27 protein-coding genes and 1 pseudogene are annotated in these 49953 nt (G+C 61.0%); 14 read left to right on the top strand and 14 right to left on the bottom strand.

The annotated features are described in order from the left end of the window. Window positions 1-550: 550 nt before the first annotated feature. Window positions 551-754 (top strand): annotated as a pseudogene (locus tag AABE10_RS32750) (IS5/IS1182 family transposase); the annotation flags it as partial. A 162-nt stretch (window positions 755-916) separates the two neighbouring features. Here the strand turns inward: AABE10_RS32750 and AABE10_RS32745 are convergent. The 5 genes from AABE10_RS32745 to AABE10_RS32725 form a co-directional block, all read right to left on the bottom strand. Next, entirely contained in the window at window positions 917-2338 is a 1422-nt protein-coding gene (locus AABE10_RS32745) for a DUF1254 domain-containing protein (protein WP_342937249.1), read from the bottom strand. A gap of 47 nt (window positions 2339-2385) precedes the next feature. Then, complete coding sequence (locus AABE10_RS32740) at window positions 2386-2760, bottom strand: BON domain-containing protein (protein WP_342937248.1); 375 nt, start codon at window positions 2758-2760, stop codon at window positions 2386-2388. Window positions 2761-2791: 31 nt separating this feature from the next. Next, a complete protein-coding gene (locus AABE10_RS32735; protein WP_342937247.1) occupies window positions 2792-3943 on the bottom strand; it encodes a porin in 1152 nt (383 codons plus the stop codon). An 87-nt stretch (window positions 3944-4030) separates the two neighbouring features. Beyond that, the gene (locus AABE10_RS32730) at window positions 4031-5659 is read right to left on the bottom strand and encodes a 3-(methylthio)propionyl-CoA ligase (RefSeq protein ID WP_342937246.1); all 1629 of its coding nucleotides are present in this window, start codon (window positions 5657-5659) and stop codon (window positions 4031-4033) included. A gap of 511 nt (window positions 5660-6170) precedes the next feature. After that, window positions 6171-6647, bottom strand: a complete 477-nt coding sequence (locus AABE10_RS32725) for a 2,4'-dihydroxyacetophenone dioxygenase family protein (protein ID WP_342937245.1) — start codon at window positions 6645-6647, stop codon at window positions 6171-6173. A 157-nt stretch (window positions 6648-6804) separates the two neighbouring features. Here AABE10_RS32725 and AABE10_RS32720 point away from each other — a divergent pair, with 157 nt between their 5' ends. Both AABE10_RS32720 and AABE10_RS32715 read left to right on the top strand, forming a co-directional pair. Beyond that, window positions 6805-7842 (top strand): helix-turn-helix domain-containing protein, encoded by a 1038-nt coding sequence (locus AABE10_RS32720; RefSeq protein WP_342937244.1) that lies wholly within the window; start codon window positions 6805-6807, stop codon window positions 7840-7842. A gap of 1256 nt (window positions 7843-9098) precedes the next feature. Beyond that, entirely contained in the window at window positions 9099-14378 is a 5280-nt protein-coding gene (locus AABE10_RS32715) for an autotransporter outer membrane beta-barrel domain-containing protein (protein WP_342937243.1), read from the top strand. An 863-nt stretch (window positions 14379-15241) separates the two neighbouring features. On the opposite strand, the gene AABE10_RS32705 is transcribed toward AABE10_RS32715, so the two are convergent. Together AABE10_RS32705 and AABE10_RS32700 are read right to left on the bottom strand one after the other, a co-directional pair. Continuing rightward, window positions 15242-15529, bottom strand: coding sequence for a hypothetical protein (locus AABE10_RS32705; protein ID WP_342937242.1), 288 nt, complete (start codon window positions 15527-15529; stop codon window positions 15242-15244). Window positions 15530-15604: 75 nt separating this feature from the next. Then, window positions 15605-15892 (bottom strand): hypothetical protein, encoded by a 288-nt coding sequence (locus tag AABE10_RS32700; protein WP_342937241.1) that lies wholly within the window; start codon window positions 15890-15892, stop codon window positions 15605-15607. A gap of 1298 nt (window positions 15893-17190) precedes the next feature. On the opposite strand from AABE10_RS32700, the gene AABE10_RS32695 reads away from it, so the two are divergent. The 3 genes from AABE10_RS32695 to AABE10_RS32685 are packed head-to-tail and all read left to right on the top strand — an operon-like array spanning window position 17191 to window position 21621. Continuing rightward, the gene (locus tag AABE10_RS32695) at window positions 17191-18288 is read left to right on the top strand and encodes a serine hydrolase domain-containing protein (protein WP_342937240.1); all 1098 of its coding nucleotides are present in this window, start codon (window positions 17191-17193) and stop codon (window positions 18286-18288) included. Between the two features lie 49 nt (window positions 18289-18337). Then, on the top strand, window positions 18338-19993 hold the full coding sequence (locus AABE10_RS32690; RefSeq protein ID WP_342937239.1) for a D-alanyl-D-alanine carboxypeptidase/D-alanyl-D-alanine-endopeptidase: 1656 nt from the start codon (window positions 18338-18340) through the stop codon (window positions 19991-19993). After that, on the top strand, window positions 19990-21621 hold the full coding sequence (locus tag AABE10_RS32685; RefSeq protein WP_342937238.1) for a D-alanyl-D-alanine carboxypeptidase/D-alanyl-D-alanine-endopeptidase: 1632 nt from the start codon (window positions 19990-19992) through the stop codon (window positions 21619-21621). The genes AABE10_RS32690 and AABE10_RS32685 overlap by 4 nt, the downstream gene beginning before the upstream one ends. A gap of 358 nt (window positions 21622-21979) precedes the next feature. Here the strand turns inward: AABE10_RS32685 and AABE10_RS32680 are convergent, their stop codons facing one another. The 3 genes from AABE10_RS32680 to AABE10_RS32670 all read right to left on the bottom strand — a co-directional run bounded on the left by AABE10_RS32680 (window position 21980) and on the right by AABE10_RS32670 (window position 28152). Further along, the gene (locus tag AABE10_RS32680) at window positions 21980-26521 is read right to left on the bottom strand and encodes an autotransporter outer membrane beta-barrel domain-containing protein (RefSeq protein WP_342937237.1); all 4542 of its coding nucleotides are present in this window, start codon (window positions 26519-26521) and stop codon (window positions 21980-21982) included. Then, entirely contained in the window at window positions 26518-26760 is a 243-nt protein-coding gene (locus AABE10_RS32675; RefSeq protein WP_342937236.1) for a hypothetical protein, read from the bottom strand. The genes AABE10_RS32680 and AABE10_RS32675 overlap by 4 nt, the downstream gene beginning before the upstream one ends. Window positions 26761-27663: 903 nt before the next feature. Next, entirely contained in the window at window positions 27664-28152 is a 489-nt protein-coding gene (locus tag AABE10_RS32670; RefSeq protein ID WP_342937235.1) for a hypothetical protein, read from the bottom strand. 67 nt (window positions 28153-28219) lie between these two features. Here AABE10_RS32670 and AABE10_RS32665 point away from each other — a divergent pair, with 67 nt between their 5' ends. The 4 genes from AABE10_RS32665 (at window position 28220) to AABE10_RS32650 (ending at window position 40324) form a co-directional block, all read left to right on the top strand. Then, window positions 28220-30610 carry a PAS domain S-box protein gene (locus AABE10_RS32665; RefSeq protein WP_342937234.1) on the top strand — a complete coding sequence of 797 codons (2391 nt, stop codon included), beginning with the start codon at window positions 28220-28222 and terminating at the stop codon, window positions 30608-30610. A gap of 424 nt (window positions 30611-31034) precedes the next feature. Next, window positions 31035-31430 (top strand): hypothetical protein, encoded by a 396-nt coding sequence (locus AABE10_RS32660; protein WP_342937233.1) that lies wholly within the window; start codon window positions 31035-31037, stop codon window positions 31428-31430. Window positions 31431-32292: 862 nt separating this feature from the next. Next, window positions 32293-34137 (top strand): ShlB/FhaC/HecB family hemolysin secretion/activation protein, encoded by a 1845-nt coding sequence (locus AABE10_RS32655; RefSeq protein WP_342937232.1) that lies wholly within the window; start codon window positions 32293-32295, stop codon window positions 34135-34137. A gap of 37 nt (window positions 34138-34174) precedes the next feature. Continuing rightward, window positions 34175-40324, top strand: a complete 6150-nt coding sequence (locus AABE10_RS32650; RefSeq protein WP_342937231.1) for a YDG domain-containing protein — start codon at window positions 34175-34177, stop codon at window positions 40322-40324. A gap of 330 nt (window positions 40325-40654) precedes the next feature. Here the strand turns inward: AABE10_RS32650 and AABE10_RS32645 are convergent, their stop codons facing one another. Both AABE10_RS32645 and AABE10_RS32640 read right to left on the bottom strand, forming a co-directional pair. Then, on the bottom strand, window positions 40655-42100 hold the full coding sequence (locus AABE10_RS32645) for an IS1182 family transposase (RefSeq protein WP_342937230.1): 1446 nt from the start codon (window positions 42098-42100) through the stop codon (window positions 40655-40657). Between the two features lie 230 nt (window positions 42101-42330). Next, window positions 42331-42774: an SET domain-containing protein gene (locus AABE10_RS32640; RefSeq protein WP_342937229.1), complete on the bottom strand. Its 444-nt coding sequence runs from the start codon at window positions 42772-42774 to the stop codon at window positions 42331-42333. A gap of 311 nt (window positions 42775-43085) precedes the next feature. Between AABE10_RS32640 and AABE10_RS32635 the strand changes: the two genes are divergently transcribed. Next, window positions 43086-43364, top strand: coding sequence for an HU family DNA-binding protein (locus AABE10_RS32635; protein ID WP_342937228.1), 279 nt, complete (start codon window positions 43086-43088; stop codon window positions 43362-43364). A gap of 515 nt (window positions 43365-43879) precedes the next feature. Here the strand turns inward: AABE10_RS32635 and AABE10_RS32630 are convergent. Together AABE10_RS32630 and AABE10_RS32625 are read right to left on the bottom strand one after the other, a co-directional pair. Continuing rightward, window positions 43880-44149 carry a DUF1488 family protein gene (locus tag AABE10_RS32630; RefSeq protein WP_342937227.1) on the bottom strand — a complete coding sequence of 90 codons (270 nt, stop codon included), beginning with the start codon at window positions 44147-44149 and terminating at the stop codon, window positions 43880-43882. Window positions 44150-44273: 124 nt separating this feature from the next. After that, the gene (locus AABE10_RS32625; RefSeq protein ID WP_342937226.1) at window positions 44274-45521 is read right to left on the bottom strand and encodes a tyrosine-type recombinase/integrase; all 1248 of its coding nucleotides are present in this window, start codon (window positions 45519-45521) and stop codon (window positions 44274-44276) included. 173 nt (window positions 45522-45694) lie between these two features. On the opposite strand from AABE10_RS32625, the gene AABE10_RS32620 reads away from it, so the two are divergent. The 3 genes from AABE10_RS32620 (at window position 45695) to AABE10_RS32610 (ending at window position 48145) form a co-directional block, all read left to right on the top strand. After that, complete coding sequence (locus tag AABE10_RS32620) at window positions 45695-46783, top strand: DNA-binding protein (protein WP_342937225.1); 1089 nt, start codon at window positions 45695-45697, stop codon at window positions 46781-46783. Further along, the gene (locus AABE10_RS32615) at window positions 46773-46985 is read left to right on the top strand and encodes a hypothetical protein (protein WP_342937224.1); all 213 of its coding nucleotides are present in this window, start codon (window positions 46773-46775) and stop codon (window positions 46983-46985) included. Before AABE10_RS32620 ends, AABE10_RS32615 begins: the two co-directional genes overlap by 11 nt. 113 nt (window positions 46986-47098) lie before the next feature. Continuing rightward, entirely contained in the window at window positions 47099-48145 is a 1047-nt protein-coding gene (locus AABE10_RS32610) for a PDDEXK nuclease domain-containing protein (RefSeq protein ID WP_342937223.1), read from the top strand. Window positions 48146-49953 lie beyond the last annotated feature (1808 nt).

Here is a 49953-nt window from a genome sequence, read left to right as displayed (position 1 = left end):
ATCGACGACCTGTTGCCTTGGAACGTCGCCCCTTTGCTGCCTCCCTCCGCGCGCATTGACCCCATTCGCTAACAGCACATCCCTCATCGGTCAATCTCGTGGGCAACGGTAATGATCGAGTGCTTACCAGAATTCTGGGATTCGCTGGCGCGATGCGGGCAATGAAGCTGCGGGGCGCGTAATCTAACGGCGCTCGAATCACTCGCGGGTGGGCAACGCAATCGCCCCGATGCACGCAATCTGGCGCGCGGCAAATGCGCGACATCACTTCCTTTGCAAGCCGGCCGGCCCAGGCGTTTTTACACAGCCTCGGCCAGGAACGGTCAGTCGACACAGTCTCCTGAATCGTCGACAATCCCCGCCGAAAATCCGGGGCGACTCAAGACGGGTGAGGTGAATGGCTGCTTTGGGCGGAGACGACGGATCGCTTACTAGCAGCAGTTCGGTGTCTCGTGATTCCATTGCGCGATCTATCTCACTATTCGCCGGGAGTCGAGTGTCGTTGAAAAAGTCCCCTCGGAAAGCCATCAAGCGACGGGAGTGCATCGTCATGCTGGGTCAGCGAAGCGGCGATCAGGACCTTGACGATCATGTTCTGAAGGACCATCTGTTACGCGGCGTAGATCACTTCTTCGATGCCGGAGATCTGCGTAAGCACATGGCGTCCTTTTACAGTCCTGCGGGGCGCCCTTCGATTGATCCAGTGTTGATGGTTCGCATGCTGATCGTCGGATACTGCGTCGACATGGAATCGACCAGCCCCAGTTCAGCAACCCGCTCGGTGTCAATCGAAGTTCAGAAAGCCGGTCTCGTTGCCATTGCGTTCATGGCCTGCGCAGAAATTGCGCCCCTTTGGAAGACCGACCCGGCAACTACGTCCCGCCGGGCCCGCATCGAGTTCTATCGCCGCGTTTGGTCAGTCAACCTTGACAACTTTTGGCGGCGTCCAGCTGCCGTTGAGGATCGAGGGATTGCTTTCCTGCGGCCAGTACATGCGCAACATCAGGTTGAAGTCGCCCTTCGGGGCCGGCAGCCAGTTGGCCTCCTTGTCCTTGCCTGGCGATTCGGTTTGGAAATAGAGCGTGACTGAGCCATCCGCGTTCTTCTTCAGATCGTTGCGCGGGCTGACCGTGAACTTGTTCAGTGCGTTTGGAACAAACCACCAGCCCTGATCGATCTGATACATGGTAATCGACCAGAAACCTTTCACTGGCGGCTCCTGCGCCTTGGCGAAGGTGAGCGTGTACTTGTGGGCACCATTGAGAGCGGCGCCGGTGCTGTCCACCATTGTGTAGGGATAGACAGCATCCTCCTGCACATTCGACGGCCAGCCGAAGGCCGCCACGACCGCGCGCTTCATGTAGTCGGTACCGAATTCGCCAAGGCCCTTGGTGATCTGCCAGCCATCAACGATCTGACCAAGGCTTTTCTGGTTGTCGCCAATCCTCTTCAGGGCTTCTTGAGGGAGATCCTTGAGCGCCGCTTGCGTCTGCGTGTCGAACTTGCCCATGTCAAACGGCTCGCAGGGTTTTAGCCCGATTTGCGCCATCTTTTCGATCATTGGGGTGTCGGCGCCAACAGGCGGGGCGTCCTTGCACATAATGCGGGTCATCATGTCGAAATAACCCTTCGTACCCATGTCGAGGATGGCCTTCTGCGGCTTGTCGGTCATCGAAAAGGGCGGATTCGGATCGAGCGCTGCGGGCATGGACTTGTAGTCAGTACCCCAGGCGGAAAGCGGGGTGACCTTGAGCTGCGACTGCAGCCCGTTCACCGCCTTGTAGTCCGCTTGCGTCCCGTTCGCATAGGTACGCCCGAGAATGATCATGTAGCGGGTCTCGACCGGGACATGCACCATCCCTTTCGGTACCTCTCCCTTCCAGTCAGAGCGCGTCAGCAGATAGTTCGCCGCACCCTGGCCGGCAGTCCGGCTGCCCTTCGAAGTGAAGTCACCCATCCACAAATCGTACATTGGGAACATGTAGAAGCGGCCGTCTGGCATCGCCGGGTGGCTGAAGACCTGTGGCTCCGACACGTCGATCCAGGCAACCGAATACAGCGTGTCGGCGTTCGGTGCCGAAATACCACGATATTCCGCCGGCGGATAGCGCGGCACGTTCAGGAACTGACCCATGGGTGCTTTCAGTTCCTTCAGCGACACGTCAGTCGTGTGGGTCATCTGGCGCCGGGTGACTTCGGTGGTCATCATCGAATACCCATAGATATACGCGTCCATGGCGATGCCTTTTACCTGGTCGGCGGTGAGTGCGAGTGCCGGTACCGAACCGGACACGAGGGCGGCGGCAAGTGCAAAGCTTGCAGTTCTTTTGAATTTCATCAGATACCTCTAGCTTCTGGTTGTATTCGACGATAACGCCGGCCGTCCTACTGGCCACCGAACGGTTTCTTGACGGTCAGCCTGTTGGTCACGGACGTCACACCTTGAACGCCGCGAGCGATCGTAGCGACCTTGTCGATCTGCGACGCGTCTACGACCGTGCCGTCGAGCGTCACTGCGGTGCCCCTCGCAAGTACACTGATGTCGCCGGCGTTGATCTCCTTGTGCTTCACGATCGCCGCATAGACCTTCCTGCGCAGCGCACGGTTGGCAGCTCGGGTGTCCTTGGCCGTCAGGCTGCCGGATGCTGTGGCGTTCGAAGCGGCACCCGCATCGCTTGCGCCGGGCTGCGCCCCGGCATGAACGGATGCCAGCGCGATCAGCGCGGCGCCGGCTACCCCGATTGCTCTCTTCGTGGTCATGGAATGCTCCAGTTTGTTGTGCAGGATGGGATCAGAAGCTGTGGCGGATGCCGATCATCGCCGCCGTGGTCGACCTGCCTTGCGGAACGGCCGCACCATAGGTGATCGTCTGGCTCATGTTGCCGTGGTTGTCAACGTACCCGACCTGCGCATAGGTGAGGGTGCGCCTGGACAGGCTGTATTCGGCGCCCAGCGCATATTCGGCCGAGTGATTGGCCCCGACGTTCCGGTCATGCAGGTAATAGAAGCCCGACGTGACCTTGAAGAACGGGCTGAACCTGTACCCGAGACCCCCGGAAAACATCTCCAGGTTGAACCCTTTGGGTCCGCTCGTATTCGCGGGATTCCTGGCCCGGCTGTACGACGTCGACACGGAGAAATCGTGGAACGTGTACTGCGCGCCCAGATAGTAGAACTGGTTATTGTTCAGGCCGGTCGAGGGCGCGGTGACGATCCCGCTGACCGTCGTCGTGAACGGATTGGAGTCGTGTCCGTTGTAGTACACGCCTGCGAGGTTCAGGCCGTAGTTCGAGTACTGCAGCACGACCGACTCGCGGGTACCGCCCTGGAACTGTCCCGCGACGCCGCCCGGCGCGTATTCGAGTGCAAGCGATGCACCGTAGAGCTTCGGCGACCGGTAAACGATCGCGTTGTCGTCATACAGGGCGCCCACTGAGCCGTTCGTGCTGGTTCCCTGCCAGAACGCGGCCTGGTTCAGGCCCAGCCACGCGGTCAGGATGGAACCGAAATACTGGGCGTTCCGTACGTCGGTGTCGGCCATCGCATAGATCATAGGTACGATCTGCCTGCCCATGTCGATGGAACCATACGGACTCGACACGCCCACGGTCGTTTGCTGATTGAACACCGCGGTGGTAGTCGGCGTGTCGGTCAGTCCACCCTTCCCCGTGCCGGTGTTGAACGCCCCCTGCAGCCTGAAGTTGACCTTGAAGCCACCGCCGATGTCCTCGGTGCCCTTCATGCCCCAGATGCTCGAATAGATGCCGCCGTCCTTGTACGCATAGACATGACCGAGATTCACCCTGGACTGGAAGTTGGCCGCGTTTGCGCTCTGATAGAGCAAACCGGAATCCATGACGCCATACAGTGTGACGGATGATTGCGCGTGCGAAGCACTGGCGAACAGCACCAGTGCCGCGCCGCAGCTGAGCTTCAACTTCATCGTGTCCCCTCTTGTGATTTGTAGACGGCAGGGGTATCCGGGCGGATGCCCCTTGCGGTGGAACGAAACGGCTCCCTTCGACGGCCTTCAGTCGCCCACGTAGTAGTTGCGGAATTGATCGCGCAGCGTGTTCTTGAGGACCTTGCCGGTCGCGCCGAGTGGAATGCTGTCGATGAACACCACCGCATCGGGTTTCCACCATTTCGCGACCTTGCCGTCGAAGTGGGCGAGCAACTCGTCACTGCTGACGCTGCTGCCGGGCACCTTCACAACGAGCAGCAACGGGCGTTCGTCCCACTTCGGATGACTCGCCGCGATGCAGACCGCGCCCAAAACATCCGGATGCAGGGTTGCAACGTTCTCGATGTCGATGGAACTGATCCACTCGCCACCCGACTTGATCACGTCCTTGCTGCGATCGGTGATCTGCATGAATCCGTCGGGGTCGATCTTTGCAACGTCGCCTGTGGGAAACCAGCCATTGCGCAATCGCGCACTGTTCTCGCCTCGGAAATATTCACGCGATACCCAGTGGCCGCTCACATGAAGATCGCCCGTCGAACGGCCGTCCCAGGGGAGCTCGTTGCCGCTGGCGTCGACGATCTTCATGTCGATCCCGAACAGCGCGCGCCCCTGTTTGGCCTGAATGGCATTGCGCTGTTCGACCGGCAGCCCCAGCTGATGAGACTTGAAACTGCACACTGTGCCGAGCGGGCTCAGTTCAGTCATGCCCCAGGCGTGCAGGACGTCGACGCCATACCGGTCCTGAAAAGTTGCCGTCATTGCCGTTGGGCAGGGTGCACCGCCAACCACGGTACGTCGCATCGACGAGAAGGAGGCCTGGTGTTCATCCGCGTGCGCAAGCAGTCCCTGCAAGACGGTTGGAACAGCCGCCGACAGGGTGACCTGTTCCGCTTCGATGAGCTCGTACAGCGACCGGCCATCCAGGGACGGGCCGGGAAATACCATCTTTGCGCCGACCATGCAGGCGATGTACGGCAGACCCCAGGCATTCACGTGGAACATCGGCACCACGGGCAGGATCGTGTCGCGCGCCGAGCAGTTGAGCGCATCGGGAAGTGCGGCCGACAGGGTGTGGAGCACGGTCGAGCGATGGCTATAGAGCACACCCTTCGGCAGACCAGTGGTACCCGACGTGTAGCAGAGCGAACAGGCATCGTTCTCGTTCAGCAGTGGCCACGTGAATCCGTCGCTGTGCGAGTCCATCAGATCTTCGTAGCACAACAGGGAGACGGGCAACTGATGGGTGGCGGGCATGTGCGCGCGGGTAGTCATTGCGACGAACACTGTTGGGCCCGTCGCGCGCTTCGCGACCTCCTCGATGATCGGCAGGAACGTGATATCGAAAAAGACCACGCGATCCGCTGCGTTCTCGATGATGTACGCGAGCTGATCGACGTGCAGGCGCGGATTGAGCGTGTGCAATACGGCACCGGACCCGGACACCGCGAAGTACAGCTCCAGGTGGCGATAGCCGTTCCATGCAAGCGTGGCGACGCGATCACCACGATCGATGCCCAGCGACGATAGCGCATTGGCCATGCGTCTTGAGCGCCGCGCCAGTTCGGTAAAGCTGTATCGGTGAATGTCACCTTCGATTCGCCGCGATACGATCTCCCGCTCACCGTGGTGCCGTTCAGCATGGGTGAGCAGTGAGGAGACGAGCAGCGGCTGCTGCATCATCAAGCCTTGCATCTCTGATTTTCCTGGGCTGGGTGCTTTGATTGACCGTGCCGCCATTTGCGCTGACGGCCGGTCTCTCCGGGTAGCGGCGCGGACCAGACGTGCTTCGCGCGGGCGCCGCAATCCATTGGGACCCGGCGCTGCCACGTTGGTCGAGACGCGTCGTGTCCGTTCCATCCGTACCATCGGATAGGCGTAGATGTACGCTTCCGTGGCGATCTGCTGCGCATCGGCCGGACTGGACGCGGCGCTGCGTTGACCGACTGTGCAATCGCGGCGCCCAGCACGCGCCGGACCCACGGCGCGCAAATTCGTTGAGTCATATCTCCTCCTTGTGGATTGTTTAGCGGCTATCGGCCGCGTCGGAATCACCCGTTCTTTTTCTTTTGTGGCATCGCCAATCGGCAGAGTGCCACGCACGCGGCACTCTGGACCGGTAAGGCGAGGAGTTTGACTCCAGGGCCCCTCAGCACCGGCTTCAGTCCGTTGCCGGCATGGCGCGAATGCGCCGCCGCAACAAATATCAGCCCGCGAAGGACGACAGATCTTTGGGCTCGATGTCGTTAGTCTTGCAGTACGCCAGATAACGGTCCATCGACGTCTTCCAGTTCTCAACCGCGATGATGTTGTCTTTGTCGTCGAGGTACAGCAGTTCGCCGACCACGATATTGAAGGTAATGATGTCCGGCCCTTCCGCGTAGGCTGCCTGCGGCGTGTGTCTCGTCGATGCCGTTTCGTAGACCACGCTGCCGGCGTGCGCCACCCAGTCGTGCTCCTTGTAGCGCCAGCTACCCTGAACGGTATAGACGATGACGGTCCCCGTATGGTGATGGCGCGGCATCTCCACGCCGGCTGGCGCCTTCAGCAGGGTAATGGTCTCGCCGCGTACCGGATCGATCTTGAAGTACTTGACCATCACGTCGGTGCTGTACGGCGCGAATGGCATCCAGGGGGTGTCGTTACCGTCGAGGCAAGCGGTATTGATGGACTCGAACAACATTTTGACTGTCTCCGTTTTTGTCTTGCCTCGGTCCGTCGGGACGAGGAACTTGATGCATTCTGGCAAGGCTCACGTCCGTGGCGCTTGTCATTTTCAGACAACGCGTTATCATTTTTGACAGTCGAAGTCATCGCCGCTCAACTTTCCGCACGCTCCTATGATCCCGAAAGCCGCGAGTCGTCAGGTACCGGCACGCTATGTCCTCCTGCTTGACGACTACTTCCGGTCGTCGGGCAGTTCGCTCGCGGCCGTGTTGCATACAGCCAAGGTGGACCCCGACCGCATAAGGGAAACCGACTGCAGCCTGTCTGAAGGGCAAATCGATGCTTTCATTGAGGAAGGCATGCGGCTGACGCAGCGTAGCGATATTGGCTTCGAGTGGGGGCGTCGGCTCAAGCTGAACTCTCACGATATCCTCGGCTATGCGATGCTTTCGGCGCCAAACCTTGACCGCGTGCTACGCCTCTGTTCGCGTTACTACCGGCTGTTGACACCCATGTTCCGGATGCTTTATCACCGCACCGGTAATCATGCGGAGTTGATTTTTCGGCCTGCGCATCCAATGCGGACGCGAACCTTGAATGTGCTGCAGGAGGCAATTGCCGTATCGGTGCACTTCCAGTGCATGCCATTGCTGCAAACCCCGTCGTCTGTCTATGACATCTACATGCCGTTCGAGGAGCCGTTGCACGTTGCGCGCTATCGGGAGCTGGCGCCCGCGCGCGTTCACTTCGGCCCTTCGGCCCTCCCGGAAATCCGTATCGTTGCGGATACGTGGAGTCTCGACACGCCGCTACCGATGGCTGATGAGCACGCGGTGCGTCGGGCGGAGGACCGATGCAAACTGCTACTCAGGACATTTTCTGCTAACGGAAACGTACGTGAATGGGTTGTCATGATGCTGAACGAAGCGGACAGCGTTCAGCCCACGATCGAGGAACTGGCTCAGGTGCTCGGGATTTCCGCGCGTACTCTGGACCGGCACCTGAAAAACGAAAACTGCAGCTTTCGAGTGCTGTCGACACAGGTACGGGACGCGCGCGCTCGCAGCTTGCTAGCCGAAGGTGACCTGTCCATATCGCAGATCGCATACACGCTGGGTTTTACAGACGTCGCAAACTTCAGTCGAGCTTTCCGCCGGGTGAACGGCGTATGCCCTTCCGCTTTTCGGGCGGGAAGCTCTCCACTTCGATGAGCGACTCGAACAGCATGAGATAGACGAACTGGACTGACCGTCTCAGAGGGGTTCAAACGGGATTTGCGTTAGGCGCTGGATTGTTCAGAAGTCGTTCGCAGGGAATCCACAAGCTCCCGATGAAGCAGACCTTCAGCCCTTCGCCGATCCGATGTGGCCAGGCGATAGACGCGCGTAGTTCACAGCCTCTAGCGCCTTCGGAGCCTGGCGCCTTAGCAGTCTCGATACTGTTGTGAGCGCATCTTCCATGCCGCTTCGGTATTTATGCACGCGGAATATATCGGCTGGCCGTCTGATGCTGAACCGGAAATCGAATCGGAACCCGCCAACCAGTGAACGCTTTTGATCGTCTGTCAATCGGCTGGATGCCGACCGGTCGCCGCCATTCGATACCGAACCGGCCGACGATCGCTTCACCATAACGGCCGCCCGATCGATCTCCAGGCGGATGATGCGATTCGCATCACGCGATACAAATACTTGATCGCGCGCAATTGTTAAGTCTTGCAAGTCCGATTGCCTTTCTGTAGACAAGGCAATTGGATCATGCGAGAGTGCTGCCGAGCACTTTTCCGTACGGATTCTTACCAGGTACGACAACGATAGCCGCAGCGCTCGATAGGTATGCTTCGCTGCAGTCGTCGCGGATGGTGCTCACGACGTTGCCGAAAATAGAGAAAAGGGTGTCCGCCGCTGGAGGTTGCTTCGACGTGGCGCGCCTTTCAAGAGGGCAAGGTAAGCATGGATATCCTGAGGCGAATTGCGCGGGGAACTGACCCAATAGAAAGACAACCAGATCGTCCACGACACCCATCCTGCGCTCCACCGAGCGCTTCGCCTGGCCATGCGCGCCGCAACGGACTTCCATAGGTCAGGCGCTGGCCGCGTGACCAGAGTGCAGGAAGACCTTCCGTTCAGCCGTCTGCCTCGATAGTTGCCACTGACGAGTCTTTGCATCACGCGGACGGGGCTCACTAGCCCAAAGGCCCGTGTCTCTGGGCTGCGCAGGCAGGAGGTTTTTCCTTCGTGATCTGCGCCGAAGCCTATAAGCCCCAGGTGATCTCTGGAAAGCAGATCGCGGATCTCGCCAATACAGGCCCGCGTTGCGACTTGCGCGTTGAAGGAATGCGACCTGGCTCTGGTGCGTTCGGATTTCGTCGAGGACGAGAGCGGTCCCGCTTTCAACGCGCGCATACGTGAATGGCAGAACCAATACGGCGCCACATACAACATCACTTGCGATACAGGGAAAGAAGATGAACAGGTCGTTCAGGACAATCTGGAACGATTCGTTGGGCGCCTGGGTTGCGGCATCCGAGATCGATCATGCGAAGGGCGGGCGCGTGGTGTCTGCGCGAGAGTCAGTATGCAACGTCATCAGACGAACCGTCCGCCCGACGCGCGCTGCACTATGCGTCAGTTTGTCCATGACGGTCCGCGCTGCGATGTTGCTGTTGGCCACGACATTTACCGCAGCCAGCGCCCAGACCTTGAGTTGGGGGCCGAGCGGTGGGGGCGGTTCCGGTACATGGGATAACACCACCGCCAACTGGTTCAATGGCGCGACGGCTATGCCGTGGGTGGGTGGGAACACCGCCGCATTCGGTGGGACGGCGGGCACGGTGACCGTGTCCGGCACGATGACCGTAGGAGGCCTGACTTTCGGTACCAGCGGTTATACGATCACCGGCGGCACGCTGGCCACATCCGGCGGCACACTTACTATCACGGGCGCCAACAACAATATCAACGCAAATATCGGTTCGACCATCGCTGGCGGCTCGAACCTCGCCGTTCTCGGCGGCTTCGTGACACTGACGACCCCGAGCGCCATGTCTTATACCGGGTCCACAACGGTCGCCAACGGCGCGACGCTTAATTTTTCCACGTCCTCCCTCAATACCACAATCCAATCTACAGCATTCTATGTGAATGGGGCATCGACGTTGATCACCAGTCCGCAGCAGCGTGAAAATATTAACGGGACGATCACCTTCGATCAGGTGGGCGGCGGGACCGTGAATTTTGCGGGAAGCGGCGCGCAAGGCGGCACGGTATTGTCGAACGGTTCCTCGAGTACCTCCCTGAGGATCGTGGCGACAGGGGGGGCTCAGGACAGTGTGATCAGTTCTACAGGTACCGGGCTCAACCTGGGTGCTGTTGCATCAAGCTCGCCCCCATCAGCGCTCATACTGGATACGACAACGGCTTCGAGCAGTCTGCTAGTCAGCGCTCCATTATGGAATCAAGGCGCGAGTGTCACCAAGACTGGTCCTGGCACGGCAACGATAACGGCCGCCAACACGTATGCCGCGCCGACCATCATAGACGGCGGCGTGCTGAGCGTGTCGAACCTCGCAAATGGTGGCGTTGCGAGCAATATCGGGGCGTCCACGAACGCTGCAGCTAATCTGGTTATTAACGGTGGGACCCTGCGGTATACCGGCACCGGGGCGAGTACTGATCGCGCCTTTACGCTGGGTCCCAATGGCGGCGCCATCGATGCGTCTGGCGCCGGCCGGCTGAACTTCACCAATACTGGGGCGATTGCATACAGTGGTACGGGTCCGAGTACCCTGACTCTGACCGGCAGCAATGCCGCAGCCAATACATTCGCGCTCACGCTGGGCGACAATGGCGGCTCTTCCTCTCTCGTCAAGGCGGGCGCTGGCACATGGGTGCTCACCGGCAACAACACTTACACCGGCGGCACCTTTCTTAACGGCGGCACGCTCTCGGTCGCCAATGACGGCAACCTCGGCGCCGCTTCCGGAACGCTGACCTTCGACGGCGGCACACTGGAGAACACGGCGGCGTTCACGACCTCGCGCAACGGCACCCTCAATGGTGGAGGCGGCACGTTCCAGACTGATGCCAACCTGACAGTTTCCGGTGCGATGGGCGGGGCGGGAGCCCTAACGAAGACCGGCGGCGCAACGCTGACCGTCACCGGAAACAACACGTACGGGGGCGGTACCACCATCTCGGCCGGCACGCTGCAGATCGGCAACGGCGGCACGACCGGCTCGATCATCGGCAACGTCACCGACAACGGCACCATGGTGTTCGATCGCTCGGATACCTACACATTCGCAGGCGTGATCTCCGGCAGCGGAGTAGTGAACCAGATTGGCGGCGGCACAACGGTGCTTACCGGCAACAGCGGTTACACCGGCGGCACAACGATCTCGGCGGGTACGCTGCAGCTCGGCAACGGCGGCACCTCCGGCTCGATCACAGGCAACGTCGTCGACAATGCGACGCTGGCCTTCGATCGCTCGGATACCTACACGTTCGGCGGTGTCGTATCCGGCAGTGGCGCGTTAAACCAGACCGGCGGCGGCACGACGATCCTGAGAGGTGCAAATAGTTATACGGGCGCAACGAACGTCGCAAGCGGTACCCTGATCGTCGACGGCAACCAGTCGGCAGCCGCCGGTCTCACCTCCGTGCAAGGCGGCGGCGCGATCGGCGGTACAGGCACAATCGGCGGCAGCGTGGTCATCGCCAACGGTGCGGCACTGAATCCCGGCGATCCTGGCTCGGTGCCGGGCACGCTGACGATGAATGGCGACCTCACGCTCAATAGCGGGTCAGTCCTCAACTACAACTTCGGCCAGGCCAACGTTGCAGGGGGCGCGCTCAACGACCTCACGGATGTCGGCGGCAACCTCACGCTTGCCGGCACGCTGAATGTCCAGACGACCCCCGGGGCGACGTTTTCGCCGGGCGTCTATCGTGTCATCAACTACAACGGCACGCTGACGAACAACGGCCTTGCCATCGGGGCTATCCCGTCTTCCAGCTTCTACGTGCAGACGTCGGTTGCCAACCAGGTCAACCTGGTCAATACAGGCACGCTCACTCTGAGATACTGGGATGGTGCAGCGGGACCGCGGAACGACGGCATTATCGAGGGCGGCAACGGCGTCTGGCAAAACTCATCGGGCAACGACTTCTGGACGGAGCAGACCGGGACGGTGAACGCTCCGTTCACGGACGGCGCCTTTGCGATCTTCGAGGGTGCGCCAGGCACGGTGACGGTGGACAACAGCCTCGGTCAGGTCCAGGCAAGCGGGATGCAGTTCGCCACGAACGGCTACCACCTCAGCGGCGGTCCCATCGAGCTCACGGGCGGCCCGTCAGGATCGATTGTCCGCGTTGGCGATGGCACGACCGCTGGCACGGGTTACACCGTCACGATCGACAACGCGCTGACGGGCAGCACACAGCTCGTCAAGACCGACCTTGGTACCCTTGTGCTCAACGGGAGCAACACGTACACGGGTGGCACCGATATCCAGGGCGGCGCTGTACGCATCTCGAGCGACGCCAACCTCGGTGCCTCGACCGGCGGGCTGACGCTCGACGGCGGCACGCTTGAGACGACAGCGAACATGACAAGCGCGCGCAATGTGTCGCTCGCGAGCACCGGCACGTTCATGACCGACGCCGGCACGACGCTGACGCTCGCCGGCCCACTGTCCGGCCCAGGCAGCATGACCAAGGCAGGCAGCGGAAGCCTGGTGCTGGTCGGCGACGCCACCCACACAGGCGGCACGACGATCACGGCCGGCACGCTGCAGATCGGCAACGGCGCCACGACAGGCTCGCTTGCCGGCGATGTGGCCAACAACGCCACGCTTGCATTCGATCGCTCGGATACCTACACATTCGGAGGCGCGATCTCCGGCAGTGGCGTGGTGAACCAGACCGGAAGCGGAACAACGGTGCTCACCGGGAATAACACCTATTTGGGCGGCACCTCGATCACGAACGGCACACTGAGCGTCTCGAGCGACGCCAACCTGGGCGCAACAAGCGGGGCCGTGACGCTCGACGGCGGCACGCTCGAGACCACGTCCAGCATGACGGGCACACACAACATACTGCTTGCGGGCCCGGGCACCGTCCAGACCGATCCGGGCACGACGCTCACACTCGAGGGGACGGTCACGGGCTCCGGCAGCGTCACGAAGGCGGGCGCTGGCACGTTGCTGCTGGCTGGTGCCGATGCGCAGACGGGCGACACGGTCGTCGCAGCGGGGACGCTGAAGGCTGCGGCGGCAAATGTGCTGAGCCCGGCCTCGGCGATGACCGTTCAAGGCGGAGCGACGCTCGATCTGAACGGCTTTGACCAGACCATCCCCACGCTGACGAACGCGGGGACGGTCGCATTGAGCGGCGCGCCGGGCACGACGTTGACCGTCAGCGGCAACTACACGGGCGCGGGCGGCGTCCTGCGGCTCAATACGCTGCTCAACCAGGGCGGCCCTGCCACGAGTACCGACATGCTGACGATCGGCGGCAACGCAGGCGGCAATACGGGAATCCGGATCAATGGTTCAGGCGGTGGCGCGCAGACGACCGGCGACGGCATCCGCGTGGTGCACGTGGGGGGGACTTCGAGTGCCACAGCGTTCCAGCTTGCTGCACCCGTCCAGGCGGGCGCGTACCAGTACCTGCTCTACCGGGGCGGCAGCACGGACGCGAACGACTGGTATCTGCGTTCCCAGCTGGAGGCGCAATCGACATCCGATTCGTCTGGAACGGTCATAGCCCCTGCATACCGTCCGGCGGTCACCGGCTACGTACTGACGCCATCGCTGAACCTCGACTATGGCTTCTCCGTGCTCGGCACCCTGCATGAGCGGGTGGGCGACATCGCCGCGCTCGAAGGCACACAGCCCGGTCATAGCGATGGCGTGTGGGGACGCGTCAGTGGCCAGAACATCGACATGAACGCGAACCACCGGTTCTCGTCGGACGCGAAGACGTTCTTCGCGCAGTTCGGCAAGGACTGGACGCTCGCTCGCCCGGAAGCTGGCGGCAGCACGCACGCGGGTGTGATGGCCACGTTCGGCACTTCGAGCGCGAGCTTCGCGGACAGCGCGCGCGGCGTAAACCCGACACTGAGCACGTCGACAGGCACCCTCACGTCCCAGGCGCAATCGTTCGGGGGCTACTGGACCCGGTACTTTGCCGACCACGCGTACGTCGATGCCGTCGCTCAGCTGACCCACTATCACAATAAGTACGGTGACGCGTATGGCGTCAACGCAACCCAGAATGGCTTCGGGGCGGCGGGGTCGCTGGAAGTCGGCAAGCCATGGTTACTGGGTCCGACGACCATCGCGATCGAACCGCAGGCGCAGCTTCAATACCAGTATCTGCACCAGAACGACTTCAACGACAGCGTCTCGCCGGTGTCGGGCAACACAAGCAATACGCTGCGCGGCCGGTTGGGCTTCCGCCTGTTCCGCGCGAATCTCGAGAACGATAGCAGGACCAGCGCGGCCACCCCGTATCTGACGGTGAATGTGCTGCACGACTTTTTCGCGCCGGGCGCAACCACGGTAGGCAGCACCGCCTTTGCGATGGAGCCGGCCAAGACCTGGTATGAGCTCGGGGCGGGCGTGACGGCGAGTCTTGGCAGGGCGTCGGAGCTTTACATGAACGTCAGCTATACAGGCAACCTGGGTGGCGAGTACCGGCGCACGATCTTTGGTCAGGCAGGTTTTCGCTATAGCTGGTAATCGGTGACATCGCGGCGGAGCCAGATCCCGCAGGGCAATGCTGCAGTGTCCCCGTACCGGATGCGCGCTCGCGCGTAGCGTTCTCGTCCGCGATGATCCGATCGCCGGGCGTCTGGTCCGGTTGTGTCCAGACATCGTGCGGCCATCGGTGCCCGCGTATTACGTCGTCTATCGAAAGGAATGTGCTGCATTGCCGAGACGTGTTGCGTTTCCCGATTGGTTGCTTTGCGAGGCTTGCACCGACTGACGTTCGAGGTACGTTGGCCGTCCGCTCACATCGAGGGACCGGTTTGGCGGAGCAGTCGCTCGAATGGCCACCCGACTGCGATCTCGAACGACGGTTCCTGGCCGACTGTTCGCGTTCAGCCTCATGCACCGTAAGCCGCCGCTCGAAAACATTCCCTTGGGCCAGTGACCGCTTTGCGGAGTCATTGCTCAGCGGGTTCAACCGAGCATGAACCGGCGTTGGACTGGTTGCCTACCGTTGTCTGCGCATCTTGGTATGGATTTGATTGCGAGATTGATCTTGATCGGTGATCGGTGCGGCTTTCACAAAGTAATTCAACAACTCGACAATGGAAACTTCCGCAGCGCCAATGTCGCGCTGAGCGTCCGCTTCGGAGAAAGGTGACCGGCTGTTAAGGGTCGACTTGCGCCGACCGCGTCAGGCGATAGACGGCCGCCAGCGGCCATTGAATGTTGACGCACAAGGTCATTTGAGTGGCGATTTCACTCCCGGAGCGGACCTTCATGGCGCCGGCCGGCGAACCAGCATCGGACGGCACCATGCGGAAATCGCCGTCGCGCGGCGTGTGTGCGGGTTGCGGATCGCCGACGCGAAGGGATCGTCTTCCCGATGTCCGTTAGCCGGGCGTCTGCACCGCAGGGACGGTTCCCGTCCCTTGTTGCGGGAGCTGAGCGACCAGGCCCGCTACCAGTGCGCGATGTTCGCAGGCGACGGCCAAGGTGTCCTGCATCGTGGCCAGCAGCCGCTCGGCGACGGCCGTGTCACGCACCTGATTTCGCAGCCGTTCCACGATCTGTACCTGCCGACGTACACAGCGGCGCACCAGCGCGACGTGCCGGTTCGCCTGATGCAACTCGTCCAGTTCCGTCTGAAGGTCCATGGCCAGCTTCGCCTGTTTGATCATGTTTACCGTCGTCGGCCCGGGCAGTTGCACGGCGGTTGCAGCAACGAGCTGCTGCTAACGCGCCACGACGGCATCTCAGCACAGTTTGCGGCCGGAACCGGCCGCCGCCCCCGTGGCGATCTGCTGCAGCACGCGCTCGCGGCATTCGTCCTTGATCTGGTTGGCGACCGCCTCGACGAAGGGGTGCCCGCGAAACGGCGCGACTGCGGCGTCGATGCGCGCGTCAAGTTCGCGCAGCGCCGCCTCGATACTGTCTGGATCGCCCGGATCGAAGCTGAGTGTGAGGGTGACCTGTTTGAGCGCCGCGAGTGCAGAGGCCGCCTCCGCATCGGTCTGCTCATCCGGCCGGCGCCTGTGGTCCACGGCTCACCTCCCTTTTATATCTGGTAAGCACATTATCAGATACAACAGCGCATTGTGGCAGAGCGATCTTATCGTCGTTCCGGAGTGCGCTTGATGCTGGGACGGGGCTATATTTGCCCTTGTGTCGTAATGGTTAGTGCGACGTCATGGGTACAAACCCGCTGTCCTCAACCCCGATACGACGGACGCGAAACGCCGCTTCACCTGTACGGTTGCGCGCGCGCTTAAACGCCGTCAGGCCCGGCGCGCTTCCGTTTTGGGCGATGCCTGTGCTGGCGCATGGCAGGGGTTCCGAATCATGTCTTTCTCCAAGATGAATGAGTCATGGACACGCGATGTTTGGCTTTGGAGAGGGAACTCGAAGCGGCAGCCCGGTTTCGGGTGCTCTCGGCGTACAGGCGCATACTGCGGCAGCGCATACTTGTCGCCCGGCTAGCCGCGGACCACGACCGTGCTATCGCTGAGGAATGCCTGGGCGAGTTGGAGAGTTGTTTCCGCGTGTACAGCGAAATCTGGGAGCTGCGCCTCGGTGCGCTTGATTCCATGATCAGCCTTCGCCTGGCCCTTGGAGGCAAGTTCGCCGAAGGGGTTTATCGGCACCATGGTGCCCTCGCTGAAGCATGCTTGATGGACGACGCAAAGTGCGAGCCAACTCCGGCTCGTTAAAAAAACGGGGCCGAGTTGCGCTACTTGTCGAACGATCGGATCGGCTGCTGCACTCAAAAAGCCGCCTCTTGTGCGGCGCTCGGCGGATCGTCTGAAGTGGGTCGGCAACGGTCCGATGACCTGTCGGCGCGAGCATGGTTGCCCTATAACCCGCATCACAAGGGACTGACCATTTAAGTGCTTCTCGCCGAATGACTAAGGATGACGAGGCAGGGCAGTCGTTCCATGTTCAAGTCGAGATCGTCAATCGTTGGTCCTACTGCGTCCGCACTACCTCGAAATATCCAGGCTTTAACCGAAGAACTCGTATTTAAACACTGGTTGAAGTCGGCTAGGGGCTGGCGGAATCGTTTCTTCGTAAAGCGCATGCATATTCGAAGAACCCATCCTATACTCGTCCACAGGATCGTCAAGTTGCAAGCGCATCTATCGAAATTCAAAATACTCCGACGATAAGCAAAAAGCATTGCGGTAAGGTCTAAGGAAAAACAATGGCTCTCCTCCGCCTGTTTTCGCAATTGCGAACAGCGTTCGCAATTGGCGTCCATGCCTCTGCATTGCTATTTGCACTTGGATTATCCGCGTGTGGCGGTTCTTCATCGAGCGAGCCGTCGTACATATCCTCTTCCCGTGTGCAGATCAATCAGTTGCTCGTCACGACGTTGACACCGGGTGCCGTGGTGTATGTGCAATCGCCGCAGGGCAACTGGCTCGAATCGTTCGGCACCGCGCAGCGAGGCACCAGCACGCCGATTCCGACCGATGCGAACTTCCGTGTCGGCAGCGTGACGAAGACATGGACTGGCACCGTCATCCTGCAACTGGTCCAGGAAGGCAAGCTGAATCTGAGTGACCCCGTCAGCAAGTTCGTGCCGAACGTCCCCAACGGCGATGCGATCACCATCCAGCAATTGCTGGCGATGCGAAGCGGTCTCTTCAACTACACGAGAGATCTCGGTTTCAACCAGACACTCGATTCGCAGCCGGACAAAATATGGACGACGGGCGAAATGCTGGCCATCGCGTTCAGTCATCCCGTCGATTTCGCGCCTGACACGTCGTTCGGCTATTCGAACACGAACACGGTGCTGCTCGGCATGATTATCGAGCAGATCACGGGCATGAGCGCCGCCGCGGCGATTCAGGCGCGGCTCTTCGCACCGCTTGGTGCCGCCCACACGTATCTGCCCGCGCAGACCGATACATCGCTCCCTGCGCCGTCGCCGCACAGCTATCTGTGGGGCACGAATGCAGAGACGGCGACATCACCCGCGCTTTCTCCCGCGCGCCAGGCAGCCGCGCAAAATGGCACGCTGCAACCGACCGACGTGACGAACGCGAGTCCATCATGGGGCTGGACGGCGGGCTCCGGCATCTCGACCATCAGGGAACTAGCCGCGTTCGTCCAGCGCATGGTCGGCGGCGGCTATCTGAGTGCGGATTTGCAGGCGAAGCGGCTCTCCACCTGCACGCAGCTGACGCCTGGCGACCCGAACTCGCCGGGCTATTGCCTCGGTATCGCGAAGTTCGGCACGTTCTACGGACACAACGGCCAGATCAACGGTTTCAACACGTTCATGGTGTACGACCCGACGACGAACACAACGGTCGTCACATGGGCGACAACTGCGGACACACCTGATGGCCGCGCGCCCGCCGACGCGATCGCTGGAATCGTGATCAAAGAACTGGGCAAGTCGGCTGAAATCGTAGACGAAGACCAGCCATAAACCCACATTGCCATTCGGATTCGGTAGATCGAATCGGGAGATCTCTGGGATGAACGCGAGAACCGATCGTCAACTCTCACGCCTGAGCGTGATTGTACTTACGTTGATGCTGGCATCGTGCGGCGGTTCGGATCATCCGAACACCTCGGTTCCCGACGCGATTACGCAGATCATGCGGAAACCGGCCTACGCTAATGCGATCTGGGCAATGCAGGTGGTCGATCTCGATACAGGGCGCGTGATTTACGATCTCAACTCCGGTTCGCAGGTCTATATCGCCTCCGTTCGCAAGCTCTTTTCGACGGGCAACGCGCTCGACGTGCTCGGCGCCAGCTCAACCCACGTGACCCCTGTGTACAAGCAGGGCACGGTCGATGCGAACGGCGTGCTCACCGGCAACCTGATCATGGTGGCGAGCGGCGACCTGACGATGGGCGGGCGAGCGAATCCCGACGGCACCATTGCGATCAGTGCGTTCGATCACAACGAAGCCGACGGGCTCGGCAACGCAATCCTGACAGCGCCAGACCCATTGGCAGGATTCAACGCGCTGGCCGCGCAGGTGGCTGCGGCGGGCATCAAGACCGTCAGCGGCGACGTCGTCATCGACGACCGCCTTTTCGACGCCTTCCCGTTCCGTGAGGAGGAAGGGTTCGACGTTACGCCGATGCTGGTTAACGACGATGTCGTTGATATCTCGTTCAGTTCGAGCGCGGACGGTGCCGTGCTTCCGTTCAGCTATCGACCAGTCTCTGCGGCCTTCTCCGTGCAGTCGACACTCAAGACGGATTCGACGACGAGCGACTTCAAGGTTGAACTCGCACCTGATCCGTCGGAGAATCTGGTGCCGATGTGTTTCGGAACGTCGAACTGTTCTGGCCAGGTGAGCGGCACGGTGCCCACCGTCGAGCAGCCTCCGCTGACGAACGCCTATCCGCTTGTTCGCACGTTCCGGGTCAGCGCGCCATCCACGTATGCGCGCACGGTGTTCGTCGAAGCGCTGGCGCGTGCCGGCGTAACGGTGACGGCGGCAGCCGTCGGGCCGAATGAGGTGGCGATGCTTCCTGCGCAAGGCTCGTATTCGAGCGCGCAGCAAGTGGCGCGGCTCACGTCCGCGCCGTACGCGCAGGACATCCGCTTCGTGAACAAGGTCAGCTACAACATCGGCGCGGATGTGACGCTCATGCTTTACGGGCTCGCGAAAAACGGCTTACGGACGATGGCCACTTCGCTCGCGACGGAACAGCAGGAACTGTCGTCGACGTTCAACATAGCGCCGGACCAGTATCACTTCGTAGATGGCAGCGGCGGCGGCGAGACCATGGCGAACGCCACGGCCGTCATCGCGCTGCTGCGCGGCATGCGCCTGATGCCCGACTACGCGTCTTACGTCGATTCGCTGCCGTTCCTTGGGGTGGACGGGTCGCTCACGACCGTTACCGACTTCGAAGCAGACCCGACGCTCGCGGGCGCGAAAGGCAAGGTGTACGCGAAGACGGGCACCTATGTCGGCTTGAGTTCGACGACGCCGGCCGTGCCGCAACTCAAGGGGCAGGCGCTCGCCGGATATATCGACGCAAAGAGCGGTCATCGTCTTGCATTCTTCGTGACGGTGAACAACGTCGCGTTCGAAAGCTTCACGACAGTACTGAACGCGTTTCAGGACGAAGGCATGATTGCCGCGCAGATCTGGAAGCTGCAATGAAGCGCGCACCGCTTGCGGCGGCTCTGGCGCTGATCGCGTGCTGTGCGCTGGTTGCGAGTTGCGGCAGCAGCAGTCCGGACGATCCCATCGCGGTGATCATGAAAAAGCCGCGCTACACGAGCGCGAAATCGCAGTGGTCGATGGTCGTGATGGATGCGAACACGGGGCAGGTGCTCGATTCGCTGAATCCCGATCTGCTCGTGCTGACCGCATCGGTGCGCAAACTGTATTCGGTGGCGACCGCGCTCAACGTGATCGGCGCCGATGACCGCTTCGCCACGCCGGTCTACAGCGTGGGCACGGTCGACGGATCCGGCAGACTGACGGGCAATCTGATCCTGAAGGCATCGGGCGATCTCACCTTCGGCGGGCGGGAAAAACCCGATGGTACTGTCGATTTCACCGATTTCGACCACAACGACGCCCGCGGTTTCGGCGGCGCGCTGCTCACGCCTGAAGACCCGCTGACCGCGTTGAACGATCTGGCGCAGCAGGTGAGGGAATCAGGCATTACATCGGTGAGCGGCGATGTGATCGTCGACGACCGTCTGTTCGATTCGTTCCGCGTGCCGAATGGCAACGTGCTGATCTCGCCGGTTGTCATCAACGAAAATGTGATCGACGTGACGCTCGTGCCGGGCGCCTCTGTTGGCGCGGCGGGCGTGCTCGACTGGCGGCCTCGCAGCAGTGCGATGACGATGCAGGGCACGTCGGTGACGACGGCGGCCAACAGCGCTGCCGACATCATGGTGTCGGGCGATGAACTGAAGGATCCGCCGCTTTCGTGTCTCGCCGCGCCGGGCTGCAAGGGCACGTTGTCGAGCGCCGCGAGTCTCGCGATTCCCGCAACGATTCCGCTCGGCTTCGTGTCACCGCTCGTCGGCAATGGCGAGTACGTGAGCATTTTGCGGGTCGAAGATCCGCCCTCATTCGCGCGCACGGCCTTCATCGACGCACTGGCGCGCGCGGGCGTCAGCGTGTCGGCGCCCGCCGTGCAGCCAAACCAGACGGCCGCGCTCCCACCGACGCAAGATTATGCAGGTGCGACGCAGGTCGCGAGCTATACATCGATGCCGTACTCGGAATTCGCAAAGCTCGTGCTGAAGGTCAGCCTGAACACCGGCGCAAACCTGAGTCTGATGTACCAGGGGCTCGCACAAGGCGTGCGCACGGTCAACGATGCCCTCGCCACCGAGCGCAAATATCTGACGGGCACGCTCGGTCTGGATGGCGCGGGCTTCAACTTTCCGACCAATGGTAGCGGCACGCCCGACAGTCAGGCAACCGCGCGTACGACGGCGACGCTACTCACTGTGATGAGCCGGTTGCCCGTTTATCCCGTTTATCACGACGCGCTTTCGATTCTCGGCGTCGATGGATCGCTGGCGGCCGTCGGCAAGAATGTCGTCGGAAAGGAGCACATCTACGTGAAGAGCGGTGCCACCATCAACGCTAAAAACGAAATGGTCGCGATGAACATGGCGGGGTACATCGATGCGAAAAGCGGCCGGCGGCTCGCCTATGCGCTATTCGTCAACAACGCGGGGCCGCTGACCGCGCTTTCCGATACGCTCGAAGTGTTTGACGACGAGGCTATGATACTTGGCGATATCTACGCAAAGTACTAGATAGGACGTGATGCTGTGGATCAGCGGTCTGCTAGGTCGACCGTGCTACCAGACCGGATTCGGGCCATAAACCGTCGGTCGTCTCAATACGTACCTGGACATCTGGACGACTGCTTTGAATCAGTCACCCGCCGTCCGGCAGACCGGTCATATTCAACGAATCCTTGAATTGAAATCCGGCGCCATCGGGAGTAGCGGTCGCATCAGCGGCATCAATGACCAGTGCATTTCTCCCGATACAAAGCCATCGTTCAAGATTCTTGCAGCGAACCGTGCGGGTGTCGGGCGCGCGCGGCCGTGCTGAAAAATGCGACTCCGCGGTGACTTTTGGCCGGGCATGTTTCAGCTACCGCAGTGGCTACCAGCTATAGCGGTATCCCCCCTGACCGTACACCGTGCGCCGGTATTCGCCGCCCACGTTGCGCGCGTAACTGACGGCCACATAAAGTTCGGACGCTTTACCGAGACTCGCCGTGACGCCGGCACCGAGTTCGTACCAGGTCTTCGCCGGCGCCATCGCAAACGGGGTGCTGCCAACCGTGGTTGCGCCCGGCGCGAAAAAGTCGTGCAGCACATTCACCGTCAGATACGGGGTGGCGGCGCTGGTTCTGTTGTCGTTCTCGAGATTCGCGCGGAAAACGCGGAAGCCCAACCGGCCGCGCAGCGCATTGCTTGTGTTGCCCGACACCGGTGAGACACCGTCGTTGAAGTCGTTCAGGTGCAGATACTGGTATTCAAGCTGCGCCTGCGGCTCGATCGCGACGGCCGTCGGGCCGAGCAGCCAGGGTTTGCCCACCTCCAGCGATCCCGCTGCGCCGAAGCCATTCTGGGTTGCGCTGCCACCATACGCGTCGCCGTACTTGTCGTGATAGTGGGTCAGCTGCGCCACTGCGTCGACGTATGCATGATCGGCAAAATACCGGGTCCAGTAGCCGCCCAGCGATTGCGCCTGGGAGGTGAGGGTGCCCGTCGACGTGCTCAGTGTCGGGTTCACGCCGCGTGCGCTATCCGCGAAGCTCGCGCTCGACGTCCCCAACGTGACAGTCGCACCCGCGTGCGTGCTGCCCCCTGCATCCGTACGCGACAACGTCCAGTCCTTGCCAAACTGCGCGAACAACGTGCGCGCGTTCGATGAAAAACGCTCGTTGCCGTTCATATCCATGTCCCGGCCGCCGATGCGCGCCCACACGCCATCGCCATGACCGGGCTGCGTGCCTTCGAGCGCGGCGATGTCGCCTACCCGCTCATGCAGCGTGCCGAGCACCGAGAAGCCGTAGTCGAGGTTCAGCGACGGCGTCATCGCATAGCCGGTGACGGCCGGACGGTACGCGGGGATGGCAACGGCCGTGGATGCGACCACTCCCGTCGAGGCAGATGTCGATTGCGTCGATTGCGCCTCCAGTTCGGAACGCAGATACCAGTCGTTCGCACCCGTGCTGCCGCCCCGGTACAGGAGGTACTCGTACGCGCCCGCCTGGACCGGCGCGGCGAGACGGAACGCAGTGGTGCCCGACGTGCCGCTGACCTGCACAACGCGGATACCATCGCCCGTCGTTTGGGCGCCGCTGCCAGAGCCGTTGATGCGCACGCTGGTATCGCCGCTTGCGTTGCCGCCGATCCTCAGCATGTCGGTGCTCGCGGCAGCGCCGCCCTGGTTGAGCAGGGTACTGAGCCGCACGCCGCCGCCCGCGCCCATGTAGTTGCCGCTGACGGTCAACGTCGTACCCGGTGCGCCACTCAATGCGACCGTGCCCGCGTTCGTCAGCGTGGGGATGGTCTGGTCAAAGTCGTTCAGATCGAGCGTCGCCCCGCCTTGAACGGTCATCGCCGATGCCGGGCTCAGCACATTCGCCGCGGCTGCCTTCAGCGTCCCGGCTGCGATGACGGTGTCGCCCGTCTGCGTACCGGCACCCGCCAGCAGCAACGTGCCGGCGCCCGCCTTCGTGATGCTGCCGGAACCGGCAATGGTCCCATCGAGCGCCAGCGTCGTGCCGGGGTCGGTCACGAACGTGCCGGTGCTCGCGAGCGACACATTGCGCGCGCTTGTCATGTTCGCTGTCGTCTCGAGCGTGCCGCCGTCGAGCGTCAGCCCGCCACTCGCCGCACCCAGATTCGCATCGCTCGAGACGCGCACCGTGCCGCCCTGGATGTCCGTGCCGCCCGTGTACGTGTTGTTGCCATTTAGGACGAGGGTGCCGAGGTCGGTCTTGATGAGCCGTGTCTTGCCCGTCAGCACGTTATCGATCGCGACGGTGTAACCCGTACCAGTTATCGTGCCATCGCCGACGCGGACAATCGATCCTGACAAGCCACCCGTGAGCTCGATGGGACCACCGGTGAGATGGTAGCCATTCGTCGCGAACTGCATCCCGGCCGCCTGCACCTGACCGAGGCTGTTGTCGACCGTCACCGTGCCCGGCGCTCCCTCGAAGACAGCAAACGCCCCTTGCGCATACGGTGCATCCACCGAGCCATCGGGCGTTGTCCAGTTGTTGCTGTTGCTGCCGGTTGTGGCGGTTGTCCAGGTGCCGTCGCCACCTTCAATCACGCGATCGTTCTTCGTCATCGACGTGCCTCCGCCGTCCCAGTAGTTCAGCGCGAGTCCCGCCGTATTGACGAGGTTGACCTGTTTTGCGACCGAGGTCTGAATGAGGTAGTCCGGCGATGGAGCCGTGCCGACCGTGAGGCCATTGTCGGTTAGCGTGCCGCCGTAGTTGAACACGCGGTATACGCCGGGTCCGAACGAGCCACCCGAGGTGGTCGTTACGTTCAAGGTGCCGGCCAGGGTGAGATTGCCGCCGACGTTGGTCAGGTCGTTGTACGCACCGCCGGGGACATTGGGCTCGCCGAAGCGGTAATTGAGCGTCGATCCGCTGGCGAGCGCGAGATCGCCGCCGATGGTGAGCGTGCCGGGCATGGTGCCGGGATCGCCGGGATTGAGTGCGCCACCGCTGGCGACCACGACACTGCCGCCAATCGTGCCGGCGCCGCCGATCGTGCCACCGCCCAGCACGGAGGTGAGCCCCGTCGCGGCCGACTGGTTGCCGTCGACTATCAGGCTGCCGTTCGTAACCGACGTCGACCCCGTATAGGTGTTCGTACCCGTCAGGATCGTGGTGCCGCTACCGATCTGGTTGACTGCGCCGCTGCCTGAAATGACGCCGCCGAAAGTGTTCGTATCCGAACGATCAAAAGCCAATACGCCGTTATCGACGACGTCGCCGGTAATCGAGCCCGACGTCCCGCCGTTGCCAAGCTGCAGGGTGCCCGCTGCAATCGTGGTGCCACCGGCATAGGAGCCGGTACCGAGCACTGCGAGGGTGCCGCTGCCCGCTTTCGTCATGTTGCCGGCTCCGCTGAGCGGTCCGGTCAAGGTCAATGTGGTACCGGTATCGGTAAGGAATGTGCCCGTACTGGCTAGCGTGACGTTACGGGCGCTCGTCATGCTGGCGCTCGCTTCCAGGGTTCCGCCGTCCAGCGTCAGACCGCCGCTCGTCGCACCCAGATTGCCGTCGCCCGATATGCGCACGGTCCCGTCCTGGATCGTCGTGCCACCTGTATATGCATTGGCGGCGGTCAATACCAGCGTGCCCGCGCCTTGCTTGGTCAACGCGCCGGTTCCGCTCAGCAGCGAACTCACACCGGCCACTGCGGTTGAACCTTCGATGTCGAAGATGTGCGGGCCGCTGCCTGACAAAGCCAGGCTGGCAAGGGACACCGTCATGTTCTGGCCGCTGGCCTCATTGCCGATGGTACCGTTGGTCCAGTTGAAGATACGCGAAGCATTGCCCGCGCCACCCGCAATGGTTTGTGCGAGCAAAGCGCCGCCATTGTTGAGATTGACCGTCGCGATGAGCCCGGCGGTCGAGGCGTCATCACCTACGGTAAGAGTCCCCGTTCTTACCGTCGCGTTGCCGATCGTCAGTGTCGCGATCTCGCCATTTCTGGCGCCGGGCACCGCGCTGCCCACAACGATGGATGTCGCATCGAGCGTGCCGCTTCCGAGCGTCAAGGTAGCTGTACCCACCTTGCCGTTGCCAGCGATTGCCTGGCCAATCAGAAGATTGGTTACCTTCGCATCCAGCGAGCCCGCGCTGAGATCGACGTTGCCTATAGTGCTTGCAACCGAGCTACTGTTGACGGTGCCGATATTCCAGTTCGCCACCGGGCTCGCTCCGTCCGTGCCGCGCAATACGAGATTCCCTCCAGCCGCAAGCGCGAGCGTGCCGGATGTTTTGCCCGCCGCACCGACGTTGACGGTATCGGCATTGATGACCGTGGACGCTCCCAGCGTGACAGTGCCTACGTTGCGCACACCGTTGGACGCCGGATTCCCTATTGTGGCAACGTTGAATGCCGACGCAGTGATGACGCTATTCGGCGCTAACGCCAGCGCTGCCGCCGTATTGGCGGCATTGGTGCCCGAGCCGGTGAATCGGCCTCCAACCTCGAACGATTGCGAAGCATTGTTGAACATAAAATTGGTGAGACCCGACATATTCAGATTCTGCGTCTGGCCGCTCGTGGTGCTTCCCAAGATGAACGCAGGGCCGCCCGAGTATATGAGCGTACCGCCGGCACCACTGATCACGCCGTTGACGCCATTGGCGACGGTAAGACCGTTGATGGTCTGCGTAGTGCTGCCGATATCTGCGGAAGGACTGGCCGCCGTGAGGCTGATGGCGGTTTGTGCGCACACCTGCTCCAGTGGAGTACCGATGCCCATCAGAAGCAAACTGGCGCATAGCGCACTGCGCGTCGGGTGGACGCTTCGTCTGATGCTACCGCGCGCCGACTCGCTCGCCGACGAGTTGTGCCTGCTTTTTGTCCGGTCAAGCTCGGATGCCGCAACCCACGCCCCCAACGCTTCGTTCCAGATCGTCTTGAACGACGTGTTCATTCTTCGCCTTTATCTTTGTCGCTCTTAGCCGTAACCGGGCACGGCGCGCCGTCGATTGACTGAACGTCGAGCGCTACCGGTTCGCTTTCGCCATGATGCATGTAATTCGGATTGCTAATGTGTTGGTGAGTAATGCACGCAGAAAAATAATCGGAACCGGCGTGGCACCCGCATTCGACGACGCTGGATTTTCCAGTCGAACACAACCCCACCTCGACATGCTGGCGGGAAATATCCATTACCGCTTTGTTTATAAAGCACCAGTAATCCCGCGCCCGGCCTAGGAAACGGCTCGGCCCGCACAGACCGTTGGCTCAAGACGGCGCGGCGTCCCGCATGTGGCTGTGAAGAATGACGGAAAGCGTGCTCGGCTGATGCAGCACGCATATCTGTCGTCCCGGAAAGCCCCCGCCCTCTTGTTTCTACTCTCGCTGCTCATAGATACCATGCCTCAAGTTGAATTGATAACCATCCAACAGTGCGGCATGCCATGACTGCCCAAGCCGCCTGATAACTTTTTATGACGAGCATTACGTACAAGTCTGCCACTGACTTCTTCTCAAGGTGAAACGAGTGTTGAACCCGCTCGAATGGCGCGATCATTATTTAAGTGCTTTCAGCGAATATTGGCGCACGTGAATCGATTTGTCCAGACGAATGAGCGGTTCTCATGCTCTTGCCAAACAAAAGCGCTGGATCATTCTTTCCCTAAATGGAGAAACAAAACTCCGTGGCGCGATGGTCTCTAAAGAGGAGAAAGAATGATTTTCTGGCAAGCCAAATGTCAAATCATGCGAAGTGTATGAAAACCATTATCTCAACAAGGCAGAGTCGAGCCGCGCCTATGGTGTGGCTGTGTTATGTGATTTGCGAAAAGCTGAATCTTGCTATTTGCCGAAAAGTGCACGACGCCGAAAAGTAGAAGCTTGCCCTCGACGGTCCGCTTTTTAGAAAGTCAACTGCTCTGTCGACTGCTCCTTGCGGTTGGGTGGAGCGGACCTCGTCGGACGGTCGGCGGCCGTGAAGAGACGCTCGTCACGTCACGCCCAACGCTACATGGCGGCAACGAGTCAGATGCTGTGAGTTTTGGGCCCTTGGAGGGCCGTGCGGACGGAACGGCATCGAGATCTGTTGGCACGTCCTTATTGCCCGGAAAATCTGACACGCCCCGTTTCAGCTTCTTCCACTTCCTTCATGACCTGTATTCGAAGCTCGTGAAGTGTCTTCAGGCTGACTGTCAGGTTTTTATGCAACGTTTCAGAATGCTGGCGAATGGACAGGCTTTTGCTGATCGACTCCACGCGGCGCTTTTGTTCCGCTATTCGTCGTTCGCAATCGCGTATCTTCGGTCGATCGTGGCAAGTTCGTCTATCGGCCTCGTCTGCGCCATGCTGCCTCCGAATTTCCGGTGTTGCTGTGTCCGTTGCATGCCGCAACGTCCAGCCTGATCCTACGCCACGGGGCCAGTCGCGGCACACCCGTGCTTCGCAATATGTCGACGGAAGCGCAGTGCCCAAGCAGGTGCGGATTTCGGTTGATGCATAATCCTGAAAGTCGGCGGGCTCGCGGTCGAAAAGATTGCGCCACAGCGCCGGTTTGGTCAGCCCGGGGCACGACAGACCGGGCAACATCGCCAGGATATCCGCTGCAGGGGTGCAGTCTTCAACTTATCGGACGTCAACTCGACGAGGGGGGCTGATGGAAGGCGAGCAGCACCACGATATCGATTCTGTATGGCTGCAGTCCCTGGTCATGCGCGTTTCGGAATATGCGATCTTCAGGCTCACGGAGCGAGGGGAGGTTGCCACCTGGAATCCTGGCGCCCGACGTATCAAAGGCTACGATGCCGACGAAATCATCGGCCGGCATTTTTCCGTCTTCTACACGGACGAGGACCGGCGCAACGGCGTCCCGCAAGCAGGTCTGCAGGCCGCGCGGGAGCACGGGCAATACGAAACCGAAGGCTGGCGGGTGCGCAAGGACAGCACGCGTTTCTGGGCCAGTATCGTGATTACCGCGCTGCACACCGCTGACGGTACATTCATCGGCTTCGGAAAGATCGTGCGCGACACAACCGACAAACGCATGGCCCATGAAGCCGCGATCGAAAGCGAGCGGCGGTTCCGGCTGCTGGTGGAAGGGGTCACTGATTACGCAATATTCATGCTGTCCCCTGAGGGACACGTGACGAACTGGAACCTGGGTGCGGCACGTATCAAGGGCTATGAGGCCAGGGAAGTCATCGGAACGCACTTCAGGCGGTTTTACACGACCGAAGACGCCGCTCGGGGTCTGCCTGAACTTGGTCTTCAGACGGCTGCGACGGAAGGCCGGTTTGAGGCAGAGGGCTGGCGGGTCAGGAAAGATGGCAGCCGGTTCTGGGCCAATGTCGTCATTGACGCTATCCGCGACGAAGACGGGAAACTGGTCGGGTTCGCCAAGATCACCCGCGACGCCACGGAACGCAAGGCTGCGCAGGAACAACTCGAAAACGCACGGGCGGCGCTGCTGCAGTCCCAGAAGATGGAGGCGCTCGGAAAATTGACCGGCGGTGTCGCACACGATTTCAACAACGTGCTGCAGGTGTTGCGCGGCAACCTTGAATTGCTCGAAGGCCGCCATGGCCGCGATGCCTGGACAGGAGAACGTCTGTACAAGGCAATTGAAGCGGTCGAGCACGGGGCCAATCTCGCCTCTCAGCTGCTCGCGTTCGGACGCCGTCAGGCGTTGCAGCCAATTGTCGTAAATCTGGCTGTGATGTTGCGGGGCATGGATGATCTTCTCAGAAGGGCGCTGGGCGAAGTAATCGACGTCGAGACCGTCATCGCGGGTGGCCTCTGGAACACGCTGGTCGACCCGAACCATCTCGAAAATGTTGTCCTGAATCTGGCCATCAACGCCCGCGACGCCATGCCTGAGGGCGGCAAGCTGACGCTGGAACTGTCGAACGCAATGCTCGACGAGCACTACACTGCGCTGGCCGCAGACGTTCAGGAGGGGCAATACGTGCTGCTTGCAATCACCGACACCGGTACCGGCATGACTCGCGATGTCCTCGAGCGCGCTTTCGAGCCGTTTTTTACCACCAAGCCCGAAGGGCAAGGCACGGGGCTGGGCCTGAGCATGGCATACGGCTTCATCAAGCAAAGCGGCGGTCACGTCAGGATCTACAGCGAACCGGGACACGGAACAACGGTGAAGATCTACCTGCCCCGCTCGATGGAGGAAGCGGTCGACCTCGAACCCAGAGAGCCGGTAGCGCTGACCGGCGGGGCAGAAACCATACTCGTCGTTGAGGATGACAAACGTGTTCAGGCAACCGCCGTCGAAACGCTCAGGCAACTGGGTTATACGGTACTGAAGGCGGACGACGCCCAGAGTGCACTCGCAATCGTGCAAAGTGGGACGCGTATCGATCTGATGTTCACGGACGTGGTGATGCCCGGCACCATGCGCAGCACCGAACTCGCGAAACTCGCGACAAGAGTGCTGCCCCATCTCAAAGTGCTGTTTACGTCGGGATATACGCAGAATGCAATCGTGCATGGCGGCCGACTGGACGCGGGTGTGCACCTGCTGAGCAAGCCCTACAGCCGGGAGCAGCTCGCATCGAAAATCCGCCGGCTGCTGGGACCGGCCGGCACGACTGACGTGCACCCGTCGCTAGTATCGTCGTCTACAGATCCGTCGTCGTCCGGGCCGTCTTGTGCACCGGCAAGCCTCGCAATCCTCGTCGTAGATGACGACAAGGGCTCGCGGGAGGCGGTGAGTGAACTGCTGACCAGCATGGGCTATGACGTGCGTCAGGCCGCGGATGCAGAAGAAGGATTGCGTGCATTGATGACCGGGAAAACCGATGTGCTTCTCACGGACATCGCCCTGCCGGGGCGGTCGGGCGTTGAGCTGGCGAGGGCGGCTATCGAGCGCAATCCGGGCATCAGGATTGTTTTTGCATCGGGTCGTGACGCACCGACGCCGGCAGAGGTTGGGTTCGATTGCAAGTCGCTTCGCAAACCATTCACGATCGGGCAGTTGCATGCGCTCATCGCCTCGATGCGCGGACCGGTCGAGCGGGAGAAAAAGGCGTGAGGGGCAAGCAGCCCCGTCCGAGTCGGTGCGGCGACGCCATCGCTTCGCCGCGGGTCATATCGGGAGAGCGATGAGCCTGCCCGTTCGCGATGATCGGCCAGATTTCTGACAAGGCCAGCATAGTCCGCGCTGCGGGACGAGATAACCACAACGACGCCAGAATATGACCCACCAAACCGCCGCGGTACGACTGCTTCGATCTCGAAAGCAGCCATCGTGTGAGCGAGCCTTGGGTGGCTGTTGAGGGTCGTCCTGAGCCAATCGCATCAGGCTTGAGGTTGCGGCGGCCACGTTCGGTCAATCGCTCGGAGTCGAGATGCACCAATTGCACGACGGCCGTGCCGCTCCGACCTGCCGGCTATCGTACGGTGAGGCTCGGGCCACACGAGCGACCGCTTTGGTGCAAACCTGGTGACCAGAGTGGGTGGTCGAGTACTGTCCGACACTTGTCGCCGGCGCCAGCCTTTCAGCGACGCTTTCAAACAGCGTAGCAACGACAACGCCCGGGTTCTTCCCGGGCGCTGGACTTTCAGTAGCAGCCAGATTTTGTCACTATCTGTGGCAGCAGTTTTTCACTTACCTGGCACAGTTTTCACTTTATCTGGCAAACGGCAAACGGCAAACGGCAAACGGCAAACGGCAAACGGCAAACGGCAAACGGCAAACGGCAAACGGCAAACGGCAAACGGCAAACGGCAAACGGCAAACGGCAAACGGCAAACGGCAAACGGCAAACTCGGAAAACTCGGAAAACTCGGAAAACTCGGAAAACTCGGAAGACTCGGAAGACTCGGAAGACTCGGAAGACTCTGTCGCGTGACAAACTTCGTGGAAACCGTGCCTTTGATTCTATTAAGCTTTTTCAATAACGCTGTCGCAGCCTTCAAAGAGTCATGACAGTGTTCGTGAAATAACCTCGGCGGCCGTGACACAGAACGTGAAAATTTCCAGTGTGCGCCGCCCAAGGCCGGTACAAGAAGGCACTGTGAAGTGTAGGGGCGAATGAAAAAAAGACGCCACTTGGGAGCTCTGATTGCCAGTTTGCGGCCGGGCGATTGCCGCTAACTTTCAGCAATCGACATGCGGTTTGCGATGAACCCGGCATAGCCGCGGCGCATTAGCAGGAAAACTAGCCGGCGCGTGTCCGTTCTGGCGGTAGTAGCCATTACCACACGACCGTCGGTCTGGCCCAGCCCGCATCTACTATTTTGTGTGGTTTAACACTTTTTAATAGTTATTTTCTCGCGGCTTATATATCATGCGTGAGTTCTTGCGAATCAATTACAAAATCTTTAACGGTATTTGACCGAATCGCATATTTCAGGATCGGTGGGCGGGCTAATAAGAAGCGTAGCCAACTCCGGTCAAGGGGAAACGCATGACCAGCAAATTAACCGGCTGTCAGTCTCGTGCCGGTCCATTAAATCGAATGCCACAACCCTCGCGGGGAAGCGCGCTTTTGTGCCGCATAGAAGTGCAATCTATCTTGCCGTGCTTGCGTATATTGCGGCCGGCCATCCCCTAATTCTCTTACGTCAATTGCGCGACGTCGAACAACGCGACACCGTGCGACCCGAGCACGCCGTCCCGGTGGACGACCACCACTGGGACCCGGCTGACCACCGCTTTAGGTGCGGCAGTAATAGTGGGTACAAACGCCCGGATGGCAATGGGCGATATGCGTGGCGTCCTTTCGTCTTGTTTTGCAAAAAACCGGACACTACCACCACCCGGAAATCAACAACGGTCATTTTCGAGTCCCAACCAACAATAACCAACCTATGACCCTCCGAAGAAAAATTCCTACTCCTATTGGTCTGGCCATGCTGGTCCTCGCAGCTCCTGCATACGCGCAATCTTTACCGAATGCAGGTTCGCTCCTGAACCAGCAGCAAATGGCCCCGCAACCACGCGCACCGCAAGCCACAACCCCCGAGGAAGTCATTCCGTCCGAAGCTGCACCGGGCGCAGTGGAACCAGAAGCCGGCCCGAGTGTGACGCTGAAATCCATCACCTTCAACGGTGACAAGAATGTGGCAGATGTAGAGGATTTGCAGTCTGCTACTGCCGCAATGGTCGGCAAGAAACTGACCCACGCGGGCTTGCAAAAAATCGCAGATACGATCACCCAATATCTGCGCGGACGTGGCTACGCACTCGCTTACGCCTACCTCGCCCCCCAGGACCTGACGGCGGGCAATCTGGTCATCACGATCGTGGAAGGCCGTCTGGAATCCGGCAAGGATCGCGTAACCATCCACGGCAAGACGCGCAGCAGCAATGAGCGTATCGCTGCTATCGCGAACGCAGCCCTTCCGACCGATCGCCCGCTGAAGAAGGAAGACCTCGAACGCGCACTCCTGCTCATCAACGACCGTCCGGGCGTGAGCGCCAAGGCTATCCTGCAAAAGGGTGCTCAACCGGGCACCAGTAAGCTTCTCGTTGAAACGACGCCGACCCCGATCGTCAACGGCCTACTGTCGATCGACAACTATGGCAACCGCAGCACGGGCATCGAGCGCGGCACGGCGACGTTCTTCGTGAATGATCCGCTCGGTATGGGCGATCAGGTCACGCTCGGTCTGAGCAAGACCCAAGGCACGGAAGTCGCCAACCTCGGCTACAGCGTGCCGCTGACGCCCACTGGCCTGACCCTGTTGCTGGGCGGCTCGTATCTGCATTATCGCGTGGTTCAGGAGGCTTACTCGGCACTCGACCTGCGCGGTTCGGCTGTGACCGGTTCGGCCGGTTTGAATTACCCGATCATTCGTACACGGACGCAGAACCTCAATGCGACCGTGATGTACGACTACAAGTATCTGAAGGACAGCGCGCTCGACGTGAACCTGAGCAAGCGCAAGCTTGACAACCTGACGTTCTCGCTGTCGGGCAACCGTTACGACGGTCTGCTGCAAGGTGGTGTGACGGAAGGCCGGGTAGCAGTGACGTTGGGTCACGTCGATCTGTCGGGCAACCCGGTCGATCAACTGGCGGACTCGATGACGGCGGGCACGCAAGGGACGTTCACGAAACTCACTGCGAACTTCAGCCGGCTGCAAACCCTCGACCCGAACTGGAGCGTTTACGGTGGTTGGGCGGGTCAATTGTCGAATACGAACCTCGACAGTTCGGAAAAGTTCCTGCTCGGGGGGCCGACTGGCGTTCGCGGTTATCCGGTCGGTGAAGGATCGGGCGACGAAGGCTGGATGGGGACGGTGGAACTGCGCCGTTTCGTGAATATCGGCGTTCCATCCGTCAAGGTCCAGGCGCTTGGATTCGTGGATGTCGGCCAGATCCGTTTGCACCACACCGGCTACGCCGGTTCGCAAATCAACGAAGGCCACACGAACAAGGTGACGTTGACCTCGGCAGGTCTCGGCGTGAACGTGTGGAGCGGTCGCTGGAACGCACACGCGGCTGTTGCGCGGACGATCGGCCGCAATGATGGAGCTTCGCTGGCGGGTAACAACGCCGATGGCCTGGATACCAGCTGGCGTGCGTGGCTCCAACTCGGTATGGCGTTCTGACCGAACGGCGCTCTGATCGATCTTAAAAGGACTTCAAATGAAGAAAGCATCACTGAATCACGTCTATCGGCTGGTGTGGAATGCCACGATCGGTTCATTCGTCGCAGTAGCCGAGAACACGAACGCTCGGGGCAAACGCAGCGCACGTAGCGCGGCCCTGCTCGCAGTCCTCGGTGTCATTGCCGTCGCAGACGCAGCATACGCAGCCCCGCCGCTTCCGACTGGCGGTCAAATCGTGGCGGGCCAGGGCTCGATCACGCAAAACGGTTCGTCCATGACCATCACCCAGAATTCCGGGAAGATGGTCACGAACTGGAACGGCTTTGACATCGGTCAAGGCAACTCCGTCACGTTCGCACAACCGAACAGCGCGGCCGTTTCGCTGAACCGGGTCATCGGCGGTAACGGTGCGAGCCAGATTCTTGGCGCCATGAACGCGAACGGCCAGGTGTGGCTCATCAACCCCGGTGGCGTGGTCATCGGCAGGGGCGCGAGCATCAACGTTGCAGGTCTCGTTGCTTCGAGCGCGAACATCAGCGACAGCGACTTCCTCGCGGGAAAAACGAAGTTCACAGGAGCAATGGGGAACATCGTCAACGAGGGCAAGATCACCAGCCAGGGTGTCGTCGCCCTGATCGGTCAGCAAGTCACGAACCAAGGCACCATCAACGCGAAGGGCGTTGCGCTTGCAGCGGGGCAGGATGTCAATCTGGACTTCAACGGCGACGGTCTGATCAGCGTTCAGGTCACGAAGGGCGCTCTGGATGCACTGGTGAGCAACGAAGGTCAGATTTCGGCTGACGGCTCCGCAGTGCTGCTGACGGCGCGTGCTGCTGACGCGGCTATTAGCAGCGTAGTCAACAACACGGGCGTGATTGAAGCGCGTTCGCTGCAATCGAAGAACGGTCGTATCGTTCTGGACAACGACCCAGCGAACGGCAATACAACCGTGGCGGGAACGCTGAACGTCTCGTCGGCTGACGGCGTGGGCGGTAACGTCGTGATCGAAGGCAAGAACGTCGCGATCCACAACGCGACGATCAAGGCGGATGGTGCATTGGGGGGCGGTACGATCAAGGTCGGTGGTGGTCTTCATGGTGAAGACGCTACTGTCAACAATGCGACGACGGTCACGACCGGCAAGAACGTTATTCTGTCGGCGGATGCAACGCAAAAGGGCAACGGCGGTACGGTCGCGGTCTGGTCGGACGGCACCAATGCGTTCTCGGGCGAGATTTTCATCCGTGGCGGCACGAACGGTGGTAACGGTGGTTTCGCCGAAGTCTCGGGCAAGACGGGTCTGAGCTATACGGGCGTGACGCACGGTCTGTCCACGCTCGGCGCAGCAGGTACGCTGTTGCTTGACCCGGACACGATCCAGATCTGGGGCGGCGAAGCTCCAGCAAGTGCGAGCACCAATCCCTCGGACTGGGGTAAGACGAACACCACTGGTGTTCTGAACATCTACGAGAGCACGCTGGAAGCGCAGGAGGCCAATGTCAGCCTTTACGCCAATACGTTGATTCACTTCAACGATCTGACGAAGGATGCGAACGGCAATACGTTGACGCAAGTTGTGCACGGGGCCACGGGCACGGCGGCGGGCTATACGACGGGCGACGGCAAGATCAAGCTTCAGGATGGCGTGAGTTTCCAGGCCGTCACGGGCGGGAACAACAGCTTCATCACGTTCGACAACAAGAACAATACCCTCGAAGTGTCTGGGGCTGGCTCCATTTATATGGAGGCCGGGCAGTACCTTGGAAGCGGCAATCCCACTGGTCACATCGGCAACAATACGGGCAACAATCCCGACACCAATCAGGGTGTTTTCAATCTCGTGGCATTGGGCGGACTCGACGCAAACGGCAAATCCACTTCCACGAGCGCTTATGGCAGCACCAATTGGACCGGCGTGAATGGTGCTACGCCGGGCGCAGGTACGATCACGCTTCTCGGTGCAGACGGTCTCGCCATTTCCGGCGATCTGACGACGTATTGCGGCTATATCTACATCCACGCCGATTCGGATCACGCGGGTGGCGGCAATCTGGTGGTCAGCAGCAAGATCAAGACCAACGGCGGCGATTTTAACTACGCCTGGGGTTGGAACTCGGGCCAAACCGCGACGTTCACCTACGGTAGTGCTGTCGATCTGGTCTGTGCCGATGGTAGCTGCTCCCGTCAAGCGGGCACGTTCCGGGCGGTCCCGGATGCAGGTGGTCCGGGTGGAACGAAACCCGCGAACAAGACGATCCTCGGCGGTAATCTTAACGTAGGCGGTAACGTCAATACCTCTGGTTGGGAGATTCACGGCGGCGCTACGATCAAGACGGACAAGAACAGCACCGTCACGCTCGACTCGGGCACGACGCTCGACCCCTCCGTTCTGGACAAGACCGGCGCGAGAACGACCACCACGGGTCTCGTCGGTCTGGAGGGCGGCACGATCGCAATCAGCCACACGGGTGTGACGGGCGTCGCGTCGACCGGTCTGCAACTGGAGTCGGCCGACAAGGGCACGAACATCTTTGTCAGCAACGACCAGGGTGTGGTCCTCGGTAACGGCACGGTCAATCGCGACGGTTCGGTTACCGGCAATACGACTTCCAGCACGTTCCTGAGCGCAAGCGACCTCGCTTATCTGCAACAGCAAGGCACGCCTTCGCTGGCGATCGGCAGCACCGATCATCTGGGTACGATCGAGGTCGGTCATATGGACGGTACGTCCTCGCCCTTCGCCTTCAACGCAGCCGGCCAGGTTGGCCTGATCGGTGGCACGGCTGTGGTGAATGGTGCGGTCACGAACAACAGCGGTTCAGTGCTCATCCAGGCAGCGGATTCGGTTGACCACAACACGGCCAACGTCGGCAGCGATGCAAATGCAGACCAAACGGCAACGAGCACGGGCCGTGGCAACGTCGTGATCACCAGGAATGGCACGGTCACGGCCAACACGAACGCGATACTCGCAGCAGCAACGGCAGACCACAAGTCCACCGACGTTCAGGAGTCGCAAGGCGGCAACTTCGTGAACGACCGTGGTTCGGATGCGATGACGGTAGGGACGGGGGGGCGTTGGCTCGTCTACTCGACGACGCCGGACAAGGATGTCGGTCGCGATCTGGACGTCGATTTCAAGGTCTATGAAGCCACGTATAAGGAATCGGACGGCACGTACAAGACCGTCAACGGCAATTGGGTTGGCACTGACGTTGCATCGCTCGATGACCGTGGTCAACCGGACCTGAATGGTGTCATCACCGATCCGGTCGGCAATCGTGCGGACCTGGTTCAAATCCTGAACGGCGACCAGACGGGCAAGAACGGTTACCTCTACTCGCGTTCGGCGGTCCTGACCGGTACGCTTGTGGGCAACGTCACAAAGACATATGACGGCACGACCGCCACGCAAACGAACACGACCGTGGTCACTGATGCAAATGGTACGCAAACGGGCAACACAGTCACGCTCGGTAACGTCGCGGTCTCGGGCCTCATCGGTATTGACGGCGACAAGGTTCCGCTCGCAATCCTGAATGACGCGAACCTCGCGAACGCACAATTCAGCGACAAGAACGCAGGTACGGGCAAGACCGTTACGCTGTCGGGTGTGAAGCTGGGCGTCGCGCAGAACCAGGGCAGCACGAACCCGGACGGCTCGAAAGTCCTGCAGGTCTACGGCTATCGTCTCGCGGAAGACACGCTTTCGGGTGACATCGGAACGATCACGCCGAAGGCCCTCACGAGCGTTACGACCGTGGACGGCAAGGTCTATGACGGCAACACGGCGACCACGGCTCACACGACCGTTACTGGCGTTATTGCCGGCGACAACGTCAGCACGTCGGCAAGCGGCCAGTTTGCAGACAAGAATGCGGGCGTCGGCAAGGATGTGACGGTCACTACGTCGCTGACGGGCAACGACGCGCGCAACTATGTACTGGCTTCGGGTTCGCAGAATGCAACGCTACACATGACAGCCGATATCGGCAAGCGTGCGATCACGGGAACGGCCTCTGCGCAGGACAAGGTCTACGACGGCACGAACCGTGCGGACCTGACGAACGTCGCACTCAACACCGCTGGCATTGTTGCGGGGGATGACCTGTCCATCTCGGGCAATACCGGTTCGTTCTCTGACAAGAACGCCGGTACGGGCAAGTCTGTTGTCGGCTCGGGCCTGTCGCTGGCTGGTTCAGACGCGCAGAACTATGATCTGACGACGACGGTCACGGGTGCGTCAATCACTCAGAAGACGATCACGGCCAGCGCTACGGCCGAGAACAAGGTCTACGATGCGACGACCAACGCCACGATCGGTGCAATCACGCTGAACGGCACCATCAATGGTGACCACGTCGATTCGACTGCGACGGGCGCTACGTTCGAAGACAGGAACGCAGGTACGGGCAAGGCTGTCCACGCAACGGGCCTCGGTCTGACGGGTGACGACGCCAACAACTACGTTCTCGCGAACGACACGGTTGCGCACGCCAACATCGATCGCAAGGTCATCACGGCTACTGCGAACGCAAAGGACAAGACCTATGACGGCAACGTCACGGCTGACCTGAGCAACGTGAAGCTGATTGGTGTCATCGGTCAAGATGTTGTCGCCGCAGACGGCTCGACCGGCAAATTCGACACGAAGAACGTCGGCAAGTCCAAATCCGTCAACGGCGAAGGTCTCTCGCTCGCGGGTGACGACTCCGGCAACTACGTTCTGGACACGAACCACGAAGTCGCTACGGCAAGCATCACGCCGAAGTCGATCACGTTGACGGCTACGGCATCGGATAAGGTCTATGACGGCAATACGGTCGCAGAACTGAAGAATGCGCACGCCAACGATGTGGTCGCAGGCGATGATCTGCGTGTGGACGGGACGGTCGGTACGTTCGCAGACAGGAACGCAGGCCGGGGCAAGTCGGTCAACGGCAGTGGCTTGACGCTCGCAGGCGAGGACGCGCAGAACTACGTCTTCGATAACAAGGCGGAAGTCGGTAAGGCTGCGATCACGCCAAAAACGATCGAAGCGTCTGCGAAGGCCGATAACAAGGTCTACGACGGCAACACTATCGCTCACCTGTCAGACGTGAAGCTCTCCGGTTTGGTGAACGGTGACGACATTCGTGCGGAAGGCTCGAGCGGCGACTTCGACAACCGCAACGCAGGCAAGAGCAAGTCAGTGAACGGCTCCGGTCTGGTCCTGACCGGCAACGACGCAAATAACTATTCGCTGGACACGTCGAAGGAAGTTGCGAAGGCTGACATCGGCCAGAAAGTCATCACCGCGACCGGTTCCGCGGACGACAAGTCGTATGATGGCAACGCGGTCGCAGCGGTGAGTGATCTGGCGCTACATGGCGTGCTTGCGGGCGATCAGGTCTCGATCGCCGGCAATACCGGCATGTTCGACAACAGCAACGTCGGCACGAACAAGCCGGTGAACGGGGAAGGTCTGTCGTTGGCTGGCGCGGATGCAGGCAATTACATTCTCGACACGTCGGCTGTTGTCGCGCAAGCAGACGTTCGCCCGGCCTACAACCCGTCTGCGCTCGTTGCTGACGCCACGGGTGTGAACGGAACGGCGCAAGCCACGAAGAACGCAGGCAAGGTCGTTAGCGACCAGGCAATCGCGAAGACCGAAGCTCCGGCACCCATCGTTGGTCTGCCGGTGACCCCGGCTCAACGTGGCGATGCAGTCGATATCGCTGACGGTGCGCTCTCGACTTCCGTCCTGCTTATGGACGGGAAGGCGAGTCTGGGCCTGAATGACGCACGTGAAGAACGCGCACAACGTAACACGCTCGTCGTGTTCCGCTCGGACCGTCCGGAAGCACTGGACAACCGTGGCACGTTCCACGTGGTCGACCGCGGCAACGCGATTGAACTGGAAGGTACGCCGAGCTTGATCAACAAGACGCCGGACCTGAAGGGCAAGGGCAGCGACTGGAAGAATGGCACGGTTGTTCGTGCAGACGGCGCGGTGACGGAATACCGCGTTCGGATGCTCAACGACGGTACGCTGGTCGTCATCGTTCCGAACGGCGTCAACGACAGTGACGAAGTTGCTGCGAGCTACGGTCTGGCCGTCGCGAAGAAGCAACTCGGTATCGGCGTCAAGTCAGTGAAGGCAGTCGTTATCGAAGCACGCAACGATAACGGCGCGAACAACGCCTGATGCTGTAGTCCGTGATACTTGGCGGCCCTGAAAGCCCGGCGAGAAATCGCTGGGCTTTTTTATTCTTTGCTCGAATGATGAACGGGGGATTTGTTGCCGTTCTTTACCGATGCTAGCGTTGATCCATCAGCCGTTGCAAGGCTATGCGCGGCGGCAATGGCTTCGCCAATGACCGCTGTCTGATACGTTGACTGTCTCTTGTGGGTCGAGGTCGTGTGGAAACGAGATTTTGCCGACTAGGCGCGGGATCGGCGGTCACGCCGATTGGGCTCAACGGATCGAGCTTGCACCAACCGAACGGCACGGGATACGACGAGGCCCCTTCGGGCTTCAGCTTGCAGCCATCTTCATCGCTTGCATCGCTTTTGCAACGCCAAGTATGCTGACGATTCGTTTGAAGTTATACGCCAGTACGTGCAGGCTCATCTCCGTACTCACTCGCCGGAGTGTCCTGGTCAGGAAATGCGCGGGTCCCATCCAGTGTTTGAGCGTCCCGAAGACATGCTCGACAGTACTTCGACGGATGGTCATTGCGTCGGGCTTCCGGTCGAGGCGGCGCTGCATGGCCTCCAGTACGCCTTCATGCTCCCATCGTCGAATCCGACGATAGTCGCTGGGCGAACATCGCTCTTTCAAAGGGCAACGCGGACAAGCGCTCGGCCAGTACACCCGCAGATTCATGTCATTCTCAACAGTGTTGAACCGATGAATGGCACGCTCGCCGGCGGGGCATCGATACACATCGTCCTTCGCAAGATAGACAAAGTCGGATTTGGTGAATAACCCCTTCTTCCTTGATGCCGAAGTGAGTGGCTTCGGGACGTACGCGCTGATGTCGTTCAGATGGCATGCGCGTATCTCCGGCCCGCTGAAGTAGCCACGATCAGCTAGCACCTTCAGCTTGGGCCTGGCCATCGCACTTTTCGCTGACACCGCCATCCTGCCGAGTTGCCCGTGATCGTTTCCGACGTTGGTCACTTCGTGTGCAACGATCAGGTGGTGCTTCGTGTCCACCGCGACCTGAACGTTGTACCCGACGATCCCTGAACCTCTCCCGCTTGTTGCCATGGACCGTGCGTCGGGATCTGTCATCGACAGCTGTTTGTCCGGTTGCCTCTGCAGTTGGATCCTGATCTGCGCGAGCTCACGCATTTCCCGACGCAAGCGAGCGATTTTTTCGTACAGGCGCACGGTCTTCACATCGAAACCTGTAGGACTGGTCCGGTCTGCCGTTTCGATTGCATCGAGATATCGCTGGACGCTTTCCTCGATCTGCTGCCGGCGTTTGTCGATCTTGCCTGTCGTGTAGTTCTTGTCGCGGCTGTTCACGGCCTTGAACCGGCTGCCATCGATTGCCACCGTGTCACTGGATAACAGCTTCAGACCACGGCACAGTTCGACGAAGCGTCGACATACGTTGCGAATGGCCGGGCCGTTATCGCGACGAAAGTCAGCGATCGTCTTAAAGTCCGGAGCAAGACGCCCTGTCAGCCACATCAGCTCAATATTGCGCTGGCATTCACGTTCAAGGCGCCGGCTGGACGGAACACGATTCAAATAGCCGTATATGTAGATCTTTAGCATCACCCCGGGGTGGTAGGACGGACGGCCCGTGAGCGCTGGATTCGTTCCATCGAAACCGAGAGCATCAAGCTCCAACTCGTCGACGAAGACATCTATGACTCTGACTGGATTGTCCTGCCCGATGTAGTCGTCGACGCATTCAGGCAGTAGTGCAACCTGCTTTCGGTCATCACCTTCAACGAATCTCTTCATGAGTCACCCGGTCTCAACGCGTTGATTCAGTTTAGGAGATCAATGCGTTTTCACACAGGCTCGGTCGCAAAGAGGCATCCGGACTTCCCAGGAACAGCCATTCGCTGTGGCACAGTCCGCACTGACGTCAACGCGGCGGCGAAGGTTTGCGAGAGAGCCGCGCGTGGGACGAAAAGAATGTCAGCAAAAGCGGGATTGCGCGAATGGGTAAAACGCGTTGGCCAGGCGTCTCAGTTGCCTGCCGCCCCGAGCATCGACTGCCGGCATCCGGCAGTGCCGCACCGGCACGCGTACTGTTCCCTGACTGCGTCGTTGAGTTCGCCGTCGATAACCAGCGCGTAGTCGATGAACAGCTCATGGCCGGGCGCGATGTCGGTTAGCGCATGAATGAACACGCGATCGCCCGTCTCGATCGCCTCGCAGTTCGGCGCACATGCGTGGTTCAGGAAGCGGGCGCTGTTTCCACCGCGGCTGCCGTCGATCACGCGCCCGTCAGACAGGCCAAACACAAAGGTGTGGCCGGCCTCGGACCGCTGACGGGCGGCGGCGCGCTGCCAGCTGGTCACTTCACCCTTGTACTCGATGAGCCGCTCGCCGGCGGCGATCGGCCTCAGCGCAAAAAGCCCCTTGCCATGTACGGATGAGCGTCGTGCCGTGATGCGTTTCAGTCGCATTGTGTGTCGTTTCCCGCCAGCAGGGCGTGTCAGTGATCGTGATTCCGGTTCTGCTGCGAAGCATATCGCTGCCATCGCCTGTATTCAACACAAGGCGTGCCGTTTCGCATGCAACTAACCGTCTGGCGTTCGCGCGAACCCGCCCGGCTTCGCCAAAAGTCGGTCAGCAGGAAGCTGGTGCCTGGTCACGAGCGTCATATGCTGCGATGCCTTTTCGACAGCCGCGCGGTTGCCGGGCGCCGTAGACATGCGTTAGGGTTGAGCGTCCTGTCCCGCACTGGGCGGACGCCTTTATCGCAGGGAGCTCACACATGAACCGGCAGGAACTCATCGATGCGGTCGCCGCCAGCACGGGTGAAAGCAGGGCCAGCACGGCCGAAGCCCTTGATGCCATCCTCGAAACCGTGACGGCGGCTGTGACGCGCGGCGAGAGCGTCCAGCTGGTCGGCTTCGGGTCGTTTTCGACGGGCGCCCGCGCCGAACGTAGCGGGCGCAATCCGTCGACGGGCGAGACCATCACGATTCCCGCCGCGAAAACCGTGAAGTTCTCGGCTGGCAAGGCGTTCAAGGACGTCGTGAATGCGGCGTGAGCAGGCTGCGTCCAGCGCGCACCGCTGCCATCGGAGCTTCGCGGCTAGGGTGATGCGGGCCTTGCGGAACTGGTTGACGTCGCAACCTGATTGACGAGTCGTCCGCCTGTTGTTTTTCGACGCGCCCGATTGTTATACGGCAGCGTGCCCGCTATCGTCCAGGGTTCCGGAAGTTGGCGGTTTTCCCCGGCTTCCGGTGCGTGTTGAGGCCCACCGTCCTGAACCGGACGATGGGCTTTTTTTTGAATGTGACGAGCGGAAGAGGCGACCGGTTCTGGCGTCCATGCACAACGCAGCTGGGGCCGCGCACCCGTCTGAATGTCACAGACGGCCGACGACCGGGTAGCGGGAGTGCCATCCATCCTTGAACAGTGGCTTCATCACTTTCTGCATCGTCCGACCGGATGCAGCACATCGGGTGCGAGGTCGGCGGCCATGTGGGTGGTCACCATGCGCGCCTGTCAGTCACACCGTGCATCGTCATCGAATAAGCCGGCGGTCATCACGCACGGCGGTCAAGGCCTTGCAAAATCGTCCGCCGTCAATTCGAGACGCACAGCCGGATTAGCGAGCAGTTTGCGCCCGGCGATCGCGCGGATGCGGCCATACCCATCCCGAAAGGTCTTCAGGATGCGAGCATCACTGGCCCGGGGTTCCAGCCAGAAATACGTTTCGAGTGCTGCAAGTGTGATCACGCATTCGACCGTGACGTTCCGATGCACGAGACCAAAGGCCACGCCACGACGGTTTGCGAGCACCTGCGGTTCAAGGTCCAGGGTTTCCATGACGGTAAAAGGAAAACGCGTCCGCGTTAGAACGGGTCACCAGGATTCTTGCATATGCGATGCAGTCCGGGTATCTGGCAGCCAGTTTAACTGACCGGATTTCAGCCCGGGACCGTCACCGGTTTCACCAGTCGATGCGATGTTTCTCATCGGTCTCGTGGTGCCGGCGATCATCGTCGGCGTGCAGATACAGGCTGGTGGTGCTGAGCGACGCATGGCCGAGGTTGTCGCGCACGAGCCGCAGGTCGACCTGCCGGTCGGCCATGTGCGACCCCGCGGTGTGGCGCAGCCAGTGCGCCGAGGCCTGCTCGAGCAGCGCGGCGCGAGCCTCGAATTGTGCGCCGCGTGCGCGCAGCCGGCCGGCGGCGCCCGCAAACACGTCCTTGACGATCGTATGCAGCGCCGCCCGCGTCAGGGGCAGGGGCCGGTGTGAGGACTTCGCAGCCTGGTCCCGGGAGGTTTCCGAAGTCGATCCTATCGGCAGCACAAGCGGCGTGGCCTCATGCGGGGAGGGCAGCGCGGTCATCCCCAGCGACTGCCGGTACCGCGTGAGTTCCGTCATCATTTCACGCGTCGCGGGGACCAGCCGTTCCCTGTCGCCCTTGCCGTGCACGGTCAGCCACCAGCGCATCGTGCCGTCGGTGTCGCGCCGCACGAAGAACTGCCCCATCGTGTTGCCGCCCGCCTCGGCGATGCGCAGCCCGCCCAGATACAGCAGCGTGAACAGCCACCGCACCCGGTGATAGTGGGCGCGCGCGCGGGCGGTGTCCTGCGGCATCGATGCAATGAAGTCCTTCACCGCCTGCCACAGGCCCGGTTCGAGATAGCGGGTGATGCGCGACGCGGTTTTCCGGGTGCGCTGGCGTGACAGCGCGAGCGGATTGCCGGCGAGGTAGCCGGCCTGCACCAGCCACGAGAACAGCGCGTTGAGGATCACCATCGCCTGGCGCGCGCTGGCCGGGGAGAGCGGCCCGTAGAACGGACGCCAGCGCGCATCCCCGCGTGGATGCTTGCGGCCGCCGCCAGCGACCCAGAGCGCGGCGGGTTGCGGATCGGCGAGGAAGCGCTGGTAGCGCAGGCAGTCCTCGTGGGTCAGCGACGACAGCGGCTTGCCCAGTTCGACCAGCGACCAGAGCAGCAGCCGTTCCGCTTCCTTGCGGTAGTTCGCGAAGGTCGTCGGGGTGTCGGCGAAGCGCGCGAGCCACGCGCGGATCGCGTCGAGATCGTTGGCGGCGGCAATCTGCGCGTGGCCGTCCGTCGCGCGGTTGGTGCCGGCATGACCGTCGAGCGCGGCGGGAAGCACGAGCGTCTCGAGCGGGGCGGGCTGCAGCGCCAGAAGACTGGTTGAGCTGTTCTTCGGCAGGTTCGACATGCAGATGAGCCCTTTTCGGGAAGGGTGAGCTTTTCCGGGGGCACCGTTAAATACGCCCGAATATTCATTGTTTACGACATTATGCGGATAATGTCAAATTACTGGCCATCCGTAGTTGGATATATGCCGTTTTACGTTGTATTATCCATGTGTCGAAACACTTTTTCTGGTCCATGGCCGACACTCCTGCCGACCTCCCGTCCGATGACGCCCGCCTCGCGGCCGAGATCGACCGCCTGAAGGCCGCGTTGCCGAAGACCCGCGAGCTGTACCGCGAGGTCTGCGCGCTGCTGTTCTTCCGCTTCGGCCAGACGCCGACCGCGAACCGCCTGTACCAGCTAGTGAAACGCGGCAGCATGGGCACGCCCGCCGCAGTGCTGGGCGAGTTCTGGGCCGAGCTGCGCGAGAAGAGCCGCGTGCGCATCGAGCACCCGGACCTGCCCACCGATCTGCGGGACGCGGCCGGCGAACTGGTCGCGACGCTGTGGACCCGCGCCACGGCCTCGGCGCAGGCGGAGCTCGACGCGCTGCGCGGGGAAGTGGAGGGCGAGCGCACGGCCGCCGAGCAGCGCGTCGCGGCCGCGCGCGCCGAACTGGCACGCACCGAGACCGCGCTCGAGCAGCGCACCGCGGCGCTGCTGGCCGCGCAGGTCGAGGTCCGCGAACTGGAGAACGCGCAGGCCGAGATGCACGCGGCGCGCCAGGCGATGGAAGCCGACATCGTGCGCCTCAAAAACGAGGCGGCGGCACGCGACCGTGAACTTGAGAAGGTGCGCGACGGCTTCTCGCGCGACCTCGAGAAACTGCGCGAAACAGCGGCGCAGTCCGACGAGCGCCTGCGCGCCACAGAGAAGCGCGCACTGCTCGCGATCGACCGCGAACGGAGCGCGGCCGCCAGGCTGCAGAAGGAACTCGATGAGGCGAACCGGCGCGCCGACCGGCGCGACGCGGAGCATCGCCGCGCCGTCGACGCTTTGCAGGCGCAACTCGGTGACGCGCGCCATCAGGCGGGCGTGCTTCAGGGGCGCCTGGATGCCGTGCAGGCCACGAACGTGACGCTGCAGCAGCAACTGGCAGCCCTGCGCCGGGCGGACGTCCGCCATGCCGGGCCGGCCCGGCCAGGCCGTCCGAAGGGCGCCCCTGCCGGGACCAGCGCGGCGCGTCCGGCGCCGACCCGGCCCGCGCGTGCGCCGCGCGTCGCGTCCGCGCCCGCCAGCAAGACGGCGGCGCGTCGCAAGCGGGGCAAGACCGATGGCAAATAGCCCCCGCGCGCGCAGGAGACGGAAAACCCCGGCCTGTCCGCCGATCGGCGCGCTGATGCGCTACGGCGAGCGGACCGTGCGCGTGATCGCCGAAGCGAGCGGCCAGCGCGTGATCATCGAATCCGTGGACGAGGACGGTCGCACCTTCCGCAGCACGGTCAAATGGGCTAGTCTGGCCGCTCTTGAAGGGCAGCTTTTCTGAGCGTGATGACGATGCAATCGACCACTGGGAGCAGCAGCTGCGGTGACGGGTTGTCCAGGGCGGATCGTCCCCGGATAATGTCTGGACTGAATTGACATGCCGTCTCGAATCGCATGACCGACCAATTGATATCCGCTGCCCTGGGCGACGATTACCGGACCTGGCTCGCCGAGCTCAAGCAGCGGGTCGAACGTGCCCGGCAACGGGCGGCCATGAGCGTAAACCGGGAACTCGTGACGCTCTATTGGCAGATCGGCCGCGACATCCTGGAGCGGCAGCAGCGGCAGGGGTGGGGCGCCCGGGTGGTCGATCAGTTCGCGCGCGACCTGAAGGCGGCGTTTCCAGACATGCGCGGGTTTTCGCCGCGCAACCTCAAGTACATGCGGGCACTCGCCCTGGCGTGGCCGGAGCCGGAATTTGTGCAGCAGCCTGCTGCACAATTGCCGTGGTTCCATCTCTGCACGCTGCTCGACAAGGTCAAGGAGCCGGCCGCACGCGACTGGTATGCCAGCAAGTCGCTCGAGCACGGCTGGTCACGAAGCGTACTCGCCATGCAGATCGAGACGCGGGCACACGCCCGGACCGGAAGCGCCATCACCAATTTCAGGGAGCGACTGCCACCCCCACAGTCTGACCTCGCCCGCGAGGCGCTCAAGGATCCGTACATTTTTGACTTCCTCAACCTCGCGGAAGACGCGCAGGAGCGCGACATCGAGCAGGCGCTGACGACGCACATCACGCGGTTCCTGCTGGAACTTGGCGCCGGCTTTGCGTTTGTCGGTCGCCAGTACCGGCTGGATGTAGGCGGCGATGAATTCTTTGTTGATCTCCTCTTTTACCATTTGAAGTTGCGGTGTTACGTCGTGGTCGAACTCAAGACGACGCAGTTCCGGCCAGAGTATGCAGGCCAGCTTAACTTTTACCTGTCTGCCATCGATGCGCAGGTCAAGGCGCCAGAGGATCACCCGACCATCGGCCTGCTGCTGTGCAAGGAAAAGAACCGGCTGGTTGCCGAATATGCTCTGCGAGGTGTGGCAAAGCCGATGGGCGTCGCCGAGTACCAGTTGCTGCGCGAAGTGCCGGCTTCTTTTGAATCGACGCTGCCTTCGATTCACGAGATCGAGGCCGAGCTGCGCCACGACTTGAAAAACGATTCATGATCGTTTTTAACGCGCGAGCGGATTGCGTGCCGGCAGAGTCGCGAAGGCAGCATGATAGAACCGCGTCGCCGCTGAGCGTACAACTACACCCAAGGTCACAGTAACGTGTTCTACGCTCGGGCAACGCGATGCCACTAGCCTAACGGCTCCGCTTAATAGTCTCCGCAGTGCGGAGACTATTAAACCGGACGCACCGAAAGACGCGATGGATTGCCCCTGTCCCGGATCCGGCGACGGTTACGTAGATAAGCGGACCGTGGCGATGAGCGAAGTTGCTCAGCAACAAAGGTTTGATGCGAAACGCTTCGGGTTACGTTTTGCCGTGAAATCGCGCTGTTAAAAAACAAAAACTTATCTTAACAGCACAACTTTCCGTAACTTTTTATGAAAATTTGTTCCGTCGCTCACGTAACGGCGGCGCGATATTTCGCCGAGCTTGGTGGCACGGCTGGCCTCGTCATCTGGCCGAAATCGCTCAATTCGGCCAAATGGTTTGGTCCCCCGGTGGGATGTGCCTTTGGTAAGCTCGTTCGGCGCAAGTCGCGCGTCAATCCCTCCAACCGTTACGTGGTCTTCAGTCGCGGCGTGTTGATGCCAGCCGCCAGAGTCGTTGTGGCGACCAGCGCGTGAATACCGCCCATGGCGCTGCGATACCTTCTCTCAACGGCCTGGCGCTCCGCCCGCGGCAAGTTGGCGTTGTGCGCGGTGCCCCCGCATAGGCACTCCCGTAAGTCCTGTGAGGCGCCATCCTGGGTCGGCAGAACGTCGAGGACGGCGGTTGCAGGTGGTAGACCCAGTCCCTTCCCCCAGATACTTCTCGCACCCTTGGGCTGGGCCAGGCATGTTGCGAAAGATGAGCAGCTTCTCGCGCTGCCCCACCGGTTGCTGTGCCAGAGGCACGATCACATCCTGTGAACTAGGTTTGGCTCGGCGCTGCACGATGCGGTGGGAAGGCAGCAAGGTCTCGGTCTTGGTGTTTCCATCGGCATCGACGTACTAAGATATTCCGCGGCGGTCGAGCACACGTTCGTTCCACCAACCGCACGGGCCGCTTGCGCGACAGTAGGAGCGGAACGCCGAGCCAGCGGTCGAAGCTGTTCAGATTGCCGATGACCGGCCGACAGGATCACGATCTGTGGCTCAATACCCCGCTGGCCAGCGCAAGAGCAGCGAGAAGATCAGTTCGACCGTGATGCCGCTGTGAGTCGGTGATGAACTGCCCCACGTCTAGCACAACCAAGCCGAGCTGCGTCAGAAGCCTTGGCGAGTCGAGGGCGAGGTTAAAAAAGGTCTCGTAGGTGAAGAAGCCCAGGTCATAGCGCCCGGCCAGCACGGGCCAATGCCGTAAGTGGCGTCGCCGCTGCAGCGGGCTACGCGAAGTTCTGCCGCCGCATAGCGCTCGGTGAACTCCTCGAACTTTTCGATAACCAGCGCGCAATAGGGCAAGAGGAACGCCGCCTTCTTGCCGCGTAGGCATCAATAACCATCTCGATAGCTCCATCCCCGAATCGAGCGGAGCGCGCCTTGACGCGACAGCGTTGTGCGACACGATCGAAGGCCTGAATGCGCGTCTGTGGTAGACGAAGCCGCGACGCACACGGAAGTTCTTCGCACGGCCCTTCGGTCGGGTTTATGTGCTACGCATAGATCGGTAGCAGAGCAAGTACTTCTTTCCTTTTTCGCAGCAAATCATCTATCATTTTTGCCACTTATCTTGACTGCGGCACAAAACGAAAGAATGCAACAGAATGGATTCTTAGTAGGGGCTGCTGCCGTCGGGCCACAAAAGACGAACCAGCGTCGGTATA

The sequence above is a fragment of the Paraburkholderia diazotrophica genome, from assembly GCF_038900755.1.
Classification (GTDB): domain Bacteria; phylum Pseudomonadota; class Gammaproteobacteria; order Burkholderiales; family Burkholderiaceae; genus Paraburkholderia; species Paraburkholderia diazotrophica_A.
This window is presented reverse-complemented; position numbering and strand designations above follow the sequence as displayed.

What these genes read in the sequence shown, in the direction of transcription:
- AABE10_RS32745 (WP_342937249.1), bottom strand. Translation starts at nt 2,338, where the DNA reads ATGAAATTCAAAAGAACTGCAAGCTTTGCACTTGCCGCCGCCCTCGTG.
- AABE10_RS32740 (WP_342937248.1), bottom strand. Translation starts at nt 2,760, where the DNA reads ATGACCACGAAGAGAGCAATCGGGGTAGCCGGCGCCGCGCTGATCGCG.
- AABE10_RS32735 (WP_342937247.1), bottom strand. Translation starts at nt 3,943, where the DNA reads ATGAAGTTGAAGCTCAGCTGCGGCGCGGCACTGGTGCTGTTCGCCAGT.
- AABE10_RS32730 (WP_342937246.1), bottom strand. Translation starts at nt 5,659, where the DNA reads ATGCAAGGCTTGATGATGCAGCAGCCGCTGCTCGTCTCCTCACTGCTC.
- AABE10_RS32725 (WP_342937245.1), bottom strand. Translation starts at nt 6,647, where the DNA reads ATGTTGTTCGAGTCCATCAATACCGCTTGCCTCGACGGTAACGACACC.
- AABE10_RS32720 (WP_342937244.1), top strand. Translation starts at nt 6,805, where the DNA reads ATGATCCCGAAAGCCGCGAGTCGTCAGGTACCGGCACGCTATGTCCTC.
- AABE10_RS32715 (WP_342937243.1), top strand. Translation starts at nt 9,099, where the DNA reads ATGAACAGGTCGTTCAGGACAATCTGGAACGATTCGTTGGGCGCCTGG.
- AABE10_RS32705 (WP_342937242.1), bottom strand. Translation starts at nt 15,529, where the DNA reads ATGATCAAACAGGCGAAGCTGGCCATGGACCTTCAGACGGAACTGGAC.
- AABE10_RS32690 (WP_342937239.1), top strand. Translation starts at nt 18,338, where the DNA reads ATGAACGCGAGAACCGATCGTCAACTCTCACGCCTGAGCGTGATTGTA.
- AABE10_RS32685 (WP_342937238.1), top strand. Translation starts at nt 19,990, where the DNA reads ATGAAGCGCGCACCGCTTGCGGCGGCTCTGGCGCTGATCGCGTGCTGT.
- AABE10_RS32680 (WP_342937237.1), bottom strand. Translation starts at nt 26,521, where the DNA reads ATGAACACGTCGTTCAAGACGATCTGGAACGAAGCGTTGGGGGCGTGG.
- AABE10_RS32675 (WP_342937236.1), bottom strand. Translation starts at nt 26,760, where the DNA reads ATGGATATTTCCCGCCAGCATGTCGAGGTGGGGTTGTGTTCGACTGGA.
- AABE10_RS32670 (WP_342937235.1), bottom strand. Translation starts at nt 28,152, where the DNA reads ATGTTGCCCGGTCTGTCGTGCCCCGGGCTGACCAAACCGGCGCTGTGG.
- AABE10_RS32665 (WP_342937234.1), top strand. Translation starts at nt 28,220, where the DNA reads ATGGAAGGCGAGCAGCACCACGATATCGATTCTGTATGGCTGCAGTCC.
- AABE10_RS32650 (WP_342937231.1), top strand. Translation starts at nt 34,175, where the DNA reads ATGAAGAAAGCATCACTGAATCACGTCTATCGGCTGGTGTGGAATGCC.
- AABE10_RS32645 (WP_342937230.1), bottom strand. Translation starts at nt 42,100, where the DNA reads ATGAAGAGATTCGTTGAAGGTGATGACCGAAAGCAGGTTGCACTACTG.
- AABE10_RS32640 (WP_342937229.1), bottom strand. Translation starts at nt 42,774, where the DNA reads ATGCGACTGAAACGCATCACGGCACGACGCTCATCCGTACATGGCAAG.
- AABE10_RS32635 (WP_342937228.1), top strand. Translation starts at nt 43,086, where the DNA reads ATGAACCGGCAGGAACTCATCGATGCGGTCGCCGCCAGCACGGGTGAA.
- AABE10_RS32630 (WP_342937227.1), bottom strand. Translation starts at nt 44,149, where the DNA reads ATGGAAACCCTGGACCTTGAACCGCAGGTGCTCGCAAACCGTCGTGGC.
- AABE10_RS32625 (WP_342937226.1), bottom strand. Translation starts at nt 45,521, where the DNA reads ATGTCGAACCTGCCGAAGAACAGCTCAACCAGTCTTCTGGCGCTGCAG.
- AABE10_RS32620 (WP_342937225.1), top strand. Translation starts at nt 45,695, where the DNA reads ATGGCCGACACTCCTGCCGACCTCCCGTCCGATGACGCCCGCCTCGCG.
- AABE10_RS32615 (WP_342937224.1), top strand. Translation starts at nt 46,773, where the DNA reads ATGGCAAATAGCCCCCGCGCGCGCAGGAGACGGAAAACCCCGGCCTGT.
- AABE10_RS32610 (WP_342937223.1), top strand. Translation starts at nt 47,099, where the DNA reads ATGACCGACCAATTGATATCCGCTGCCCTGGGCGACGATTACCGGACC.